This is a genomic window from Nereida sp. (assembly GCF_965655635.1).
Classification (GTDB): Bacteria; Pseudomonadota; Alphaproteobacteria; order Rhodobacterales; family Rhodobacteraceae; genus Nereida.
This window is the reverse complement of record NZ_CBFHHE010000014.1, coordinates 1-45,146: the sequence shown is the minus strand read 5'-3', so window position 1 is coordinate 45,146 and position 45,146 is coordinate 1. Positions and strand designations below refer to the sequence as shown.

Genomic DNA, 45,146 nt, shown 5'->3' with positions numbered 1-45,146 from the left:
GAGACTACCTTTCAATGGGGCCAGAGGGCCGCCGCAATGACCCACGCATTGGCCTTGATCGGCACGCGCTGATCATGTCAGGCTCGGCGATTTTGCAGGCCTTGTTGCGCTCGTGGCCAACGGACCGGTTGTCTGTTGCGGACCGTGGTTTGCGCGAAGGGCTGCTTTATGCACAGATGTCTCAAGATGGCGTTCTGGAGGACGTGACTTATGGTTAAAAAACCCGGTGAAAACACGTCAGGACGCGGACAGCGGGACCTGAAAGTAAAAGTCAAATCAGCACGCGGGCGGCGGATGTCGTCGACGCTTTGGCTGCAACGCCAACTCAACGATCCTTACGTGAAGCGCGCCCAGGCGGATGGATATCGTGGACGCGCGGCATATAAAATACTGGAACTTGATGATAAGTTCCGGTTTTTGGTACCGGGGGCGCGTGTCGTTGATCTGGGCTGTGCGCCCGGTGGGTGGTGTCAGGTCGCGACCAAACGGGTTAACGCCATGGGGGATCGCGCTGGCAAACGCAAAGGCACAATCCTTGGGATTGATTTGCAACAAGTCGAGCCGATCGCGGGCTGCGAATTGCACGTACTGGATTTTCTCGAAGACGGTGCCGATGACAAAGTCAAAGGCTGGCTTGGTGGGCAGGCAGACGTTGTGATGTCCGATATGGCGGCGTCCAGTTCTGGTCACAAACAGACGGACCACTTGCGTATCATGGCGCTGTGCGAAGCCGCAGCCTATTTTGCGTTCGATGTGCTTGATGAGGGGGGCACATTTGTCGCCAAAGTGCTTGCCGGTGGTGCGGAGGGTGATCTGCAGAAATTGTTGAAGCAGCAATTCACGAAGGTCCACAATGTGAAACCGCCTGCCTCCCGTTCTGATAGTTCAGAGAAATTTGTTGTGGCAACGGGCTTCAGGGGCAGTGCGCATTAGGCTCGGACTTGCGGGCGTCGGCACAGTTTGTTAGCGCTCTCATTTAATGGGTAGGAGTGGTAACTTGGCGGACGATACACTTTACGATTTGTTCATTATTGGCGGCGGCGTGAACGGGTGCGGTATTGCGCGTGATGCCCAAGGGCGCGGGCTTAACGTGGCGCTTGCGGAGATGAATGACCTTGGATGGGCCACGTCGTCCTCTTCGACTAAATTGTTCCATGGCGGGCTGCGGTATTTAGAGTTCTTCGAATTCCGCTTGGTAAAAGAAGCACTGATCGAGCGTGAAATCTTGCTAAGTGCGATGCCGCATATCTCGTGGCCCATGCGTTTTGTGCTGCCGTTTCATCGTGACATGCGGTTTGAAGGCAATACCCCCACGTCAAAGCTGCTCAGTTTTGTGATGCCATGGATGAAAGGGAGAAGACCCTCTTGGCTGATCCGCGTCGGTCTATTTCTTTATGATAACATGGGTGGACGAAAACTTTTGCCTGCTACAAAAACTGTTGATCTTAAGACCGATCCTGTGGGTGCGCCCCTTGATGACCGCTTTGCCAAAGCGTTTGAGTACAGTGATTGCTGGATTGAGGACAGTCGTCTCGTGATCCTGAATGCCCGTGATGCCCAAGCACGCGGCGCCAACATTATGCCGCGCACCAAAGTCGTTTCTGCGGATCGTTTTGACGATCATTGGAAAGTAACCGTTGAGGGTGGACAGGTGTATCACGCCAAATGCCTTGTGAACGCTGGCGGTCCTTGGGTTGAGGACATCATCCGCGGGACAATTCGGCAAAACACGACCGAGGGTGTGCGCCTTGTCCGTGGCTCGCATATTGTCACTAAGCGGCTGTTTGACCACGATAAGTGCTACTTTTTCCAAGGCGAAGACGGCCGCATTATCTTTGCCATCCCTTATGAAACTTACTTCACTTTGATCGGCACAACAGATGCAGATCACGATAGTGCGGACACTCGTCCGCAGATCAGCGATGAAGAACGCGAGTATCTGATCAATTTCGTGAACGGTTACATTAAGCAAGACATCACCAAAGAAGACGTCGTGTGGACATATGCCGGCGTTCGGCCGCTTTATGATGATGGCGCAACAAGTGCCACGGCCGCGACCCGTGATTATGTCCTCAGTCTTGACGAAACGGCTGCCCCTGTTTTGAATATTTTTGGTGGGAAAATTACGACCTACCGGAAACTGGCCAAACACGCTTTGGCCAAGCTGACAGATATTTTCCCTAAGATGAGTGGCGATTGGACCGCAGGTGTGCCGATGCCTGGGGGGGACTTCCCTGTACACGGCGTGCAAAATTTGGTGACGGATTTGCAGACTGCGTATCCGTTTTTGGATGATCGTTGGGCGCTGCGAATGATCCGCGCCTACGGAACCGAAGCGCGCGATGTTTTGGGTGATGCCAAAACGATTGATGATCTAGGCACTGATTTTGGGGCAACGTTGACAGAGGCTGAATTGCGCTGGATGCGAGACGCTGAGTTTGCAACATGTGCTGAGGATGCCGTGTGGCGGCGCACAAAGCTGGGTCTGCGATTAAGTGCTGAACAAGTGTCCGCAATTGATACGTGGTTCACTGATAACCAGCTGTAACTAATTTGTTTTTATGGGGCGGGCAGGTGTCTCATTAGCGTCGAAAAGACGGATAAACGGGAGAGCGTAGCATGCTACATATCATGGCAATTGATCAGGGTACCACATCAAGTCGTGCCATCTTGTTTGACGAAAATATGCAGCGCCAAGCCACAGCTCAAGAAGAATTCCCTCAGCATTTCCCTCACTCTGGCTGGGTTGAACATGACCCCATGGACCTGTGGTCCAGTACTGCTGCGGTTTGCCGTTCGGTCATGGAAAAGGCCGATATATTTGCGGATAATATCGTGGCGATTGGAATTACAAATCAGCGCGAAACAACAGTAGTGTGGGATAAAGAGACAGGCCAGCCGCTTGGAAACGCAATTGTTTGGCAGGACCGTCGGACATCTGCGCTTTGTCAGGCTCTGAAGGCCGATGGGCATGAAGCACTCATTACTGAGCGGACGGGATTGCTGCTTGATCCCTATTTTAGCGCTACGAAACTGAAATGGATATTGGACGAAAATGAGGGTGCGCGTGAGGCGGCCAAAAACGGTAAGTTGCTGTTTGGCACTGTTGACAGCTTTATCATCTGGAAGCTCACAGGCGGTGCGTCCCATGTAACAGACGCCACAAATGCTGCTCGCACCATGCTTTACGATATTCGTAACGGACAGTGGGATGCGGACATTTGTTCGCTGCTTGATATCCCCATGGAAATGCTGCCCATCGTTCAGGATAGTGCGGGGCATTTCGGAGACACGCGTGCCGATCTGTTTGGAAAACCCCTTCCAATTCTGGGGGTTGCCGGCGATCAACAAGCGGCCACAATCGGACAAGCCTGTTTTAAACCCGGTATGCTTAAGTCGACGTATGGCACTGGCTGTTTTGCTCTTTTGAACACAGGCGAGACACTTGTCCGCAGTGAAAACCGACTTCTGAGTACGATCGCATATCAGCTTAACGGAACGCCGACATACGCCCTGGAAGGGTCTATATTTATTGCTGGTGCCGTTGTTCAGTGGATGCGTGACGGTGCCAAAATGATACGTGAGGCAAGTGAAACCCAAGCTTTGGCGGAGGCTGCTGATGAAACGCAGCCGCTATATCTTGTGCCTGCGTTCACGGGACTTGGGGCGCCGTATTGGGATGCGGATTGTCGTGGCGCGATTTTCGGTTTGACCCGTGGTTCGGGACCGGCTGAATTTGCGCGTGCTGCCCTTGAAAGTGTGGGCTATCAGACGCGCGATCTGCTCGAGGCCATGACTGCAGATTGGACCGGTGGTGCAGATGCGGCAGTATTGCGGGTTGATGGCGGGATGAGTGCCTCGGACTGGACCATGCAGTTTTTGGCGGACATCATTGGGGCGCAAGTTGACCGGCCCGAGGTTTTGGAAACCACTGCACTTGGTGCGGCTTGGCTGGCGGGAATGCAGGCTGGTATTTACCCCAACCAAGCGGGATTTGCTGAAAATTGGGCGCTTGACCGTCGGTTTGAGCCAAAAATGACTAAAAATGATAGATCGCAAAAATATGCGGGATGGAAAGACGCCGTTCGCCGGACATTGAGCTAAGTCGTTTATACTTGGCCTGCTAGTTGTTGAACACTACTGTACGCCAATGATCAGAGCCTTTTGCATAGCAGTATGTGTTTTCATGAGCGTTGCGACATCGCTGCGAGCTGAACAGATTACAGTATTTGCCGCATCAAGCCTCAAGCCCGTTTTTGATAAACTCGTCCCGCTATATGAGGCCGAAACGGGCGGACGTGTCTCTGTCTCGTTTGCTGGGACGGCCACGAACGTTCGGCAAATTCAGCAGGGGGCACAGGCCGATGTTTTTGTGTCCGCCAATATTGCTTGGGCCGATGCGCTTCAAAGCGACGAAAGCCTCGTCGTGCAGGCAAGAGCAGTAATCGCAAAGAACCGTTTGGTTTTGGTAAGCGCGACGCAGCTTGGTTCATTAGCGTTGGACGACGGGCAGCAGTGGAACGCGGCGCTTGGGGGTGGTCGATTAGCGATAGGGTTAACCCAAGCAGTGCCCGCCGGAATCTATGCGCGGCAAGCGCTTGAACGGCTTAATGTGTGGGCTGCAACTCAAGATAAGCTCGTTGAAGCATCTAGTGTTCAGGGCGTGCTAAATTTCGTCAGACGGGGCGAAGTGCCTCTTGGGATCGTTTACTTAACGGATGCATTAAGTATCACCGAGGGTGTTTATCAAGTCGCTTTATTTGATAAAAATTTGCACGATTCTATTGAGTATCCAGCCTTGGCTTTGACACAAGCTGGTAGTGGGTTTGTGGAATTTCTTCAGCGGCCCGCCACGCAGAAAATTCTGTTAGAGATGGGATTTGAATCGCCATGATGGCCGAGGTCTCGCCGCAGGTTTGGCAAGCCGTTTGGCTGTCTTTAAAAGTAGCGACCGTTGCGACCGTTTGTGCGTTGCCGGTGGCCGTTCTTGTGGCATATCTACTGACGCGTGTCGTCTTTTGGGGCAGGGGCTTGTTGACTGTTGTTGTCTACCTTCCGCTTGTGTTGCCGCCGGTTGTGACAGGCTATGCGCTACTTTTGATGTTTGGCTCAAACGGTTACGTCGGTTCACTCCTCGCTGACTTGGGCGTTGTTTTCGCCTTTCGCTGGACCGGGGCAGTGCTGGCCGCGGCGATCATGGGGTTTCCCCTTATGGTCCGGGCAATCCAGCAAGCGCTTGACGCATCTGACAAAGGCCTAGAGCCGGCGGCAGCAAGCCTTGGGGCTTCAAAAATGATATGTTTTCTTACAATTACATTACCGCTGATCGCACCTGGCATATTGGCGGGGGCGATACTTGGGTTTGCCAAGGCACTTGGTGAATTTGGTGCCACAATAACATTTGTTGCAAGCATTCCAGGTCAAACTCAAACCATCCCATCGGCAATCTACAACTTCTTACAAGTCCCGAATGGTGAGCCTGTGGTCATGTGGTTGGTAGGGATTTCAGTTCTATTATCTGTCGTCGCACTCGCGGCCAGTGAGCTGCTAGGACGCTGGATGAGAAAGCGTGGCGTGTGATGTTTGATCTGCGGTTGAGACATCAATTCAACGCGGCCAGTCTTGATGTGCATGTCCGCTCGGATGCCCGCGTTCTGGCACTTTTTGGTCCGTCTGGCGCTGGTAAAACATCGCTGATTAAAGCGCTTGAGGGGAGCTTTGCACCACAGTCCGCTGTCTTGAAAGTGGCAGGTGAAACACTACTCGATACAACCCAGTCAATTTGTGTTCCAACGCACCGCAGACGGCTTGGGGTAATCTACCAAGACGCGCGTTTGTTTCCCCATATGACCGTCACTGGAAATCTTCGCTATGCTGAACAGTTTGGTCGCGCAAAAAAACTTAACAGCGCGTTTGAAGAGGTGATTGATCTATTGGGGCTTGAACGCGTCTTGCCACAACGCCCCGCAACTTTATCCGGTGGTGAGGCGCAGCGCGTTGCCATTGGCAGGGCAATCTTGTCCCAGCCTCGCGCACTACTTTTGGACGAACCACTTGCCGCAATTGATCAAGCAAGGAGGGAAGAAATTATTCCGTACCTGCTGCGCCTTAAACGCGAGCTTTCTTTGCCGATGATCCTGATAAGTCACGATTTAAATGATGTTGCCCGACTTGCTGATGATGTTGCCTTGATTGATGGAGGCCGCGTAGCGGAGCAGGGACCACTGGCTGATGTCTTAGCCAATCCTGAATTGTCACAGTTCTTTGGCCCGTCTCAAACCGGTGCTGTTATCAATGGTCACGTCGTTGCGCATCATCCGGATGGCATCACGGAGATTGCTACTTCCGCAGGGTCCGCGATGTTGACCCAAATTGAGACTGAAATCGGCGCAGATGTGCGTGTAAGAGTTCTTGCAAAAGACGTAATGATTTCGCGGGAGAAACCTATTGGGCTGAGCGCGCTTAACATTTGGCATGCATCAATCGTCAGTATTACGCCCGCAGGCGCGCGCGGCGTCGTGGTTGACCTAAAATGTGGCAGTGATCACGTTCTAGCTTTTGTGACAAACCGGTCGTTGCAAGCTCTCGCACTTGACGCGGGCGCGACGTGTTGGCTGGTCGTGAAGTCTCTGTCTTTGACTGACCCGCAAATTTCGTAGCAGCCGCGTTTGTAGACTTATAGTTCCTCAAATTTTATTTATTTAAGGCCTTGGGCGCCGCATTTGATGGCGCCCCTTTAAGCCTTTTTTCACGTCTGAAGTTCAACGCTTGCACAAAGGTCCCTGTATCTTGGGGCCATATATTTGAGCAAAAAAGGGTTTCCGCATGGGCTTGAAAAAGATCAATATCTCAAATTGGCTGCCAAATTCCATGGTGCTGCTGGCCGCCGTTTCACTTACGATTACTTCGTTTTTTTCATATAACGACACACGCGAGGTCTTGCAAAATATCGCCCGCTTGAAAAAAACGTGCGCATAATGTCGGTATCAGGCTCAAGAAGACCAGAGCGCTCATTATCAAGCACACTTTCATAACAATGTGCAAAATTGACCAAATCATTGAGCCCGAATGCACCCGCACCCCCTTTGATCGAGTGAACGGCGCGGAAAACCACGTTGATGGTCTCTGCGGAACGCTCGGGGCTGTCCATTGTTTCAAGGCCGTCTTGGAGCGCTTCGAGCAGCTCATCACATTCAATAAAGAATGAGGCCTTAATTTCAGCAAGCGGGTCAAGTTGGTCAGTCATCTGCTTTTACCCCGCAACCATTTTGAGTGCGCGCACGAGTTTGTCTGGATCGAACTGCTTCACAATCCAGCCCGATGCACCGGCACTTCGGGCGCGCGCCTTAAGGTCTGCACCGCTTTCGGTTGTCAGAACCAAAATTGGCGTGCCTTTGAAAGCTTCGCGGGCGCGGACCGCTTCGATGAAACCAAAACCATCGAGGCGTGGCATGTTGATATCTGAGATAATTGCGTCTGGCGGGTCCATTGCCTCAAGGGTTTCAACCCCGTGCACACCGTCTTCGGCCAGCGTTGTTGTCATACCTGCAGCATTCAAAGTGCGCGCGATCATGTCGCGCATGGTTTTGCTGTCATCGACGGCCAAAATAGAAAGACTCATAGTGCGCCTCCTTGCGGGCTAATCTGTGCAAAGGGTGCCCCTAGAAACGCTGTTTGGGCGGCGAATGCATCGCTGCTTGCTGTGATTGAAAAAGTATCAGGGTGAGACTGATGTGCGGCCATCAAGGCCTGGAGGCGCAGTGTTTCCACGCTTTCCACGGCGCTTGCATCAATTACGATATTCGGGGCGGCGGTCGTGAGGCCCTGCAAAACACCTTCATAAGCCGCTAAATCCAACTTGGCAGGTAACGTCAGAGTGGCGGACGGGGCCTGGGAGCCATCAAGGGCGCCCAAATCTGTTCCAGTATTCACGCAATCACTCCTGTTTTGTGCCGTGTTAAGGCTGAGGAGTAGCGGGTGCTCTGTTAAGAAAAGATTTCCGGCGTCGCTTTGATTTCTAAAATTTAGCGCGAATTTTTGAGGAATTGCGCGCAGCCGATCATGGCTGCGTTATCATCTTCTACGATCTGTACGGAGAAATCATCCATAAACGTAGCAAAGCGCCCTTTATCACGGAAGTTTTCGCTAAAACCCATACGCTCAAAATACGGCTTCATGGCGCGTGCCACGCCGCCTACGAAATAAACGCCACCATAGGGCAGGTGGATCAAAGTGAGATCGCCCGCCACCGCGCCCAATATCCGAATGAAACTTTCCACAGTCTTTAGTGCAATTGCATCACCGTTCTCTGCGTCATTCATTAGATCGGCCGCTGTTTTCTCAATGCTGCCTGAGCGCCACGTGTAAACACGTTCAAGGCCGCGACCGGAGAGAACATCTTCCACGGCCGCAAATCCATGTGCGCTTTTTACGTGGTTTGAAAGATCAAGATCCTGAGCGTCGCGTACAGGCAAACCGATATGACCACTTTCTGCGGCTGCCACATGCACACCGTTGCGCAGAGTAATAACGCTCGCGCAATTAAATCCCGTACCTACATTCAGTACCAGTTTCGTACTTCCGTTTGGCGCCGTTGGGGCATCAATGACAGGGGCTAACGCCTCAGGTTCCAATCCTGCCAACCCGTACCCTTGGGCCTGTAGATCGTTGATAATGTGCGCTTCTTTTGCGTTCGTCTGATCAATCAAATCTTGCGGGCGGATGATCCACGACAGATTTGTCAGCGTGCCGCTGCCGTTCTTAATGGGGCCTGCCAACGCTACGCAAATGCCGTCAATGTCGTGATCTTTATGGGCACACAAGTACTCGGTTAAAATGCCAGCAAGTCCATCGCGGCCCGCATTCAAAAAGCGCGCGTTCGTAGACACGTCCAAAACACCGTCACGGGCCAAGCCACAGCGGGTGTTTGTACCACCAATATCCACAACCAGATCGATGCCAGACTTCGATTTTGTCATCCCAAAAGGCCTCTTTAAACATGCTTGGCATTCCGTACCTTCGTCGGGCGTGTTGGGCAAGCAGTTGAAAGCCCTCCTGTAACGCAATTTTCTCTGGCCAAATCTGTGCATCTGTGGGAAAGGGCATTGTCAAACGAAGCATTCCAAGCTGCACCTTAGGGGGATCAATTATGGAAATTCGCGAGGCACTCACCTTTGATGATGTTCTGTTGGCCCCTGCGGCCTCTGATGTGTTGCCGTCCACGGCCGACACGTCGACTTTTGTAACGAAATCGATTTCGCTCAATATTCCGCTGCTCAGCTCTGCGATGGACACCGTCACGGAAGGCCGTATGGCCATTGCGATGGCGCAGGCGGGCGGCATGGGCGTAATTCACCGTAACTTAACCATCGAAGAGCAAGCCCGGGATGTGCGCCGAGTAAAGCGCTTTGAAAGTGGTATTGTGTATAACCCGATCACCCTGACTTCGGACCAAACCCTCGCGGATGCAAAGGCGTTGATGGAGCGTTACCGCGTCACTGGCTTTCCTGTAACGGACGGTGATGACCGTGTTGTTGGTATCGTCACAAACCGCGATATGCGTTTTGCAAAGGATGATAACACGCCAGTCTCTGTAATGATGACGTCAGATAATTTGGCGATGCTGCAAGAGCCAGCCGATTTGGAAGAAGCGCGCAGCCTGATGCGCTCGCGGCGGATTGAAAAGCTGTTGGTCGTTGATGGTGCTGGCAAGCTGACGGGTCTTTTGACCCTGAAAGATAGCGAGCAGGCTGTTATTAACCCCCAAGCTACCAAAGATGAGTTGGGCCGTTTGCGTGTTGCTGCCGCTTCAACGGTAGGTGACGCAGGTTTTGAGCGGACCGAGGCGTTGATTGACGCGGGCGTTGATATGGTCGTGATTGATACGGCCCACGGTCACTCAAGCGGCGTGGCCGAAGCTGTGCGCCGCGCCAAGGCAATCGCAGGGCATGTGCAGATTGTCGCGGGTAACGTGGCGACTGGTGCAGCAACGCGCGCATTGATCGATGCAGGCGCGGATGCTGTGAAAGTTGGTATTGGTCCTGGTTCTATCTGTACCACCCGCATGGTCGCCGGCGTTGGGGTCCCGCAACTGACAGCGATCATGGATTGTGTGGCTGCAGCAGGTGACATCCCGATCATCGCAGACGGTGGTATCAAGTTTTCAGGTGATTTTGCCAAAGCAATTGCCGCTGGCGCGTCCTGTGCGATGGTCGGCAGCATGATCGCGGGGACAGACGAAAGTCCTGGCGAGGTCATTTTGTATCAAGGCCGTTCGTTCAAGTCCTACCGCGGTATGGGCAGTCTTGGCGCCATGGCGCGCGGCTCAGCCGACAGGTATTTCCAAAAGGACGCGGCCAGTGACAAACTGGTCCCAGAAGGGATCGAGGGACAGGTTCCCTACAAAGGGTCTGCGGGCGCAGTTGTGCACCAATTGGTTGGTGGTCTGCGGGCTGCAATGGGTTACACGGGGTCCGCAACAGTCGCGCAGATGCGTTCTGGGTGTGAGTTTGTGAAGATCACCGGCGCAGGGCTTAAAGAGAGCCACGTGCATGATGTTCAGATCACACGTGAAAGCCCGAACTACAGAGTTTCTTGATATAACAATGCTGTATGGGGTGATGCTCATATAATACATGAGGATCAACCAATGACCCCTGCAGCACGCTACGCCGCCGCAATTGATGTCTTAGATCAAATTTTGGATGGACAGCCCGCGGAAGCGGCACTTTTGAAGTGGGCACGCGGCAACCGTTACGCAGGTTCTAAAGATCGTGCGGCAGTTCGCGACCATGTGTTCGATTGCTTGCGTTCCAAAGCATCTTTTGCAGCTAAGGGCGGTGATCAGACGGGGCGTGCGATCGTTGCGGGATATTTATTGGCGCAAAATGCTGATTTAGATGAAGTCTTTTCTGGTCAGGGTTATGCGGCTGCGCCCCTTGATGATACAGAACTGGCACGTCTTGCCCCCGATGCGGATGTAGTTGATCTGCCTGAATGGCTATTGCCCAAGTTGCGCGAGGTTGCAGGGCGTGATTTTCAAAAGCTCACTGAGCAGTTTCGACAGCGGGCAGATGTCTTTCTACGTGTGAACACCCAGAAAAACGACATTAAGAGTGCCGGGCAGTCCCTTGATAAAGAATCTATTTCCACTTCGCAGGTCACAGGGGCTGCAACCGCGCTGCGGGTCAAATCTGGGGCGCGACAGGTTGCCCGAAGTGCGCCGTTTTTGTCTGGGGAAGTTGAACTACAAGATGCGTCCAGCCAAAAAGCATGCCTGATGCTTGGGGCTGCGGATGATGAGACGCTGTTGGACTATTGTGCGGGGGGTGGCGGCAAATCACTCGCACTGGCTGCTATGGGCTACACAGTGACCGCCCATGATGCTGACCCGAAGCGCATGAAAGATATCGGCCCACGTGCAGAGCGGGCAGGTGTCACAATCCCTCAAGTTACCGAAATTACCCAGCAATTTGATACTGTTGTCGTTGATGCGCCGTGTTCAGGCAGCGGGACGTGGCGTCGTACACCTGATGCGAAATGGCGCTTTGCTGAGCAGGACCTGGCGGATCTGGTCGAACTTCAGCGCGACATTATCCGACAGGCCCAAGGCCACGCACTAAAGCAGTTTGTTTACATGACTTGTTCGTTGCTGCGTGATGAAAACGAAGATCAAGTTTCGTTTGTTGAGGCGTCGCTGCCAAAGTGGACATGTGTGCGCCAAGAACGTTTTGCGATGGATCAGGACGGCGACGGCTTCTTTTGTGCGATTTTTGAGCAACCCTAGAGTGGTTAGCATGTCGGGTGTTTAGGGCTTCGTTAATCAACTTTTCTGTAACGAATGCACTTTAAGGTCGTGCTAATCATAAAATAACCCGCATTAAGTGTTTATTGTCCAGTAACGTGCATATGTGCGTTGGTTAGATGGGGAGCACTTGGATGCGATTTGCACGAGCGACACACAGGCTTTTGCGCGATGCGGGGCTTCAACTTGGGCTTTTGGTGCTTGGGGTTGGGCTAATCGGTCTGTTTGCGCTTGCGGAGATTCGTCTAGACGAGACCGTAATGGGCGTTGGCGTCCTGCTGAGCTGTGCCGCGTTGATGTGATCGGTTCTTGGTTCACGGCGCGGTGCGCATTCTGAACGCTTAGAGTTATTACGTGAAGTCTGTGAAGCTGATCCGGTCAGAACGTTTATTGTCGATCCAGAAGGCGAAGTTCTGTTTCGTAACGCAATGGCGCGCACTGATCCAACGGCCACGGCTGATGCGATTGGTAAAGATCTGACGATGGCAGCTGTCATCCGTCCCTTGTTTGCTAACCCAGCGGGTGTGGTGAACCGCCTTCATACGCAAACAACCAAACAGGGCACCGGTCAAGAGGATCTGATTACCCGACAGGGGCAAATGCGACTTAGCGTTCTGCACGTTGAGGGCTGTGGTTTTGTGTGGCGGCTTGAGCAAATGCGTCCAACTGGCGGTGTCGGTCAGGATGACAGCATCGCACTTCCCATGATGACTGTGTCCAAAACCGATACGGTTTTGTTTATGAATGACGCCTGTCGCAAATTTCTAGGCGGACGCCCGAAACGGCTGGGCGATATCATTCGCGATATGCCGCTGGCCTCTGACCGAATTCACCGTGTCGCTACAGAACAGGGGCACGCCAGCGTTCGGGTGTGTGACGTGGCGGGACCTGATGGGCGTCGCGAAATTTTCTTTTTCCCAGTGACCACTGTCCAGCCAACTAATCTAAGCGGCCCCGAACCCCTCGCGGTTCTAAACAGTTTGCCGATGGCAGTTGTGACAATCGGGTCTGACGGCATTGTGCAAAGTGCGAACGCAGCCGCCTGTTTGGCGCTGAAGGAAGATGAGGTGACAGGCAAGCCAATCGCGGCCCTTGTGGGCGGGCTTGGCCGCGATGTGAGCCATTGGGTGGCCCAAGCTGCTGCTGGTCACAAATTGAGCAAACCTGAAGTATTGCGCGTGTTAAATACGGATCAGGATAGATACCTTGAGATTACGCTGTGCCAGCTGGACGGGATGAACAGCAATTCTGTTGTGGCTCATATCAATGACGCGACCGAGCTTAAGACCCTCCAGGCGCAATTCGTACAAAGCCAAAAATGCAGGCGATTGGCCAACTTGCAGGCGGCGTTGCGCATGATTTCAACAACTTGCTCACGGCCATTTCTGGGCATTGCGATCTTTTGCTGTTGCGCCACGATCAAGATGATGAGGAATATCCCGGCCTCCTTCAAATTCACCAAAACGCCAACCGCGCGGCCTCGCTCGTGCGTCAATTGCTGGCGTTCTCACGTAAACAGAACCTTAAAATGGAAGTGGTTGACCTGCGCACCACGCTTTCCGAGCTGACCCATCTGTTGGACCGGCTTGTAGGCGAAAAAGTGCATCTTGAACTGACCCACGATCCCTCGCTCGGACCTGTCCCTGCGGACAAGCGCCAACTTGAGCAGGTCTTAATGAACTTGGTCGTTAACGCCTGGGATGCCATGGCCGATGGTGGTAAAATCACCATTGATACCGAGGCTTACACGGTCACAGAAGTGCTGGAACGTGATAGTGCTGCTGTGCCAATCGGTGATTATGCCAAAGTCACCGTTTGTGACGAAGGCATCGGTATTCCGCCTGAGCAGTTAAGCAAAATCTTTGAGCCGTTCTTCACGACCAAGAAAACTGGCGAGGGGACAGGGCTTGGCTTGTCGACGGCCTACGGCATCGTCAAGCAAACGTGTGGCTTCATTTTTGCGGAAAGTGTTGTGGGGCACGGGGCGTCGTTCACGTTTTTGTTCCCGATGTTTGATGGCGCCACGGTTGCTACACCGCTGCCGCCGGCCGCAAAGCTTGTCGAACAAGTCGTTCAAGACACAGGCGTGATCATGCTTGTAGAGGACGAAGCCCCCGTTCGCGCCTTTGCGTCTCGGGCGCTAAAAATGAAAGGTTTCACCGTGATTGAGGCGGACTGCGCCGAGATGGCGCTCGAAAAGCTTGAGACCATGGATACCAAGATCGATATGTTCCTCACGGACGTTGTGATGCCTGGCCTTGATGGGCCAACGTGGGTCCGCCAAGCGCCTAAGGGCCGTCCGGATACGCGCGTTGTATTTGTGTTGGGCTACGCTGAAGACGCTTTCAAAGAGGGCGAGCAAGCGATTCCCAATGCGGTGTTCTTGCCTAAGCCGTTTTCGCTGTCTGAATTAACCATTACCGTCAAAGCACAACTACACGACGAGCCGGCGTAAATACGCTGATCTTCATGTTTTTATGGGTGCTCAAGCTGCGTTTACCCAACCGCGCTATGAGAAAACTACGATTTATGTTGAAATGTTCTCTTTTTGATCTCATAACGAGAACAGCAGAACAAGGCGTGAACATGTGAGTGATTGCTCAGGGTGTTGCGCTGTGAAATAAGGGAAGAAATTCATGGCACAGGCAGATCTACTCACGATGGACAAAAAAGCTTCTGATAAACAAAAAGCGCTCGATAGCGCGCTGTCGCAGATTGAACGCCAATTCGGCAAAGGCTCGATCATGAAATTGGGTGGTGAGAATGCCATCCAGCAGATTGAGGCGACTTCAACTGGTTCACTCGGCCTTGACATTGCTTTGGGTATTGGTGGTTTGCCAAAAGGCCGTATCGTTGAAATCTACGGTCCCGAAAGTTCTGGTAAGACCACGCTGACGCTTCACTGTGTTGCTGAGGAACAGAAAAAGGGCGGCGTTTGTGCGTTTGTTGACGCGGAACACGCACTTGACCCGCTGTATGCCAAAAAGCTGGGTGTTAACCTTGATGAGTTGCTGATTTCACAACCCGACACAGGCGAGCAAGCACTCGAAATTACTGATACACTTGTTCGTTCTGGCGCCGTTAACCTTGTTGTTGTCGACTCTGTTGCGGCACTGACCCCAAAGTCCGAGCTTGAGGGCGATATGGGTGACAGCAGCGTGGGTGTGCACGCCCGCTTGATGTCCCAAGCGATGCGTAAGTTGACTGGTTCGATTGCGCGCAGCAATTGTATGGTGATCTTTATTAACCAGATCCGTATGAAGATCGGCGTGATGTTTGGTAGCCCAGAAACCACTACCGGTGGTAACGCTCTCAAATTCTACAGTTCTGTTCGCCTCGATATCCGCCGCATTGGTGCTATCAAAGACCGCGATGAAATTGTGGGTAATCAGACCCGTGTTAAGGTTGTGAAAAACAAAGTCGCGCCGCCGTTCAAACAAGTTGAGTTTGACATCATGTATGGTGAAGGAATCTCAAAAATGGGCGAACTGCTCGATTTGGGTGTGAAAGCAGGTGTTGTCGAGAAATCTGGTGCGTGGTTCAGCTACGGCGATGAACGCATGGGGCAGGGTCGTGAGAATTCCAAAAACTTCTTGCGTGAAAACCCAAAAGTTGCTTGGGAAATCGAAGATAAAATCCGCGCAGCGCACGGGTTGGATTTCGAGATGCCAAAAGAAGAACAAATCAAAGATGACGGCGATGATGTCCTAGACGAATAATATGCAATGTACGTTAGTCTGTTGTATTGATCATTTAGAAGGGGCCGGTACGTAAGCACTGGCCCTTTTTCCTTTATGAGAGTGGTTTAGGTGCTGGTGCAATGGCCATGGACACCTTGGGCCTGCAGGGATAAATCAGAGTGAATTGACTTGCCACCGATAACCCCAAGGGCCTCCTGATGCGTACGCTGAATGACATTCGTTCGACCTTTCTGACCTACTTTGAAAAGCAAGGGCACGCGGTTGTGGACAGCAGCCCCCTTGTGCCGCGCAACGATCCGACGTTGTTGTTTGCTAACTCTGGGATGGTGCAGTTCAAGAATTTATTCACCGGTGTGGAAACCCGTGATTATCAACGTGCGACTACAGCGCAAAAATGTGTACGCGCAGGCGGTAAGCATAACGACCTTGATAACGTGGGCTACACCGCACGCCACCATACGTTTTTTGAGATGCTCGGCAATTTCAGTTTTGGCGATTACTTCAAAGCAGACGCGATCAAATTTGCTTGGGAGTTGATCACAAAAGAGCTCGGGATTGATAAGAACCGCCTCTATGTCACCGTCTACCACACTGATGATGAGGCCGCAGATATCTGGAAACGTGTGGCTGGCCTGCCTGATGAACGGATCATTCGCATCGCGACAGATGATAACTTTTGGATGATGGGGCCGACTGGTCCATGCGGTCCGTGTTCTGAGATTTTTTACGATCACGGCGATCACATCTGGGGCGGACCTCCCGGCTCTCCTGAGGAAGATGGTGATCGGTTCGTTGAAATCTGGAACCTTGTTTTCATGCAATATGAGCAGCGCGAAGACGGCACCCGCGTTGATCTGCCGAACCAGTCAATTGATACTGGCATGGGGATCGAACGCGTTGCGGCGTTGTTGCAAGGCACAAATGATAACTATGGCACCGACCTTATGCGCAACCTCATTGAGGCTAGCGCAAATGCGACGTCGTCGGATCCTGATGGTCCGGGAAAAACCCACCACCGCGTGATCGCTGATCACCTGCGTTCAACGGCCTTTTTGATTGCGGACGGTGTGACGCCGTCAAAAGATGGTCGCGGGTATGTTTTGCGACGGATCATGCGCCGCGCGATGCGTCACGCCCATCTTTTGGGTGCGGCTGACCCGCTGATGCACCGTTTGGTGCCGGCACTTGTTGGCCAAATGGGAGCGGCCTATCCTGAATTGGGCCAAGCACAGGCTTTGATAGAGGAAACTTTGCGTGCTGAAGAAACGCGTTTCCGCCAAACGCTTGATCGCGGGTTGAAGCTGCTTGATGAGGAGTTGATCTCGCTGCCAGATGGTGCCGATTTGCCTGGTGCCACGGCATTCAAGTTGTACGATACGTTCGGTTTCCCGCTTGATCTGACCCAAGATGCGCTTCGCGAAAAAGACCGTGGCGTAGATACAGATGGCTTTGATGCCGCTATGGCCGAGCAAAAAGCCAAAGCGCGCGCGGCGTGGTCTGGTACCGGCGAGGCCGCTGATGCGCAAGTTTGGTTCGATATCGCGGATGCCCATGGTGCTACTGACTTCTTGGGCTACGACACCGAAAATGCAGAAGGTCAGATCATTGCGATCATCAAAGATGGTGCTCAGGTCCAGACGGCAAAAGCCGGTGAGGAGGTTCAGATCCTACTGAACCAGACCCCGTTTTATGCGGAAAGCGGTGGTCAGGTTGGCGACACGGGCCAGATCAGTTTTGATGGCAACTCAGCCACGGTGACTGACACGCAAAAGCAGGCGGATGTATTCATTCATTTCTGTAGCATCCAATCAGGTGAGTTAAGTGTTGGTGCCGGTTTGGAACTTGTTGTTGATCCAACGCGGCGCGGACAGATCCGTGCGAACCACTCTGCGACACACTTGTTGCACGAAGCTCTGCGCGGCACTTTGGGTGAACATGTGGCGCAGCGCGGCTCATTGAACGCACCAGATAGGTTGCGTTTTGACTTCAGCCATAACGCAGCGATCAGTCTTGAAGATCTGCAGCGAGTTGAAGCGGAAGTGAACAGCTACATTCGACAGAATACAGCCGTTGAGACACGTGTGATGACCCCTGATGATGCGCGTGACATGGGTGCACAGGCACTTTTCGGTGAGAAGTACGGTGATGAAGTTCGCGTTGTGTCAATGGGCCGTGCGGACACCGGCAAAGGTGCTGACGGTAAGACCTATTCGCTTGAACTATGCGGTGGCACGCATGTGCGTAAGACGGGTGATATCGGGTTGTTTGTTGCGCTTGGTGATAGCGCGTCGAGTGCGGGTGTGCGCCGTATTGAGGCGCTGACCGGTGCTGCCGCCTTTGAATACCTAAGCGCGCAAGATCAGCGATTGGCGCAAGTAGCGACATCACTGAAGGCGCAGCCTGCGGATGTTGCTGAGCGGGTAAAGTCGCTGATGGACGAACGAAAAGCGCTTCAAAACGAAGTGGCACAACTGCGTCGCGAGCTGGCCATGAGCGGCGGTGCTGCAGCAGCACCAGCAGTCGAAGAGGTAAACGGCACCGCGTTTCAGGCGCAAGTTTTGCAAGGCGTAACGGGCAAAGACCTGCCTGGCATTATTGACGAAATGAAGTCGCAGATGGGCTCAGGCGCTGTGTTGTTAATTGCGGATGCGGGCGGAAAAGTTGCCGTCGCTGCCGGTGTGACGGACGATAAAACGGGCACTGTATCTGCGGTCGATTTGGTAAAGGCGGCTGTCGCCGAAATGGGTGGAAAAGGTGGCGGTGGCCGTCCGGACATGGCGCAAGGCGGGGCAAAAGACATTAGCGGTGCTGATGCCGCGATGACAGCAGCACGAAAGGTTCTTGAACGATGAGCGCACTTTGGATCAGTCACGTTACTGTCACCGATGACGTGGAATACGCGAAATATGCCAAGCTTGCGACCCAAGCGATCGCCGAGCACGGCGGAGTATTTTTGGCCCGCGGCGGCACGTATGTTCAAAAAGAAGGTGTAGAGCGGCCACGCAATGTCGTGGTCCGGTTTGACAGCCTGGAGATTGCCGAAAAATGCTATAATTCAGCCACTTATCAGCAGGCATTGGTCCATGCGCGGCTGGCGAGTGAGCGTGAACTGGTGATTGTTGAAGAAATCTAAACGCTTAGAAAGTTAAGACAACAACGTAAAACGGCGGCCCATTGGTTGGGCCGCCGTTTCTATTTCGGGCATAGTCTAAGGATAGATTACGCTGAACGTGACGCGCGTTTACGCTCATGCGGGTCAAGGTGGCGCTTGCGCAGGCGCACGACGTTTGGTGTCACCTCAACCAACTCATCATCGTCGATATAGGCAATTGCTTCTTCAAGGGACAAACGGATTGGAGTGGTCAAACGAACTGCTTCATCTGTGCCGGAGGCGCGGACGTTTGTCAGTTTTTTGCCCTTAAGCGGGTTCACCTCAAGATCATTTTCACGGCTATGCTCGCCAATGATCATGCCTTGGTATACGTCCTCTTGGCTTCCGATGAAGAAACGACCACGGTCTTCAAGGTTGAAGATCGCGTAAGCAACAGACACACCGTTTTCCATTGAAATCAGAACGCCAGCACGGCGGCCAGGGATGGACCCTTTGTGGGGGGCCCATCCGTGGAAAACGCGGTTCAAAACGCCTGTCCCGCGTGTGTCGGTCAGAAATTCACCGTGATAACCAATCAGGCCCCGTGACGGGATGGTCGCAATAATGCGGGTCTTGCCGCCTTGTTGCTTCATCTCGGTCATCTCGCCTTTACGCGCACCAGTGATTTTCTCAATAACTGCGCCGGAATATTCGTCATCCACGTCGATCGTGACTTCTTCAATTGGCTCAAGACGCTGGCCGTCTTCTTCGCGGAACAGAACCTGTGGGCGCGAGATTGAAAGCTCGAAACCTTCGCGGCGCATGTTCTCAATCAGAACACCCATCTGCAATTCACCGCGGCCCGCAACCTCAAAGGCGTCACCACCGGCGGTGTCAGTGACACGGATCGCTACGTTGGTTTCAGCTTCTTTCATCAGGCGTTCACGAATAACACGTGATTGGACTTTTTTGCCGTCACGACCTGCAAGAGGGCTGTCGTTGATGCCGAAAGTGACTGTGATAGTGGGCGGGTCAATCGGTTGCGCGGGGATCGCGTCCTCAACAGACAGATCACAGATGGTATCAGCCACGGTCGCTTTGGTCATACCCGCAAGGCTTACGATATCACCGGCCTCTGCTACATCGATCGGAGATTGGGCAAGACCACGGAACGCCAGAATTTTGGTGACGCGGAACTGCTCAACTTTAGTACCATCGCGAGACAACGCTTTTACGGTTTCACCAGTACGCAACGTGCCGGCCTCAACGCGGCCGGTCAAAATGCGGCCAATGAACGGATCGGCACCAAGAGTGGTCGCCAGCATGCGGAAAGGTTCTTCACGCTTTTGGATCTGCTTGGGGGCAGGGACGTGATCAACGACAAGCTTAAACAGCGCATTAAGGTTCTCACGGTCGCCCTCAAGGCTGTCGTCACACCACCCGTTACGGCCAGAGGCGTACAGCGATGGGAAATCAAGTTGCTCGTCCGTTGCGTCAAGCGAGGCGAAAAGATCAAAGACCTCGTCAAGTGCGCGGTCAGGTTCCGCATCAGGCTTATCAACTTTGTTCAGAACCACAATTGGCTTGAGCCCAAGCGCCAGTGCTTTCGAGGTTACAAATTTTGTCTGAGGCATCGGACCCTCTGCGGCGTCCACAAGCAGCACAACACCGTCAACCATCGACAAGATCCGCTCAACCTCGGCGCCGAAGTCGGCGTGACCGGGGGTGTCAACGATGTTGATGCGCAAACCGTTCCATTCAACAGATGTCGCTTTGGCGAGAATCGTAATGCCGCGCTCACGCTCCAGATCGTTGCTATCCATGGCGCGTTCGGCCACTGCTTGGTTCTCGCGAAAAGCACCGGACTGTTTGAGAAGTTCGTCAACAAGGGTCGTTTTGCCGTGGTCAACGTGGGCGATGATCGCAATATTGCGCATATCCATTGGGTTTTTGCCTATATAGAGGGACGTGTTGTGTGCGCCTTATAGTGGCTTTTGCAAAAAGGCCAGAGACAAGGTGCGAGAAGCCGTTGACGCCGCCGAAGACCGGCGCTAAACCGCGCCTACTGTGTTACGCCGGTGTGGCGGAATGGTAGACGCAGGGGATTCAAAATCCCCCGATGGTGACATCGTGTCGGTTCGAGTCCGACCACCGGTACCACAGTAAATTGAATGCCTACTCCGAGCGATTTCGGCGGGTATTCAGTAGTTTCTCAGAGAATGCGATTCTGCGTCGTGGCGCTTAAACGGTATTTGTTCTTTGATTTGATAACGCAATCACGCAGAAATATTCAAACTAGGTTAATGATAATCGCCATGTTTGATGCCCAGATGATTGTTTCTGCATTATGGTTAACATCTGAGCGCTGTTTATGGCAGCTGCGAACTGTAACGCACCGTATTTCAAAGTTCTTCATGATTAATGATGAACCGTGGTTCGGTTCGTGTATTGAAACAATCCATCAGTAACCTCGGTCTGATTTGTGCCCAACGCCGCTACTGATGGCACTTGGGTCGCGAGGGTTTTTCATCTAAAGTTATTTTTCTCTTTGGTGACTTTATGCTGTTGGCGTATGCAGACCGCGGACCAGTCTTAGTGACCCCATTCGTTAGTAAGTGAATGATCCGGTGCAAAGCACCTTCCCGACATTGCAAGAACGGTACCGCTACGGCGCAAAGCTGCGCGCGGTAATATTCGGCGTCTTTGCCAATGCGGACTTCGTATTCAACGGGCAGCCGCCCGAAATTGATGCCCCTGAAATCTATCAGGGTGCTGTCAATATTGGAGTAGACTAATGAGCGACTACACTCTTGATTGGGCCTCTGTTTCGGGCATCGACGGCGAAATAACTACGCTGAGCAACGGCAGTTCAGATGTGGCCGTCGTTATTGATACGCCTTCGAACGGGACTCGCGCCATAACCGAAGTTGCCGAGTTCAACGGTGTTCAGGCCCTCACATCAATGCAGGCAGATCAGCCAAATATTGCATCGCTAAGTTTTTCAGCGCCCATCACTGCTGTGATGTTCAACTTGCACGACATCGACCGCAGCGATGCGTACGGGTGGGGCGACACAGTTACAATTATCGCCCAGGATGTCGATGGAAACGAGCTTCCAGTAACGTTCAGCAATGTCACTGACGCGCAATCCGTTGACGGCAATTCGATCACGGGCGTGGCCGAGCAATTTTCAGCGCCGCCTGTTGGTGTGACCATATCTGGTGCAGTGAAAACGTTGCAGATCATCCACGTAAAGCCTGAAGCGGATCTACCAGACAGCGGTACCATTTGGTATCTCTGAAATTGGGTTCAACTTGGTGGTTAACGAAGATCCCGATGGCTATGTGGATGGAACTTCTGATGATGATCTGATTGATCACAGGTTTGAAGATATCGATGGCGATGAGATCGATCACTCGGACGCTTTGCTGCCGTGTGCGCAGCCAAATGATGATGTCGTCCTGGCGGGGGCGGGTAATGATACGGTTTATGCTGCTGACGGCTCTGATGATGTGTTTGGCGGTGAGGGTAGCGACTTTTTAAGGGGCGGTGCTGGTAAGGATTACGTCGCTGGCGGGGCAGGTGATGATGCCCTCTACGGGGATGACGGCGCTGACAGTCTGGTTGGTGGCACGGGCGACGATGCACTGGACGGGGGACTTGGCCATGACGTTCTTTCTGGTGGCCTTGGCAACGATAGCCTGATCGGCGATGGCGGTTTTGATATTCTTACAGGTGGCTTTGGCAACGATGATTTGCAGGGCAACGATGGCGATGACACACTTATTGGTGGCGCAGGTGCGGATAGGCTTCGCGGCGGTGACGGTAATGATACGCTGGTTGGTGGCAGAACGGACATAAGCCAAGTAATTGATTTCAATGGGCCTGAAACAGGCGAGATACTAACGACCCAATCTGCGCATCAAGGGTTTATGGTCAGCGGCGGCAATCCGAAAACCCCCGTAATGGTGTTTGATAGTGCGCAGCCAACAGGCGGTGATGCCGACCTTGCCAGTGATACATTAGGCAAAGTTCTGATCCTATCTGAGGACCGTAACAAGAACGATCCTAACGATAACGCGGGCGGCGGCAGTTTCATTTTCGATTTTGATGGCCCGAGCACGGTACATTCGCTGACACTTTTGGATGCCGAAAGCGGCGCGACTGTTTCGCTTTTTGACGATCAGGGCGTGTTACTCAGCGTCAAGACAACATCGACGGACGATGGCGAGGCGGTTATCCTCAACATTAATCAATCCGGTGCGGCGCAAATGGTTGTGAACCTTCATGGGTCTGGGGCAATTGATAACCTGTCCCTTACGATCGACAGTGTGAAGGTGATCTTGGCGATACGCTAATCGGCGGGGTTGGGGATGATGTTCTCATGGGCGGTGCCGGCGCCGACACGATTGATGGCGGCGATGACCGTGATGTCATCGTGGGAGGAACGGCAGGTGACATTGTAACCGGCGGTACGGGGTCTAGCACTGCCAACGATGTGGGCGACGTAGACATCTTGATCTTCGGGGGCTTGGCCCTTTTCGGGTTGTTCAACACAGTCTTGATGTGGATGAAAACTCAACTTCGGGGCGGGTTGAGTTTCTGGATATCAACGGTGCGGTTACCCATTCGCTTGCCTACGCCGAGATTGAGCAAATTTTGGGGGATCGCGTTAACAGCGCCCCGATTGCGCGCGATGACACGGCGGCCACAGTCGAAGGCATTCCGATCACCGTCGATGTGATTGCAAATGACGAGGACCCCGAAGGCGGTGCGCTAAAGATCACCTCAGCATTTGTGTCAGCGACCCAAGGTACCGTTGAGATTGTTGCCAACAAGATTGTGTTCACACCGGTTTCCGATTTCACGGGCGAAACCGCAATAAACTACACCGCAGAAGACCATGAAGGGAACGCGGCGGACGCAATTGCTGTTGTTACTGTCAATGAGGCACCTCGGGACGGGACCATTATGGGGACCTCTGGTGATGATCTGATTGATCTGGCCTACCGCGGTGATCCGGATGATGACCGTGTTGATGCCCTTGATGAGGTAGTCACAGGCGAAGGACCTAATGACGACATCATTATTGCGGGCGACGGCAATGATGCGGTGTTTGCGGGCCTTGGTGATGATGAGGTCAGCGGCGGCCTTGGGGACGATGTTTTGCACGGTGAAGCAGGGGCGGATCAACTGTCTGGCGGAGGCGGTGATGATACGTTCCGGGTCACCTCGGCCGCGGACGGTACGGGCGATAAAATCATCGGCGGTGAAGGCCCCGATGGGCAGGACACAGATACGCTTGATCTGCGCGGCAGCGGGCATTTGCGTGTTGAGATGGACCCCGATGACGAAGAAGCGGGCACTGTGCGGTTTCTTGATGGCGCGGGCGGTGCTGTCACGGGATCCCTCAGGTTTTCTGAAATTGAGAATGTTATTCCTTGTTTCACGCCGGGCACGCGCATCGCCACAGATAAGGGCGAGCGTTTGGTCCAAGACTTGCGTGAGGGGGAACGCGTGATTAGGCGTGACAACGGCATCCAAGAAATCAGATGGGTTGGCCGCAAAGACGTGAACCACAAAGGGCTGGCCGCCGCGCCGGAGTTGAAGCCCGTGATCATTAGGGCAGGTGCGTTGGGGAATGACCTGCCAGAACGCGATATGATCGTTAGTCCGAACCATAGAATGCTGATCGCCAACGACCGAGCAGAGCTTTACTTCGAAGAGCGTGAGGTGCTGGTCAGCGCTAAACATTTAGTGGGTAGCGATGGAATTGAGCGGCTGAACACGCAAAGCGCTAGCTATATCCATTTCATGTTCGACCAGCATGAGGTTGTTTTGTCTGACGGTACATAGTCCGAGAGTTTTCAGCCTGGTGACTATACCATGCGCGGAATTGATCGTGCTCAGCGCGATGAGATTTTCTCTCTGTTTCCAGAACTGAATAGCGATACTGGCATGCAGGATTACACCAGCGCACGTAAATCGCTTAAGGCTTATGAGGCGCGGCTATTGGTTCCTAAGTAAGGCGGACAGCCCGCTGAGCCCACGGCTGGCGCGCCAAGTTTCCCACGCTTCTGGCGTATCAAGATCAAGAGTGGCGCGGTCACCTTCAAGCGGGATCAAACCGTGATTTTTGGCGTTGTCGCTAATGATGGATGCAGTACCCCGATCCCCCGAAAGCCCGCCAAACTGTGCAAAGAGCGAGCGATCAAAGATCACCGGGTGCCCTGCTGTTCCGTCGGCAGCAGCGGCCTGAAGGATCTTGAGGCGCGAGGCCTGAAATACAGCCCACATCATCGATAGATCACTGGCGGTGACGGCTGGCATGTCAGCGGGCAGGATCATCACGGCGGTTACGTTTGATGGCAGCGCGGCCACCCCAGCTTTGAGGGAGGCGGACATGCCTTCATGGGCGTTTTCGCACACAACAGTGGTAGCCCCGTTTGTCAGACTTATGCGCGGATGATCTTCAGCCGGCACTGTCACGATAACATCATCAGTCACCTTTCGGGCGCGCTGAATCATTGCCGTTAGACAAGGCGTGCCGGTGACATCTTCAAAGCACTTGTCAGCGCCGCGTATCCGCGTTGAGTTACCTGCGGAAGGGATAAAAATGGCAAGGTGCATCAGGTGTTCCTGCTTTGCGCTGTGTGCCTGACCCGTTCACGGGCGGTTCACGTTTTGATGAGGCACGGGCTTTGTACTGCCCCTCTGCCACAGCTTCTGTTTATGATTTAGTAAGTAACGGTATAGGACTTATCATGTTAAAAAAAGCTCTGTTTGCGGCGGTAAGCGCGACAGCCGTCATCTCCTACGGCTCATCTGCATTGGCGGCCCCTGTAAGTTTGTCTGAAGGATGGAAAAACCAACGGCTATCACTGTTTTCAAAGAACGATTACGATTTTGGACAAAGCCTTGGCATCGCATCAGATGGGGCTGTGTCGATTGCGTGGCGCAAATTGCCGCGCAGTTTTTGGGAGGCCGAGCGCGCCTCATGGAACTGGTCTGTGAGCCAATCCGTTCCCGCAACAGATCTGAGCGTGAAAGGCGGTGATGATCGCAACATCTCGATCTATTTTCTGTTCGCACCAGACGATCAGGCCGAAAAGCTGGCTGGCGCTGGCATCAGATCGCTGTTGGGAAATGATGACCTGCGCGTGATCCAATATGCATGGGGCGGTAATCATAGCCGCGGCGCTTTGTTGCAATCACCTTACCAGCCAGGCCAAGGGATGACGGTTGCGTTGCGGCCCGCCGGCACCGGAACACATTCTGAAAGCGTCAATTTATCGAACGATTTTCGCAAAGCGTTCGGCGGGACATCGGGCAAACTTTTGGGGATTGCCGTCTCTGGTGATAGCGATGATACCGATAGCGTTATTCGTGCCCAAATCAGCAACTTTCAGATCGACTAAAGTTAATTGGCTAAGCAAATGAAAAGGGGCGGTCCAATCGGCCGCCCCTTGTTTAGTCTTCGATGGAATACGTTCCGTTTACTTCTCAGGGATCAACCCACGGGGGAAGAACCGCAAAACCAGCAGCAAGATCAATCCCATGGTCAGCAATCGCATATGTGCAACGCTGGCCAGAAGGCGCTCTTTGATCCACCACGCGTCAGGCATCGGGTCGGTGATAAAGCCCATTAGTGCTGCGCCGTATGGCTCTACCTGAACCCACAGGAACCAGATCAGAAAGCCGCCCAACACGGAGCCGTAGTTATTACCCGAGCCCCCAACGATCACCATCACCCAGATAAGAAATGTGAAACGAAGCGGTTGGTAGCTGCTTGGGGTCAGTTGACCGTCAAGCGTCACCATCATTGCCCCTGCAACGCCGCAAATAGCCGATCCCAGAACAAAGATTTGCAGGTGCCGCGCTGTGACATCTTTGCCCATCGCGCGTGCAGCGGTTTCATTGTCACGGATAGCGCGCATCATCCGGCCCCATGGGGATTTCAGCGCAAGCTCGGCGGCAAGGAAAATCACCAACAGGACGATCACAAACAACACCGAATAGCTGAGTTTAACATAAAGCGTCGAGGCGGTGACCGGATCAATGTTGAGTGCAGCCGCGCGCTCTATAAATTGCGCGCTTTCTTGCAGCTCGATCTCTGACGGCACAGGGCGCTCAATACCGATGACGTTTTTGACCCCACGGGCAAGCCAGTCTTCGTTTTTCATCACTGCGATGACAATCTCGGAAATGCCAAGGGTCGCAATCGCCAAATAGTCACTGCGCAGTCCAAGAGCCGTTTTGCCAATCACCCAAGCAGCCGCGGCAGCAAACACACCGCCAATAGGCCACGCGAACAGAATGGGCAGATTGAGCCCACCGATGTTGCCTGAAACCGCCGGATCAATTGCTTCGATACGTGCTACAGCGGGATCAAAAATGGCGCGGTAGATGAAGAACCCGACAACAAGAAGAAGCGGTGTGGCAATTGTGCGTACGCGCCCCGATGTTTTGCGCCGCACAAAAATCGTGAGGGCGATTGTGGCAAACCCCATCAAAAGGGCGGCGATGACCTGAAATCCACCGGCGGACCACGCACCGGGTGTAACGGGTTCAGAGACCAGCACCGCAGCAAGGCCGCCAAGTGCCAAGAAGCCCATGACGCCGATGTTAAACAAGCCTGCAAAACCCCACTGAAGGTTAACGCCGATTGCCATAATGGCTGAGATCAGCCCCATGTTCAGGATAAGCAGCGCCGAGTTCCAACCAGAGGTAAATCCGGTCAGCAAGATCAGGCCAAAGACGGCGGCAAAGAGGGCGGTGTTTTTGACAGAAACCATCAGACTGACTTCCCTTTAAACAGACCCGTCGGCTTGAAGAGCAAGACAATGACAAGCAATGCAAAGCTGACGGCAAATTTGTAATCGGTGGACAAAAGCTGCACGAGGCCGGACGGCTCAAGCGCGTCGGGCAGGGTGTAGACCAGCACCTTTTTCCACGCATATGTGATGAGAACTTCGGAGTAGGCGATGAGAAAGCCCCCAAAGATCGCGCCAAGCGGGTTGCCCAAACCACCTACAACTGCGCTGGCAAAAATTGGCAGAAGAAGTTGGAAATAGGTGAACGGTTTGAATGATTTATCCAATCCGTATAGTACACCTGCGATTGTCGCCAGCGTTGCGACGATTATCCACGTGACCATAACCACACGCTCGGGGTTGATGCCGGACAACAGCGCTAGGTCCTCATTATCAGAGTAGGCCCGCATGGATTTTCCGGTACGTGTGCGGTTCAGGAAATAAAAGAGCATCGCAACAACCAACACGGCGACCACGATTGTGATCCCTTGGGTGGTTTTGAGTGCTAGTCCTTCGCGCAGGCCGGTCATTTCCTTGAATTCGCGCGCAGAAATGATGAACCGCTCACCATCGGCAAAGCGGCGATCATCGGGACCAATCAGAATGCGAACTAGACCGTTCATGATGAACATAACGCCCATGGATACGATCACGAAAATCACAGGTGCGGCTTTCTGGGTGCGATAAAAACGGTAAACGCCTACATCCGTGAGCAGGACCAGCGCGATCGTTGCGGCAATCCCGAAGGGAAGCGCAAGAAGGGCCGTGGGGAGTGGTCCAAAGCTGACGCCCCAGCTTTGCAGTAGAACCGTTGCGCCAATTGTGGCCATGGTACCGAAAGCCATTGTGTCGCCATGAGCGAAGTTTGAAAATCGCAAAATGCCGTAAATCAGCGTGACGCCCAACGCCCCAAGGGCCAGCTGCGCGCCATATGCTGTTGCGGGAATAAGCACGAAATTTGTCAGTGCGACGATAGCGTTAAGATAGTCCATCGTTCAGCCTCCCAAGAATGATTTACGAACTTCAGGGTCCGCAAGAAGGTCTTTGCCGGTGCCCGTAAACGCATTTGCGCCTTGGACCAGCACATAGCCTTTGTCTGCGATTTCAAGCGCTTGGCGGGCGTTCTGTTCCACCATCAGGATGGAAATGCCCGTACGTGCCACTTCGATAATGCGGTAGAAAAGCTCGTCCATAACAATTGGACTTACGCCGGCGGTAGGCTCATCCAGCATCAAGACTGTTGGTTTTGTCATAAGCGCGCGGCCCACGGCCACTTGTTGACGCTGCCCACCTGATAGTTCACCTGCCGCTTGATTACGCTTGTCTCGCAAAATCGGGAATAATGTATAGACCTGCTCCATTGTGTCTTTGATGTCATCCGTGCGGATGAACGCGCCCATCTCAAGGTTTTCTTCGACTGTCATGGACGTAAAGATGTTTGAGGTCTGCGGTACAAAGCCCATGCCTTCGCGCACACGCGCCTGAGGGCTGAGTTTCGTGATGTCTTTACCGTTCAAAAATACACCGCCTTGGCGCACATCAAGCATACCAAACACGGCCTTCATTGCGGTTGATTTACCTGCCCCGTTAGGTCCAACGATGACAGCAATCTCGCCTTTGTCGACGCCGATGGTGCAATTGTGCAAAATGTCGGGGCCTTTGCCGTAGCCGCCGGTCATGTCGCGCCCGATCAAGAATGGCTCGCTCATGCCCTCACCTCGGCCTGTGCTTTGTCTTTGTTTTTGAGTCCAGTGCCCAGGTAGGCTTCGATGACCTGCTCGTTGGCTTTGATCTCGGGCAGGGTGCCTTCGGCAAGGACTTTGCCTTCTGCCATACAGATCACGGGGTCGCAAAGCCGGCCGATGAAATCCATGTCATGCTCGATCACGACGAACGTATAGCCGCGCTCTTTGTTGAGCCGGGTAATCGCGTCCCCAATCGTGTTGAGAAGGGTGCGGTTCACACCGGCGCCGACTTCGTCAAGAAACACAATCTTGGCGTCAACCATCATGGTGCGCCCCAGTTCCAACAGCTTTTTCTGGCCACCAGAGATCTGTCCCGCTTTGTGATCGGCAAGGTGCTCAACGGTCAGGAATTCTAAAACCTCGTCGGATTTGGCACGTAACGCACGTTCCTGATCAGCAATCCGCTTACGGCCAAACCACGTGTTCCAAAGGGTTTCACCCGCTTGCGCGCCCGGCACCATCATCAGGTTCTCGCGGCACGACATTGATGAAAACTCATGGGCAATCTGGAAAGTACGCAGCAAGCCCTTGTGAAACAGCTGGTGCGGTTCAAGTCCCGTAATGTCTTCGCCGTCCATTGTCACACGGCCAGCAGACGGTTTAAGAACGCCCGCTATTACATTGAAAAGCGTTGTTTTTCCTGCACCATTAGGTCCGATAAGGCCCGTTATTGACCCGCTCTGGATCTCGAGGCTAGCGCCATCGACTGCTCGAAAGCCGCCAAAGTGCTTGGACAGATTGTCCACTTTGATCATGATCTTGAGTTCCCCTTAACAAAACAGCCCGACACAAGATCGGGCTGTTCTTTAGTTTTGTGATAGGTGGACTTAGCGGTACTGGACCACTTTCAGCTCGCCACCTTCGAATGTGACCTGACGATAGTTACCAGCGCTTTCGCCGGGTCCGATCAGCTCAACCGCAGACGCACCAACGTAGTCGATTTCTTCGCCAGCTTTGATCAGTTCGAGCGCTTTGCCCAACTCACCAGGGAAGATTTCGATGCCCGGTGCGTTTGCAACGTTCATCACGTGGTTTTTGTAGTCAGACGGGTCTTTGCTGTCTGCTGCTTGCATTGCAAGCATGATAAGTGCCGCCGCGTCATAGCTTTCTGCAGAGAAGGGTGATGTCGGATTGAACTTGTCGCCGATCAGCTCTGCGTACTTCATCGCACCTGGGCTGTCTGTGCCTGGGTTTTGACCTGTTGAGCCGTCAATCTCTGAACCGAAGTTCTCAACCAGCGCGTCAGAAATCATGCCGTCAGGAAAGTGGAATGTGTCGAATGCGCCGCTGTCGAGAGCCGCACGAACGATACCCGAACCACCTTGATCGACGTAGCCAGCAACAACCAAACGGTCACCACCAGCAGATGCCAACGCGCCAACTTCAGCAGAGTAGTCCGCTTTGCCGTCTTCGTGTGCTGCAGAAATTGTTACTGTGCCGCCAGCTGCTTCGAATGCAGTTTGGAAGGCATCAGCAAGGCCTTTGCCGTAGTCATTGTTAGTATATGTCAACGCAACTTCGTTGATGCCTTCTTCAAGCAGAACATCTGTCATTACAACGCCTTGGCGCGCGTCAGATGGCGCTGTGCGGAAGAACAGACCGTTGTCTTCTGCTGTGGAAAGGCCAGGTGATGTCGCAGAAGGCGAAATCATGACAGTGCCGTTTGCCAGAGCAACGTTTGACAAAATCGCACCGGTTACGCCTGAACAGTCAGCGCCCATGATGCCGTCGACTTTGTCGGATGTGACCAGACGCTCAGCAGCAGCAGTTGCCGCAGCAGCATCAATACATGTGCTGTCTGCGCGCACTCCAGTTACTTTTGCCGCGTCCAACAGCATGCCTGAAGCAGTTACTTCTTCAATCGCTGCTTCTGCGCCGCCAGCCATTTGCTGCGCCAGAGATTCAAGTGGGCCCGTGAAGCCCAAAATGATCCCGAGTTTAACTTCTTTACCGTGGCCGCCTGCGAAGGCAGTTGTTGCCGTAACAGCTGTAAGTGCTGTCGCCATCAACAATTTTTTCATAACAATCTCCCATGTCGGATCTAAAATGTCCGCTCACGACATTACGCATAGATTCGCAAATAGGGAAGCAGTTTCCTAACGTAAACAGCCGATTAATGAGACGAAATACGTAATAAAATTAGCCTAGCTCTCACCCTCGGCCGGCGTGCGCACCCCGTTCGCGGTAGGGTGTAGTGTCATAGTGCGACCGGTAGCATTTCGAAAAATGCGATGGCGAAGCAAAACCACACGCAAGTGCTACGTTAATGACACTCATATCCGTCTGGATCAGCAGGTTTCGCGCCTTTTGCAAACGCAGTTCCATATAATAGCGCTTAGGGCTGCGCGAAAGATATCTGCGGAAAAGCCGCTCAAGCTGTCGGGTCGACATGCCAACGTCTTTTGCAAGAATACCGGGGCTGATCGGTTCTTCGATGTTGGCTTCCATCATTTGGATAACAAGGCTCAACTTCGGATGGCGCACGCCGATGCGCGTGGGTATCGACAAACGCTGGCTATCTTGGTCAGTGCGAATAGACGAGTAAATTAGCTGGTCCGCAACAGAGTTAGCCAAATCTTGTCCGTGCTCTGCGGCAATAATCTTGAGCATTAGGTCAATCGACGCGGTACCTCCGGCGGTGGTGAAGCGGTTGCCGTCCATTACGAAGACGGACTTCGTCAGCTCCACATCCTCGAATTCCTCGGCAAAGCTGTCTTGGTTTTCCCAGTGGATCGTCGCACGACGCCCGTCAAGCAGACCCGCCTTCGCCATTGTAAACGCAGCCGTACAAAGGCCACCCATTTGCACACCACGGCGGCTTTCTCGCCGCATCCAATTCATCAGTTTGGTGGTTGTGACTTGCTGAACCTCAAGACCACCACAAATCATCACAATGTCGTCGCGGCTCAACTCATCAAGACCGCCCTGCAGCTGAAACGGAATACCTGCAGAGCATGTGACAACACTTTTATCATTCGCGCCCATTTCGCCCACAAGATGCCATTCGTAAAGCGGCTTGCCAGACATCATATTCGCAAGACGCAGCGATTCAACTGCCGCTGAAAAGCACAACAGCGTAAAGTTCTCGAGCAGAACAAATACAATCCGCTTAGGTTTGCCGTCCGTTTTCACCTCAATGATCTGACGTTTCTCCGCCATGTTTTTCCCTCTCCCGAAAACGCAACGTCAAATAGCAACAACACCAAACTGCATCTTGTTCAAGGAAAAACGCGCCTCGGGTGACAAAGCCCATTGGAACTGTGCAAAAGTCGGGGTATCAGCTTTCGTGCTAACGCTAACGTTGTGACGAGGATACCCGATGACCAACTGGACCAAAGATGCATGGCGCGCAAAACCGCGCGTACAAATGCCAGATTACACCGATGCTGCGGCATTGGCTGGCGTCGAGGAACAGTTGCGTCGATATCCACCGCTGGTTTTTGCGGGCGAAGCGCGCCGTTTGAAAGCCGAGCTTGCCGCCGCATCGCGCGGTGAAGCGTTTTTGTTGCAAGGCGGCGATTGTGCTGAAAGCTTCTCTGAGTTTTCTGCCGACACGATCCGCGACACATTCAAAGTTATGCTACAGATGGCGATGGTTTTGACCTATGGCGCCAAAGTGCCCGTGGTCAAAGTGGGCCGGATGGCTGGCCAGTTTGCCAAACCACGCTCAGCACCCACTGAGACCAAGGGCGATCAGGAATTGCCGAGCTACCGTGGTGACATCATCAATGGGTTCGACTTTACGCCAGAGGCGCGTATCCCCGATCCACAGCGCATGCTGCAGGCCTACACCCAAGCGGCGGCATCTTTGAACCTTGTGCGCGCTTTCTCAACCGGTGGCTACGCTGACGTTCATCAGGTCCATGCTTGGACACTGGGCTTTACAGGCAGTGGCGAGGCGCGGAAATACCGCGAGGTTGCAGACCGTATTTCAGACACGCTCGACTTTATGAAAGCCGCTGGTGTGACCCAAGAGACGGCGCATACGTTGCAATCCGTTGATTTCTACACATCACACGAAGCGTTGCTGTTGGAATACGAAGAAGCCCTGTGCCGTGAAGACAGCACAACCGGCTTGCCTGTTGCAGGTTCTGGTCACATGATCTGGATCGGTGATCGGACACGCCAGCCGGACGGTGCCCACGTTGAATTCTGCCGCGGTGTACAAAACCCGATTGGCTTGAAGTGCGGACCAACGACAACAGCTGAAGACCTCAAAGTTTTGATGTCAAAACTGAACCCGACAAACGAAGAGGGGCGCTTGACCCTTATCGCGCGGTTCGGAGCGGGCAGTGTGGGCGATCACCTGCCGCGTCTCATTCAGGCAGTCAACGAAGAGGGCGCAAACGTGCTTTGGTCATGTGACGCGATGCATGGCAACACAATTAAGGCGGCGTCAGGGTATAAAACCCGTCCGTTTGAAAGCGTTCTGCGTGAGGTTCAGGAATTCTTTGCAATCCACCGTGCCGAAAACACGATCCCCGGTGGTGTGCATTTTGAGATGACGGGGCAAGATGTAACCGAATGTACGGGCGGTGTCCGTGCGGTAACCGATGAGAACTTGTCTGATCGCTACCACACAGCGTGCGATCCGCGTTTGAATGCATCGCAGTCTCTTGAACTGGCATTTCTGGTATCCGAAGAGCTATCGGCCCTTCGTAATGCGATCCAACAGGCCGCAGCGAGCTGAACTAACGCTATGATATCAAATCAACAAAGCCCCGAGTTACCGCTCGGGGCTTTTTGTGTATCTAACCAAATCGTTAATTCTAAGAAAGTGGATTATCTGTCGAATGTAAGTACTTGTAATTTTGGCTTTTTACTGTACTCGAGCTGTAGTTCATCCGCGTCGATTACAGGTGTATCTTCTGTTGGTTGTGGCGCTGGTCTACTGCTTAGAATTGCGTCAGCTGTACTAGCGGTCAGGTCTTTCAATAGCGGCCGGACATCTGTCTCAAGAATGTTGAACCTGCGCGGTGCGCGTCCGATCTTGCCGTTGGTGACAAAGGCCCCCAAAACGCGGCTTACGTCACCGAAGTCTGATTTGAGCGGCAACAGGATGATCTTTGCGTCCAAACTGTCACGTCCAAAACCTGTTTCAGCGCGCAGCGTAAGGGTCACACAAGCGGGGCTATCGAACATTTGGTCAATGGCCTCAGCCATCTGTTGACGTTCGTGCGGTACAGTAAAGCTCGATAGTGGCATGCCGCGCACTTCCATACCCATCAAGTCAGACATGTGCATGCCCGCAAGCCGCAAACGCACAAGGCCCGGGGCGATCCGTTCACCAATAAATGCGTATTCCAATAGATTTTCGATGCCGCGTGGGTTCACATCTGCCCGGTCTGGCATCAAGCGTGTGCCGCGAAGCGCTTCCCAATAGGCCTCTGTCTGCGCAATCGCTGGGAACCGAAGCTCTGCGCGATGATCAAAGATCGAGACAACATTGGAAGTGGCATCAAGACGTGGCGCATTTGGTTTGGAGGTCATGGCTCAGGGATCCGTGTGAAATCTGCAAGTCGACTAATGTTTACTATACCGTAAATTAGTGTGGCGCGGTGCAAAATGTAAACGAGTGGTTAACGCATCTGGCGCGCGGCACGTATCGGCCCTTGCCTTGCTTTCAGCAGGGCGTCACAAATGCGGTTAAGGATCCACTGTCGCGAGGCCAAAATGACACTTTCAATGACTGGTTTTGCCACATTTTCAGGGCAGTTAGACGGCTATAGTTGGACATGGGAAATACGTGCCGTAAACGGCCGTGGTCTTGATCTGCGCATCCGCGTTCCCGAGTGGATTGAGGGGCTTGAGATCGCCGCGCGCAAAGCCGCACAAGGCGCTGCCGAGCGGGGAAATATCGCGCTTAATTGCAAAGTAACGCGGCGAGATAGCGGAGCGGGGTTTACCGTAGATAAAGCACGGCTGCACAATGTTTTAAGTGCTCTCAAACAGATTGCGCAATCCGCTGTGGATCACGGTCTAGACATGAGGCCGCCAAGCACCGCCGAGATTTTGGCCTACCGCGGGGTTATTGATACAGAGGCAGCCAGCATTGATACAACGCCATTATCGACGGCAATTTTGGGCGATTTACCAACGCTGTTACATAGCTTTAATCAGATGCGGAGCGATGAAGGCGCGGCTTTGCACGGCATCCTGACAGACCAATTAAACCAGATTGAAGTACTCACACATCAGGCCGCAAACATCATTGAAACGCGTGCAGACGACATGAAGGAACGCTTTGCTGAAAGCTTGGCACGGGTTTCCGCCAATCTTTCAGATGACATTGATGCCGGCCGTGTTGCGCAGGAAATTGCCCTTTTGGCAGTGAAGGCGGATGTGGCCGAAGAGTTGGACAGATTGCGCGCGCATATCGCTGCGGGGCGGGAGTTATTGGCCCAAACAGGCGCCAAGGGTCGCAAGCTTGATTTTCTCAGCCAAGAATTCAACCGCGAAGCGAACACCCTGTGTGCCAAAGCCAACCACACGGACCTGACGACAATCGGACTTGCCCTTAAGGCCGTGATCGACCAAATGCGTGAACAAATCCAAAACGTGGAGTAAGTGATGTCTGCCCCCAAAAGTACCGCCGCCCGTCGTGGGCTGTTGATTATTTTGTCCTCGCCTTCCGGTGCGGGCAAATCAACGCTGGCCAAGCGGCTTATGAAATGGGACCCAAGCCTGTCGTTTAGTGTGTCGGGCACCACGCGTGCTGCGCGGGAAGGTGAGACCCACGGCGTTGAATACTATTTTGAGAGCCGGACGGGTTTCGAAGACATGGTCGCGCGGGGCGATATGCTGGAGCACGCCGAGGTCTTTGACAATTTATATGGTTCCCCGCGGGGTCCCGTTGAAGCGGCGATCAACGATGGGCGCGATGTGCTGTTTGATATCGATTGGCAAGGTGGGCAGCAAATTCGCAACTCTGTTTTGGGAATGCACACGTTGTCGATATTTATCTTGCCGCCCTCAATTGCTGAGTTGGAGCGACGGTTGCGCGGACGTGGACAAGACAGTGACGAGGTTATTTCAGGACGGATGAAAAAGTCCCGCGATGAGATTAGTCACTGGCCCGAATATGACTATGTTTTGATCAACGATGATCTTGATCAAACCGAAGAACGTCTAAAATCAATCGTAAGCGCAGAACGTCTGCGCCTCAGCCAACAACCGCAAATGTCCGATATTGTACGTGATTTGAACGCAGAATTTGAGGCCCGCCAATGATTTATAAGCTTGATGGAATCACCCCAGAAATTGATCCGACGGCGTGGGTAGCAGCGGATGCCAATATTATAGGCGCGATTACTCTTTGTGCAAAAAGCAGCATTTGGTTTGGCGCGACGCTGCGCGGTGACAACGAACGGATCACCGTGGGCGAGGGGGCGAACGTGCAAGAGGGCAGTGTTTTGCACACGGACATGGGTTTCCCGCTTACTATCGGGGCCAACTGTACGATCGGGCACAAAGCTATTTTGCACGGCTGCACGATTGGTGATTGCACGCTAATCGGGATGGGCGCCACGGTGCTTAACGGGGCTATTATCGGCAAAAACTGCCTGATTGGCGCGAACGCTTTGGTCACGGAAGGCGCAGTTATCCCAGATGGCTCACTTTTGGTTGGCGCGCCCGCAAAAGTACGCCGCGCCCTCGACAAAGAGTCGATTGACGGTTTGTTACAATCAGCGCTTAGCTACCAGAAAAACGCAGATCGCTTTAGAAAAGGACTAAGCGCACTATGAGTGACGAACGGCGGAATACCCCCTCAATGGTCCGCCGCATGGCGTTTCCAGACAGCTCAAGCCGTGCGGTCGTCACGCCGCTTCAGCCCTCTGTTGTCTATGCAAGCGACACGCCGGATGCATTGGATGCGCAATATCTGGGTGGAGCCCAGGGCTATACTTACGCCCGTGAAGGACACCCCAACGCAGACGTTTTGGCGCGCAAGATTGACCAACTTGAAGGTGTGACACCTCAGATGGGTGCAGGTTTTATCACCAGCAGCGGCATGGCTGCGATTTCTGCTGCAATCCTTGGGGTGTGCAAAGCGGGCGATCACGTGCTGGGAGGTGATCAGCTTTATGGCCGGTCGCTTAGGATGCTAAGCGAAGATTTGCCTGACCTTGGCATTGAAACATCGCTCGCGGATCCCACAGATGCGGCTGCGTTTGCCGCCGCGATCCAGCCCAATACACGGCTTGTTCTGCTCGAAGTCATGAGCAATCCCACGCTTCGCCTTGCTGATATTAGCGCGATTACAAAAGCCTGCCGCGCGCGCGGTGTTCTTGTGATGATCGACAATACGTTCACCACTCCGCGCGGTTACCGTGCATTTGATCACGGCGCTGATATCGTGATCCACTCGGTCACCAAACTTTTGGCGGGGCATTCGGATGTGACACTGGGTTACACGGCGACACGTGATCCGGCGCTGCGCGATGCAATGGTCATCAAGGCGGTCACATGGGGATTTACGCCATCACCGTTTGATTGCTGGCTGGCGGAACGCGGGCTTTATTCATTTGAGTTGCGCTATGACCGCGCCCGACAAAATGCCGTAAAGCTAGCCAATGCATTGGCCACGCATAGCGCAGTTGAAAGAGTGCTCTATCCTGCGCGGACAGATCATCCGGACCATAACCGTGTAAGCGATATGTTGGGGGACCAGACAGGCAATATGGTCAGTTTCGTGCTGCGCGGCGGGCGTGAGCAAACAAATACGTTTGTCGGCGCGCTTGAGCATATCGCGTTTGCGCCGACTCTGGGCGATATCGGGACAACCTTGTCGCATCCCGCAACGTCATCGCACCGGGCGCTAAGTGCTGAGGCGCGTTTGGCGTTAGGCATGCCCGAAGGTTTCTTCCGTGTGTCGGTTGGGGTGGAGGATGTTGATATGCTGATCTCTGAATTTACCGCGGCACTTAACGGGCTTTGATTGAAGACGAAGGGGACAAGGCCATGACAGCACTGAGCACGATGCGCGCGCTAACCGATGCGTTTCCGACGCCTTTTGCTGTAATTGATGCGCGCCGCACGATTGTGGCTGCCAACCAAGCCATGCGTGACGTGTTGGGCGAGGACATAGTTGATTACCATTATACCCGTGCCTGCCGCCGGCCCAGTATTCTGGATGCGGTTGAGCGTGCGTTCGGTGTTGGTGCGATGGAAGAAGCGGAGTTTTCCGAAACAGTCCAAGGCCGGACATCACACTTCAACGTGATCTGCAGCCCGCTTGAGGTGGAAGGAAGCGCCCATGTCTCGCTGAGCTTTGAGGATGTTACGTCTTCGCGCGAAATCACAGCCATGCGGAGTGATTTCGTTGCAAACGTCAGTCACGAGTTGAAAACGCCCATCACATCGATCCTTGGCTTTGTGGAAACCATTCAAGGGCCCGCGGCCAATGATGAAGCTGCCCGTAACCGCTTTTTGTCCTTGATGGCCCGAGAGGCCGAGCGGATGAACCGCCTTGTCCATGATCTGTTGTCGCTGAACCGTGTTGAGGTTAATGAAAAAGTTCGCCCGATGGACCGCGTTGCGCTGAATGCGCTGGTCTCGCACACCGCAGAGGTACTACAGCCGCTGGCTGAAGCCCGTGATATTTCCCTTAAGATCGAGCTTCCCGACGCCTTATGTCACGTGACGGGGCATGAGCAGCAGCTGGTTCAGGTGTTACGTAATCTGGCCGAAAACGCTATTGCCTATTCCCCAAGCGGCAACGAAGTGCGCGTGCGTCTGACCGCGCCTGCCTATGAAGTGGCGCTGCATGGCAACGGGATGCGCCTGATTATTGAGGATGACGGGCAGGGGATTGATCCGGTGCATATCCCGCGCCTGACGGAGCGATTTTACCGCGTGGATAGCCACCGATCGCGTGAGGTAGGGGGGACCGGTCTTGGCCTTGCCATTGTTAAACACATCATCACGCGGCATCGCGGGCGCCTAGAGATCAAAAGCAAACTGGGAAGCGGTAGTCGTTTCACGGTGATCTTGCCCGCTGACATGTCCGCGCGTTAATTTCTCGTGAATCCCGGCGATTTGGCTGTGAAAATCCCGCATTTTCTTGCTTTGTCACATATCTGTTACGTTTCTGTCACAAAAGCTTAGCGATACCAGCTTAGGCAGACGCCATAAGTTGCTGACAGGAAGGATACGCCGACCTGTTAGGCTGACATAATTAAAAGGAGCTGCCTTATGTCATTTCTTAAACTCACCGCATCAGCTGTTGCGATCGCTGCTGTTTCTGCACCAGCATTCGCGCGTGACAACGTCCAAGTTGCCGGTTCTTCTACTGTTCTGCCTTACGCATCAATCGTTGCGGAAGCTTTCGGTGAGAACTTCGATTTCCCGACACCTGTTGTTGAATCCGGTGGCTCATCTGCGGGCCTGAAGCGCTTTTGTGAAGGTGTTGGCGCAAACACCGTTGACGTTGCAAACGCATCTCGCGCGATCCGCGAAAAAGAGATCAAAGCATGTGCTGACAATGGCGTGACCGACATCATGCAAGTTCGTATCGGTTATGACGGTATCGTATTTGCATCCGACATTAACGGTGCAACATTCGAATTCACACCAGCTGACTGGTTCAATGCATTGTCACCCAAAGTGCTTGTTGACGGCGCGATCGTCGACAACCCACACCAGACTTGGGCAGACGTGAACCCTGCGTTCCCGGCACAGCAGATTGCTGCGTTCATTCCAGGCACAAAGCACGGCACACGTGAAGTGTTTGAAGAAAAAGTTTTGGCTGTTGGCTGTGAAACAACTGGCGCGCTGAAGGCAATGGAAGCCGCTGGCATGTCCGAAGATGACGCAGAAGACGCGTGTATGGCAGTTCGCACAGACGGTCTGTCTACAGATATTGATGGCGACTACACAGAAACTCTTGCTCGTATTGATGCCAACAAAGACGGTATCGGCGTATTCGGTCTGGCGTTCTATGAGAACAACACAGACAAGCTGCAAGTGGCGACAATGTCTGGTGTAACGCCAACAACAGAAAGCATTTCAACAGGCGAATATCCTGTGTCACGCCCACTGTTCTTCTATGTCAAAAAAGCGCACATCGGCGTGATCCCTGGCTTGAAAGAATATGCTGAGTTCTTCGTGAGTGACGAAGTTGCTGGCCCAGATGGTCCGTTGGCTGAGTACGGTCTGGTTTCAGACCCAGAATTGGTCCTTACTCAAGAAGCGATTGCAAACGAGAAGACCATGGCATCTGGCTCATAAGAGCACGTTTGGTTAAAGACATAGCATACCGCCGAGGGTGACTCGGCGGTGTGTTACATTGAGGCGGCGCCATTAAATTGGCGATATACATTAACTGAGGTCTGTAAATGTCTGGAATTGTTCTTTTATTGATCGTTTTGGGCCTTGGTGCTTTGGCTTTTATCGTTGCGCGCGGCAAAGCGTTATCTTCTGTTGGCGGTGACCAGCGCGCATTGCATTCACGTCCACATTATTATGGTGTTTCGGCCTCTATTTTGACGATCGCACCAGCTTTAGCGCTTATGGTCGTTTGGGGCTTGGGCCAATCCATTCTAGTGCAATCTTCTGTTGCTGTGTTGGTACCTGCGTCTTCAATCGCAGAAGGCCAGACCGTTGGCCTTTTGATGGGGGATGTGCAACGTATTGCGAACGGTCTTGATACAGCCGTTGCCGAAGGCGCGCTTAGCAGCGACGCTGCAGCAGTTTTGAGCACGGGCGCAGATGACATTCGGGGCATTCTTGGTTCGGTCGGCGTGGCGCTTGGTGCGGAAGTTGATCCTGCCATTTTGAAAGCCGCGCAAAACTATCGGGCGATGCAAAGCAGCGGCGCGACTCTGCGAATGATTGCGGTGATCGGCCTAGCACTTTTGGGGCTGGCCTACGGGTTTATGAAGACATCGGCCACCTACCGCGCACGAAACGCCGTTGAACGCAGCATGCGCTGGACGCTGATTGCGGCTGCTAGTGTGGCGGTGTTCACAACCCTTGGTATTGTCTTTTCAGTTATCTTTAACACGGTTGAGTTTTTTCAACTTTATCCCGCTAAAGATTTTTTCTTAAGCCTCACGTGGTCGCCAAGTTTCGGCGGTGGTTCTGAATTGGGTGTTTTCCCCCTTCTTTGGGGCACGCTTTACATCAGCTTGATCGCGCTGATGGTTGCTGTTCCAACGGGGCTTTTTTCCGCGATTTATTTGTCTGAATACGCGTCCTCCAATGTGAGGGCGTTTGCCAAACCCATGCTTGAGGTTTTGGCTGGTATCCCCACCATCGTTTACGGTTTGTTTGCGCTTTTGACGGTTGGGCCTTTGTTGGTGAACGTGTTAGGTGACGGTGGCATTTTGGGCGTCAACTGGATGCAAGGCGGCACAGCTGTGATGACCGCCGGGTTGGTCATGGGCATCATGTTGATCCCGTTCGTATCGTCACTGTCGGATGACATCATCAATGCCGTACCACAATCACTTCGCGATGGTTCGTTGGGACTGGGTGCGACGCCATCGGAAACCATCCGCCAAGTGGTGATACCTGCGGCCCTTCCCGGCATTGTTGGTGCTATTTTGTTGGCCGCGTCCCGCGCCATTGGTGAGACGATGATCGTTGTTTTGGGGGCAGGGGCGGCGGCGCGCCTGTCGATGAACCCGTTTGATGCAATGACGACTGTCACCGCCAAGATCGTGTCCCAGCTTACAGGCGACGCGGATTTCGCCAGCCCCGAGGCCTTGGTGGCCTTTGCTTTGGCTATGACCCTTTTTGTGATCACCCTTGGATTGAACGTAATCGCACTTGGAATTGTGCGTAAATATCGGGAGCAATACGAATGACCGATGCGAGCAACGCAGCCCCGCTGCGCGAGAAAAAATCCCTGCTCGTCGTTGATGCGCGCACCAAAAAACGCAACGCCGCAGAGGCTCGCTTCAAGATGTATGGCATCATCGCCATCATATTGGGTCTGTTGTTTTTGGCGGTTCTGCTGACAACGATCATTGGCCGCGGCACAGGCGCGTTCACTCAGACGTTCATTTCGGTACCCGTTGAGCTTCGTGAAGATAAGCTGGACAAAAAGGGCAATCGAAACCTTGAAGAAATCAAAAAGGTCTCGACTTTTGGTTATAACCCGCTGTTGGGCGATGCTTTGTCGGCTGTAATTGTGAAAGGTGGCTTCACAACTAAAATTACCAAAAGCAAAGACTTGCGCAAACTGCTGTCCTCAAGTGCTGTTGGGCAAATGCGGGCCTATGTAGTTGAGAACACGGATCAAATTGGCCAGACTGTAACTTTTGATTTCTTCGCCTCATCGCGCGTCGATGGCTATATCAAAGGCCGCGTGACCCGTGAAGATTTGGCACGCGATAAGAACCTATCTGCCGAGCATCTTGATCTGGTCGATCAGATGATTGAGGCCGGTGTGGTACGCAAAAAGTTCAACCCAAGTTTCATTTTCGGCGCAGATGCATCAGAGAGCCGCCCAGAACAGGCGGGGCTTGGGGTGTCTATGCTAGGCTCGCTCTTTATGATGTTGGTTGTGCTGTTTTTGGCACTTCCCATCGGTGTTGCCGCATCAATCTACCTCGAAGAATTCGCGCCGAAAAACCGCCTGACAGATTTGATCGAGGTGAACATTTCAAACCTTGCCGCGGTGCCTTCAATCGTGTTCGGGATCTTGGGCCTTGCGTTCTTTATTCAGTTTTGTGGCGGCTACCTTGGTATTGCAGCAATGAAAGCAAGTGCCCCATTGGTTGGTGGCCTCGTGCTGACGTTGATGACATTGCCGACGATCATCATTTCAACTCGCGCGGCCCTGAAGGCGGTTCCGCCCTCTATTCGGGATGCGGCGCTTGGGGTTGGGGCGTCAAAAATGCAGACTGTTTTCCATCATGTGTTGCCCCTTGCGGCCCCTGGTATTTTGACCGGCACGATTATTGGCCTTGCCCAAGCACTTGGTGAGACTGCGCCGCTGCTATTGATCGGCATGGTTGGCTATATCGCGTCAAACTACCCCGACAGTGTGTTGTCAGGCTTTACAGACCCTAACTCGGCCATGCCTGCCCAGATTTTTGAGTGGGCCAAGCGCGCAGACCCTGCATTCTACGAGCGCGCATGGGGTGGCATCATTATTTTGTTGGTCTTCCTTATGACCATGAACATCATCGCAATTTTACTTCGTCGTCGCTTTGAACGCCGGTGGTAGGTAGAAGGGGAAGAACAATGGACGATCTAAGATATATGGAGATGCCCGTGGACCAAGATACCAAGATTTCCACCAGCAATGTGCAGGTCTACTATGGCGATAGCCGGGCAATCAAAGACGTAAATGTTGAGATTGCAGACAAAACTGTGACGGCGTTCATCGGCCCGTCTGGCTGTGGCAAATCTACGTTCCTGCGGTGTTTGAACCGGATGAATGACACCATCGATATTTGCCGTGTCGAAGGGACCATCAAAATAGATGGGGATGACATTTACGACAGCGCCGTTGATCCCGTTCAGTTGCGCGCGAAAGTCGGTATGGTGTTTCAAAAGCCGAACCCGTTCCCGAAATCGATTTACGATAACGTTGCTTACGGTCCCAAAGTGCACGGGCTGGCAAAATCCAAGGCGGATTTGGACGTGATCGTTGAAAAAGCGCTACGCCGTGGTGCGATTTGGGACGAGGTTAAAGACCGCCTTCATGCACCGGGCACGGGGCTTTCTGGCGGGCAGCAACAACGCTTGTGCATTGCGCGCGCTATCGCAACAGAGCCTGAAGTGCTGTTGATGGATGAGCCGTGTTCTGCGCTTGACCCAATCGCCACTGCGCAAGTGGAAGAGCTGATCGACGAACTGCGCCAAAGCTATTCTCTTGTCATCGTCACGCACTCGATGCAGCAAGCCGCGCGGGTCAGCCAGCGCACTGCCTTCTTCCACTTGGGCAATCTGGTTGAGTTTGGCGACACGAGCCAGATTTTCACCAACCCACAAGATAGCCGCACTGAAAGCTACATCACTGGACGGATTGGATAAGCGTATGAGTGATCAACAACATATCGTTTCTGCTTATGACCGTGATCTTGAAGGGGTCATGGTTGCGATCATGAAGATGGGGGGGCTTGTCGAAGACAGCATCCTGAAAAGTGCGCAGGCGCTTGAAACCCGTGATCTGGAATTGGCCGCTGAAGTGCGCGCCGCGGATAAACGGATTGATGAGCTGGAAGAGAAAATCAACGATGAGGCTGCGCGCCTTATCGCGTTGCGTGCCCCTATGGGTAGCGATTTGCGCACAGTTCTGTCTGTGATCAAAATCAGCGGCGCGCTAGAACGCATCGGCGATTACACAAAAAACATGGCCAAGCGCACGGCGGTTTTGGCCGAAGTGCCGGCCGTGAATGGCGCGCCCGCATCGGTGCGCCGGATGGCCCGCGAAGTTGAGGCCATGCTGCGCGAAGCGCTTGATTCTTACGTCCGCCAAGATGCGGCACTGGCCCAAGCGGTTATCTTGCGCGACGAAGACGTGGACCAGATGTATAACAGTCTCTTCCGCAATTTTCTGACCTACATGATGGAAGATCCGCGCAACATCACAAGCTGTATGCATTTGCAGTTCATCGCTAAAAACGTTGAACGTATGGGCGACCATGTGACATCGATTTGCGAGCAAGTGATCTATCAAGTCACGGGCGAAATGCCTGATGATGAGCGCCCTAAAGTGGCCGGTGGTCCCTACGATCCTGCCTCTGTAACCGAGGACTAAAGCAATATGTCAGTTGATCAGCCGGTGGTATTGGTGGTTGAGGACGAGATGGCACAACGCGAAGTGCTGGTCTATAATCTTGAGGCTGAGGGCTTTCGGGTCGTGACTGCGGAGACTGGCGAAGATGCCATGTTGGCCGTGGATGAGCAGGCGCCAGATATCATTTTGCTTGATTGGATGTTGCCAGCCGTAAGTGGCATCGAGGTATGTCGCCGCCTTAAGGCGCGGCCTGATACGATTGGCACGCCGATCATCATGTTGTCTGCCCGCTCTGAGGA

General features: G+C 53.3%; 44 protein-coding genes, 1 tRNA gene and 3 pseudogenes. 35 read left to right on the top strand and 13 right to left on the bottom strand.

What is annotated here, in order from left to right; all coding sequences use genetic code 11:
* The 7 genes and pseudogenes from ACTF5M_RS06530 to modC form a co-directional block, all read left to right on the top strand.
* Positions 1 to 218, top strand: a pseudogene (locus ACTF5M_RS06530) (Ppx/GppA family phosphatase); the annotation flags it as partial.
* Positions 211 to 933, top strand: coding sequence for an RlmE family RNA methyltransferase (locus ACTF5M_RS06525; RefSeq protein WP_438960246.1), 723 nt, complete (start codon positions 211 to 213; stop codon positions 931 to 933). The pseudogene ACTF5M_RS06530 and the gene ACTF5M_RS06525, both read left to right, overlap by 8 nt.
* 46 nt (positions 934 to 979) lie before the next feature.
* Complete coding sequence (glpD, locus tag ACTF5M_RS06520) at positions 980 to 2,548, top strand: glycerol-3-phosphate dehydrogenase (protein WP_438960245.1); 1,569 nt, start codon at positions 980 to 982, stop codon at positions 2,546 to 2,548.
* Between the two features lie 71 nt (positions 2,549 to 2,619).
* Complete coding sequence (glpK, locus tag ACTF5M_RS06515) at positions 2,620 to 4,104, top strand: glycerol kinase GlpK (RefSeq protein ID WP_438960244.1); 1,485 nt, start codon at positions 2,620 to 2,622, stop codon at positions 4,102 to 4,104.
* An 82-nt stretch (positions 4,105 to 4,186) separates the two neighbouring features.
* Complete coding sequence (modA, locus tag ACTF5M_RS06510; protein WP_438960243.1) at positions 4,187 to 4,894, top strand: molybdate ABC transporter substrate-binding protein; 708 nt, start codon at positions 4,187 to 4,189, stop codon at positions 4,892 to 4,894.
* The gene (modB, locus tag ACTF5M_RS06505; protein ID WP_438960249.1) at positions 4,894 to 5,580 is read left to right on the top strand and encodes a molybdate ABC transporter permease subunit; all 687 of its coding nucleotides are present in this window, start codon (positions 4,894 to 4,896) and stop codon (positions 5,578 to 5,580) included. Before modA ends, modB begins: the two co-directional genes overlap by 1 nt.
* The gene (modC, locus tag ACTF5M_RS06500) at positions 5,580 to 6,659 is read left to right on the top strand and encodes a molybdenum ABC transporter ATP-binding protein (protein ID WP_438960242.1); all 1,080 of its coding nucleotides are present in this window, start codon (positions 5,580 to 5,582) and stop codon (positions 6,657 to 6,659) included. Before modB ends, modC begins: the two co-directional genes overlap by 1 nt.
* Before the next feature lie 242 nt (positions 6,660 to 6,901).
* Here the strand turns inward: modC and ACTF5M_RS06495 are convergent, their stop codons facing one another.
* From ACTF5M_RS06495 to ACTF5M_RS06480, 4 genes are all read right to left on the bottom strand, one after another.
* Positions 6,902 to 7,246, bottom strand: a complete 345-nt coding sequence (locus tag ACTF5M_RS06495) for an Hpt domain-containing protein (RefSeq protein WP_438960241.1) — start codon at positions 7,244 to 7,246, stop codon at positions 6,902 to 6,904.
* A gap of 6 nt (positions 7,247 to 7,252) precedes the next feature.
* Positions 7,253 to 7,621, bottom strand: coding sequence for a response regulator (locus ACTF5M_RS06490; RefSeq protein WP_438960240.1), 369 nt, complete (start codon positions 7,619 to 7,621; stop codon positions 7,253 to 7,255).
* Positions 7,618 to 7,932: a hypothetical protein gene (locus ACTF5M_RS06485; protein ID WP_438960239.1), complete on the bottom strand. Its 315-nt coding sequence runs from the start codon at positions 7,930 to 7,932 to the stop codon at positions 7,618 to 7,620. The genes ACTF5M_RS06490 and ACTF5M_RS06485 overlap by 4 nt, the downstream gene beginning before the upstream one ends.
* 92 nt (positions 7,933 to 8,024) lie before the next feature.
* Positions 8,025 to 8,978 carry an ROK family protein gene (locus ACTF5M_RS06480; protein ID WP_438960238.1) on the bottom strand — a complete coding sequence of 318 codons (954 nt, stop codon included), beginning with the start codon at positions 8,976 to 8,978 and terminating at the stop codon, positions 8,025 to 8,027.
* 170 nt (positions 8,979 to 9,148) lie between these two features.
* On the opposite strand from ACTF5M_RS06480, the gene guaB reads away from it, so the two are divergent.
* The 9 genes and pseudogenes from guaB (at position 9,149) to ACTF5M_RS06435 (ending at position 18,637) form a co-directional block, all read left to right on the top strand.
* On the top strand, positions 9,149 to 10,597 hold the full coding sequence (gene guaB, locus ACTF5M_RS06475) for an IMP dehydrogenase (protein WP_438960237.1): 1,449 nt from the start codon (positions 9,149 to 9,151) through the stop codon (positions 10,595 to 10,597).
* Positions 10,598 to 10,648: 51 nt separating this feature from the next.
* A complete protein-coding gene (locus ACTF5M_RS06470) occupies positions 10,649 to 11,785 on the top strand; it encodes an RsmB/NOP family class I SAM-dependent RNA methyltransferase (RefSeq protein ID WP_438960236.1) in 1,137 nt (378 codons plus the stop codon).
* Positions 11,786 to 11,937: 152 nt separating this feature from the next.
* A complete protein-coding gene (locus ACTF5M_RS06465; protein WP_438960235.1) occupies positions 11,938 to 12,105 on the top strand; it encodes a hypothetical protein in 168 nt (55 codons plus the stop codon).
* Positions 12,106 to 12,231: 126 nt separating this feature from the next.
* Positions 12,232 to 13,026 (top strand): annotated as a pseudogene (locus tag ACTF5M_RS06460) (PAS domain-containing protein); the annotation flags it as partial.
* Between the two features lie 95 nt (positions 13,027 to 13,121).
* A pseudogene (locus ACTF5M_RS06455) lies at positions 13,122 to 13,265 on the top strand (histidine kinase dimerization/phospho-acceptor domain-containing protein); the annotation flags it as partial.
* Positions 13,266 to 13,331: 66 nt separating this feature from the next.
* The gene (locus ACTF5M_RS06450; RefSeq protein WP_438960248.1) at positions 13,332 to 14,258 is read left to right on the top strand and encodes an ATP-binding protein; all 927 of its coding nucleotides are present in this window, start codon (positions 13,332 to 13,334) and stop codon (positions 14,256 to 14,258) included.
* Between the two features lie 181 nt (positions 14,259 to 14,439).
* Positions 14,440 to 15,522, top strand: a complete 1,083-nt coding sequence (gene recA / locus ACTF5M_RS06445; RefSeq protein ID WP_438960234.1) for a recombinase RecA — start codon at positions 14,440 to 14,442, stop codon at positions 15,520 to 15,522.
* A gap of 179 nt (positions 15,523 to 15,701) precedes the next feature.
* The gene (alaS, locus tag ACTF5M_RS06440) at positions 15,702 to 18,356 is read left to right on the top strand and encodes an alanine--tRNA ligase (protein WP_438960233.1); all 2,655 of its coding nucleotides are present in this window, start codon (positions 15,702 to 15,704) and stop codon (positions 18,354 to 18,356) included.
* Complete coding sequence (locus ACTF5M_RS06435) at positions 18,353 to 18,637, top strand: DUF1330 domain-containing protein (RefSeq protein WP_438960232.1); 285 nt, start codon at positions 18,353 to 18,355, stop codon at positions 18,635 to 18,637. Before alaS ends, ACTF5M_RS06435 begins: the two co-directional genes overlap by 4 nt.
* A gap of 86 nt (positions 18,638 to 18,723) precedes the next feature.
* On the opposite strand, the gene typA is transcribed toward ACTF5M_RS06435, so the two are convergent.
* Positions 18,724 to 20,538 (bottom strand): translational GTPase TypA, encoded by a 1,815-nt coding sequence (gene typA, locus ACTF5M_RS06430; RefSeq protein ID WP_438960231.1) that lies wholly within the window; start codon positions 20,536 to 20,538, stop codon positions 18,724 to 18,726.
* A gap of 131 nt (positions 20,539 to 20,669) precedes the next feature.
* On the opposite strand from typA, the gene ACTF5M_RS06425 reads away from it, so the two are divergent.
* The 6 genes from ACTF5M_RS06425 to ACTF5M_RS06400 all read left to right on the top strand — a co-directional run bounded on the left by ACTF5M_RS06425 (position 20,670) and on the right by ACTF5M_RS06400 (position 24,622).
* A tRNA-Leu gene (locus ACTF5M_RS06425) sits at positions 20,670 to 20,755 on the top strand.
* Positions 20,756 to 21,210: 455 nt separating this feature from the next.
* A complete protein-coding gene (locus ACTF5M_RS06420; protein WP_438960230.1) occupies positions 21,211 to 21,390 on the top strand; it encodes a hypothetical protein in 180 nt (59 codons plus the stop codon).
* A complete protein-coding gene (locus ACTF5M_RS06415) occupies positions 21,390 to 21,896 on the top strand; it encodes a hypothetical protein (protein ID WP_438960229.1) in 507 nt (168 codons plus the stop codon). Before ACTF5M_RS06420 ends, ACTF5M_RS06415 begins: the two co-directional genes overlap by 1 nt.
* Positions 21,897 to 21,912: 16 nt before the next feature.
* A complete protein-coding gene (locus tag ACTF5M_RS06410; RefSeq protein WP_438960228.1) occupies positions 21,913 to 22,953 on the top strand; it encodes a calcium-binding protein in 1,041 nt (346 codons plus the stop codon).
* A 208-nt stretch (positions 22,954 to 23,161) separates the two neighbouring features.
* Positions 23,162 to 24,451, top strand: coding sequence for a Hint domain-containing protein (locus ACTF5M_RS06405; RefSeq protein WP_438960227.1), 1,290 nt, complete (start codon positions 23,162 to 23,164; stop codon positions 24,449 to 24,451).
* Positions 24,452 to 24,481: 30 nt separating this feature from the next.
* The gene (locus ACTF5M_RS06400) at positions 24,482 to 24,622 is read left to right on the top strand and encodes a hypothetical protein (RefSeq protein ID WP_438960226.1); all 141 of its coding nucleotides are present in this window, start codon (positions 24,482 to 24,484) and stop codon (positions 24,620 to 24,622) included.
* Here ACTF5M_RS06400 and ACTF5M_RS06395 read toward each other — a convergent pair.
* A complete protein-coding gene (locus ACTF5M_RS06395; RefSeq protein WP_438960225.1) occupies positions 24,605 to 25,225 on the bottom strand; it encodes a nucleotidyltransferase family protein in 621 nt (206 codons plus the stop codon). The two genes, ACTF5M_RS06400 and ACTF5M_RS06395, sit on opposite strands and share 18 nt — an antisense overlap.
* A gap of 134 nt (positions 25,226 to 25,359) precedes the next feature.
* On the opposite strand from ACTF5M_RS06395, the gene ACTF5M_RS06390 reads away from it, so the two are divergent.
* Positions 25,360 to 26,013: a DUF3047 domain-containing protein gene (locus ACTF5M_RS06390; RefSeq protein WP_438960224.1), complete on the top strand. Its 654-nt coding sequence runs from the start codon at positions 25,360 to 25,362 to the stop codon at positions 26,011 to 26,013.
* Between the two features lie 78 nt (positions 26,014 to 26,091).
* Here ACTF5M_RS06390 and ACTF5M_RS06385 read toward each other — a convergent pair whose 3' ends face one another.
* From ACTF5M_RS06385 to ACTF5M_RS06360, 6 genes are all read right to left on the bottom strand, one after another.
* Positions 26,092 to 27,393: a branched-chain amino acid ABC transporter permease gene (locus ACTF5M_RS06385; protein ID WP_438960247.1), complete on the bottom strand. Its 1,302-nt coding sequence runs from the start codon at positions 27,391 to 27,393 to the stop codon at positions 26,092 to 26,094.
* Positions 27,390 to 28,400, bottom strand: coding sequence for a branched-chain amino acid ABC transporter permease (locus tag ACTF5M_RS06380; protein WP_438960223.1), 1,011 nt, complete (start codon positions 28,398 to 28,400; stop codon positions 27,390 to 27,392). Before ACTF5M_RS06380 ends, ACTF5M_RS06385 begins: the two co-directional genes overlap by 4 nt.
* Before the next feature lie 3 nt (positions 28,401 to 28,403).
* A complete protein-coding gene (locus ACTF5M_RS06375; protein ID WP_438960222.1) occupies positions 28,404 to 29,117 on the bottom strand; it encodes an ABC transporter ATP-binding protein in 714 nt (237 codons plus the stop codon).
* Positions 29,114 to 29,908 (bottom strand): ABC transporter ATP-binding protein, encoded by a 795-nt coding sequence (locus ACTF5M_RS06370; RefSeq protein ID WP_438960221.1) that lies wholly within the window; start codon positions 29,906 to 29,908, stop codon positions 29,114 to 29,116. The genes ACTF5M_RS06375 and ACTF5M_RS06370 overlap by 4 nt, the downstream gene beginning before the upstream one ends.
* A gap of 72 nt (positions 29,909 to 29,980) precedes the next feature.
* A complete protein-coding gene (locus ACTF5M_RS06365; RefSeq protein ID WP_438960220.1) occupies positions 29,981 to 31,174 on the bottom strand; it encodes an ABC transporter substrate-binding protein in 1,194 nt (397 codons plus the stop codon).
* 130 nt (positions 31,175 to 31,304) lie between these two features.
* Complete coding sequence (locus ACTF5M_RS06360; protein WP_438960219.1) at positions 31,305 to 32,312, bottom strand: GlxA family transcriptional regulator; 1,008 nt, start codon at positions 32,310 to 32,312, stop codon at positions 31,305 to 31,307.
* A gap of 160 nt (positions 32,313 to 32,472) precedes the next feature.
* Between ACTF5M_RS06360 and ACTF5M_RS06355 the strand changes: the two genes are divergently transcribed.
* Positions 32,473 to 33,843, top strand: a complete 1,371-nt coding sequence (locus ACTF5M_RS06355; protein WP_438960218.1) for a class II 3-deoxy-7-phosphoheptulonate synthase — start codon at positions 32,473 to 32,475, stop codon at positions 33,841 to 33,843.
* A 92-nt stretch (positions 33,844 to 33,935) separates the two neighbouring features.
* On the opposite strand, the gene ACTF5M_RS06350 is transcribed toward ACTF5M_RS06355, so the two are convergent.
* Entirely contained in the window at positions 33,936 to 34,643 is a 708-nt protein-coding gene (locus ACTF5M_RS06350) for a PAS domain-containing protein (protein WP_438960217.1), read from the bottom strand.
* 195 nt (positions 34,644 to 34,838) lie between these two features.
* Here ACTF5M_RS06350 and ACTF5M_RS06345 point away from each other — a divergent pair, with 195 nt between their 5' ends.
* The 11 genes from ACTF5M_RS06345 to ACTF5M_RS06295 form a co-directional block, all read left to right on the top strand.
* Positions 34,839 to 35,720 carry a YicC/YloC family endoribonuclease gene (locus ACTF5M_RS06345; protein WP_438960216.1) on the top strand — a complete coding sequence of 294 codons (882 nt, stop codon included), beginning with the start codon at positions 34,839 to 34,841 and terminating at the stop codon, positions 35,718 to 35,720.
* A 3-nt stretch (positions 35,721 to 35,723) separates the two neighbouring features.
* The gene (gmk, locus tag ACTF5M_RS06340) at positions 35,724 to 36,383 is read left to right on the top strand and encodes a guanylate kinase (protein ID WP_438960215.1); all 660 of its coding nucleotides are present in this window, start codon (positions 35,724 to 35,726) and stop codon (positions 36,381 to 36,383) included.
* Complete coding sequence (locus tag ACTF5M_RS06335; RefSeq protein ID WP_438960214.1) at positions 36,380 to 36,898, top strand: gamma carbonic anhydrase family protein; 519 nt, start codon at positions 36,380 to 36,382, stop codon at positions 36,896 to 36,898. The genes gmk and ACTF5M_RS06335 overlap by 4 nt, the downstream gene beginning before the upstream one ends.
* Complete coding sequence (locus ACTF5M_RS06330) at positions 36,895 to 38,091, top strand: trans-sulfuration enzyme family protein (RefSeq protein WP_438960213.1); 1,197 nt, start codon at positions 36,895 to 36,897, stop codon at positions 38,089 to 38,091. The genes ACTF5M_RS06335 and ACTF5M_RS06330 overlap by 4 nt, the downstream gene beginning before the upstream one ends.
* A gap of 23 nt (positions 38,092 to 38,114) precedes the next feature.
* A complete protein-coding gene (locus ACTF5M_RS06325) occupies positions 38,115 to 39,170 on the top strand; it encodes an ATP-binding protein (protein ID WP_438960212.1) in 1,056 nt (351 codons plus the stop codon).
* 177 nt (positions 39,171 to 39,347) lie between these two features.
* A complete protein-coding gene (locus ACTF5M_RS06320; RefSeq protein ID WP_438960211.1) occupies positions 39,348 to 40,382 on the top strand; it encodes a substrate-binding domain-containing protein in 1,035 nt (344 codons plus the stop codon).
* Between the two features lie 107 nt (positions 40,383 to 40,489).
* Positions 40,490 to 41,962, top strand: coding sequence for a phosphate ABC transporter permease subunit PstC (gene pstC, locus ACTF5M_RS06315; protein ID WP_438960210.1), 1,473 nt, complete (start codon positions 40,490 to 40,492; stop codon positions 41,960 to 41,962).
* Positions 41,959 to 43,329, top strand: a complete 1,371-nt coding sequence (gene pstA / locus ACTF5M_RS06310; RefSeq protein WP_438960209.1) for a phosphate ABC transporter permease PstA — start codon at positions 41,959 to 41,961, stop codon at positions 43,327 to 43,329. Before pstC ends, pstA begins: the two co-directional genes overlap by 4 nt.
* Before the next feature lie 17 nt (positions 43,330 to 43,346).
* A complete protein-coding gene (pstB, locus tag ACTF5M_RS06305; protein ID WP_438960208.1) occupies positions 43,347 to 44,141 on the top strand; it encodes a phosphate ABC transporter ATP-binding protein PstB in 795 nt (264 codons plus the stop codon).
* A 4-nt stretch (positions 44,142 to 44,145) separates the two neighbouring features.
* Complete coding sequence (gene phoU / locus ACTF5M_RS06300) at positions 44,146 to 44,868, top strand: phosphate signaling complex protein PhoU (RefSeq protein ID WP_438960207.1); 723 nt, start codon at positions 44,146 to 44,148, stop codon at positions 44,866 to 44,868.
* 6 nt (positions 44,869 to 44,874) lie between these two features.
* Positions 44,875 to 45,146, top strand: a 272-nt coding sequence (locus tag ACTF5M_RS06295) for a response regulator (protein ID WP_438960206.1), incomplete at its 3' end; no start/stop codon positions are given.

Excerpts from the sequence above, each read along its gene's own strand:
- modB (WP_438960249.1), top strand. The coding sequence starts at position 4,894 with ATGGCCGAGGTCTCGCCGCAGGTTTGGCAAGCCGTTTGGCTGTCTTTA.
- ACTF5M_RS06400 (WP_438960226.1), top strand. The coding sequence starts at position 24,482 with ATGCGCGGAATTGATCGTGCTCAGCGCGATGAGATTTTCTCTCTGTTT.
- ACTF5M_RS06395 (WP_438960225.1), bottom strand. The coding sequence starts at position 25,225 with ATGCACCTTGCCATTTTTATCCCTTCCGCAGGTAACTCAACGCGGATA.
- guaB (WP_438960237.1), top strand. The coding sequence starts at position 9,149 with ATGGAAATTCGCGAGGCACTCACCTTTGATGATGTTCTGTTGGCCCCT.
- ACTF5M_RS06370 (WP_438960221.1), bottom strand. The coding sequence starts at position 29,908 with ATGATCAAAGTGGACAATCTGTCCAAGCACTTTGGCGGCTTTCGAGCA.
- phoU (WP_438960207.1), top strand. The coding sequence starts at position 44,146 with ATGAGTGATCAACAACATATCGTTTCTGCTTATGACCGTGATCTTGAA.
- ACTF5M_RS06450 (WP_438960248.1), top strand. The coding sequence starts at position 13,332 with ATGGAAGTGGTTGACCTGCGCACCACGCTTTCCGAGCTGACCCATCTG.
- ACTF5M_RS06330 (WP_438960213.1), top strand. The coding sequence starts at position 36,895 with ATGAGTGACGAACGGCGGAATACCCCCTCAATGGTCCGCCGCATGGCG.
- ACTF5M_RS06435 (WP_438960232.1), top strand. The coding sequence starts at position 18,353 with ATGAGCGCACTTTGGATCAGTCACGTTACTGTCACCGATGACGTGGAA.
- ACTF5M_RS06335 (WP_438960214.1), top strand. The coding sequence starts at position 36,380 with ATGATTTATAAGCTTGATGGAATCACCCCAGAAATTGATCCGACGGCG.
- ACTF5M_RS06465 (WP_438960235.1), top strand. The coding sequence starts at position 11,938 with ATGCGATTTGCACGAGCGACACACAGGCTTTTGCGCGATGCGGGGCTT.
- alaS (WP_438960233.1), top strand. The coding sequence starts at position 15,702 with ATGCGTACGCTGAATGACATTCGTTCGACCTTTCTGACCTACTTTGAA.
- ACTF5M_RS06345 (WP_438960216.1), top strand. The coding sequence starts at position 34,839 with ATGACTGGTTTTGCCACATTTTCAGGGCAGTTAGACGGCTATAGTTGG.
- recA (WP_438960234.1), top strand. The coding sequence starts at position 14,440 with ATGGCACAGGCAGATCTACTCACGATGGACAAAAAAGCTTCTGATAAA.
- ACTF5M_RS06365 (WP_438960220.1), bottom strand. The coding sequence starts at position 31,174 with ATGAAAAAATTGTTGATGGCGACAGCACTTACAGCTGTTACGGCAACA.
- pstA (WP_438960209.1), top strand. The coding sequence starts at position 41,959 with ATGACCGATGCGAGCAACGCAGCCCCGCTGCGCGAGAAAAAATCCCTG.
- glpK (WP_438960244.1), top strand. The coding sequence starts at position 2,620 with ATGCTACATATCATGGCAATTGATCAGGGTACCACATCAAGTCGTGCC.
- ACTF5M_RS06470 (WP_438960236.1), top strand. The coding sequence starts at position 10,649 with ATGACCCCTGCAGCACGCTACGCCGCCGCAATTGATGTCTTAGATCAA.
- ACTF5M_RS06360 (WP_438960219.1), bottom strand. The coding sequence starts at position 32,312 with ATGGCGGAGAAACGTCAGATCATTGAGGTGAAAACGGACGGCAAACCT.
- ACTF5M_RS06525 (WP_438960246.1), top strand. The coding sequence starts at position 211 with ATGGTTAAAAAACCCGGTGAAAACACGTCAGGACGCGGACAGCGGGAC.
- ACTF5M_RS06480 (WP_438960238.1), bottom strand. The coding sequence starts at position 8,978 with ATGACAAAATCGAAGTCTGGCATCGATCTGGTTGTGGATATTGGTGGT.
- modC (WP_438960242.1), top strand. The coding sequence starts at position 5,580 with ATGTTTGATCTGCGGTTGAGACATCAATTCAACGCGGCCAGTCTTGAT.
- ACTF5M_RS06375 (WP_438960222.1), bottom strand. The coding sequence starts at position 29,117 with ATGAGCGAGCCATTCTTGATCGGGCGCGACATGACCGGCGGCTACGGC.
- ACTF5M_RS06495 (WP_438960241.1), bottom strand. The coding sequence starts at position 7,246 with ATGACTGACCAACTTGACCCGCTTGCTGAAATTAAGGCCTCATTCTTT.
- ACTF5M_RS06490 (WP_438960240.1), bottom strand. The coding sequence starts at position 7,621 with ATGAGTCTTTCTATTTTGGCCGTCGATGACAGCAAAACCATGCGCGAC.
- glpD (WP_438960245.1), top strand. The coding sequence starts at position 980 with ATGGGTAGGAGTGGTAACTTGGCGGACGATACACTTTACGATTTGTTC.
- ACTF5M_RS06390 (WP_438960224.1), top strand. The coding sequence starts at position 25,360 with ATGTTAAAAAAAGCTCTGTTTGCGGCGGTAAGCGCGACAGCCGTCATC.
- ACTF5M_RS06380 (WP_438960223.1), bottom strand. The coding sequence starts at position 28,400 with ATGGACTATCTTAACGCTATCGTCGCACTGACAAATTTCGTGCTTATT.
- ACTF5M_RS06415 (WP_438960229.1), top strand. The coding sequence starts at position 21,390 with ATGAGCGACTACACTCTTGATTGGGCCTCTGTTTCGGGCATCGACGGC.
- ACTF5M_RS06320 (WP_438960211.1), top strand. The coding sequence starts at position 39,348 with ATGTCATTTCTTAAACTCACCGCATCAGCTGTTGCGATCGCTGCTGTT.
- modA (WP_438960243.1), top strand. The coding sequence starts at position 4,187 with ATGAGCGTTGCGACATCGCTGCGAGCTGAACAGATTACAGTATTTGCC.
- pstC (WP_438960210.1), top strand. The coding sequence starts at position 40,490 with ATGTCTGGAATTGTTCTTTTATTGATCGTTTTGGGCCTTGGTGCTTTG.
- pstB (WP_438960208.1), top strand. The coding sequence starts at position 43,347 with ATGGACGATCTAAGATATATGGAGATGCCCGTGGACCAAGATACCAAG.
- ACTF5M_RS06325 (WP_438960212.1), top strand. The coding sequence starts at position 38,115 with ATGACAGCACTGAGCACGATGCGCGCGCTAACCGATGCGTTTCCGACG.
- gmk (WP_438960215.1), top strand. The coding sequence starts at position 35,724 with ATGTCTGCCCCCAAAAGTACCGCCGCCCGTCGTGGGCTGTTGATTATT.
- ACTF5M_RS06355 (WP_438960218.1), top strand. The coding sequence starts at position 32,473 with ATGACCAACTGGACCAAAGATGCATGGCGCGCAAAACCGCGCGTACAA.
- ACTF5M_RS06350 (WP_438960217.1), bottom strand. The coding sequence starts at position 34,643 with ATGACCTCCAAACCAAATGCGCCACGTCTTGATGCCACTTCCAATGTT.
- typA (WP_438960231.1), bottom strand. The coding sequence starts at position 20,538 with ATGGATATGCGCAATATTGCGATCATCGCCCACGTTGACCACGGCAAA.